This window comes from Dokdonia sp. Asnod3-C12, from assembly GCF_045063975.1.
GTDB lineage: Bacteria > Bacteroidota > Bacteroidia > Flavobacteriales > Flavobacteriaceae > Dokdonia.
On sequence record NZ_JBEFNY010000003.1, the window covers coordinates 346,030 to 403,700 of the forward strand.

56 protein-coding genes and 1 riboswitch (2 of these 57 only partly in view) are annotated in these 57,671 nt (G+C 37.3%); of the genes, 38 read left to right on the forward strand and 18 right to left on the reverse strand.

All coding sequences use genetic code 11. The features are described 5' to 3' along the window. The 5 genes from ACJJVW_RS01520 to ACJJVW_RS01540 form a co-directional block, all read left to right on the forward strand. Positions 1–760: the 3' portion of a hypothetical protein gene (locus tag ACJJVW_RS01520; RefSeq protein ID WP_405250519.1), read on the forward strand. It extends 317 nt beyond the left edge of the window; only the last 760 of its 1,077 coding nucleotides appear in the window; its start codon lies beyond the left edge, outside the window; the stop codon is at positions 758–760. A 520-nt stretch (positions 761–1,280) separates the two neighbouring features. Next, positions 1,281–1,673, forward strand: coding sequence for a hypothetical protein (locus ACJJVW_RS01525; protein WP_405250520.1), 393 nt, complete (start codon positions 1,281–1,283; stop codon positions 1,671–1,673). A gap of 522 nt (positions 1,674–2,195) precedes the next feature. Further along, entirely contained in the window at positions 2,196–2,639 is a 444-nt protein-coding gene (locus tag ACJJVW_RS01530) for a hypothetical protein (protein ID WP_405250521.1), read from the forward strand. 340 nt (positions 2,640–2,979) lie between these two features. Then, on the forward strand, positions 2,980–3,213 hold the full coding sequence (locus ACJJVW_RS01535) for a hypothetical protein (protein WP_298327223.1): 234 nt from the start codon (positions 2,980–2,982) through the stop codon (positions 3,211–3,213). 136 nt (positions 3,214–3,349) lie between these two features. After that, positions 3,350–3,751 carry an ACT domain-containing protein gene (locus ACJJVW_RS01540; protein ID WP_405250522.1) on the forward strand — a complete coding sequence of 134 codons (402 nt, stop codon included), beginning with the start codon at positions 3,350–3,352 and terminating at the stop codon, positions 3,749–3,751. A gap of 46 nt (positions 3,752–3,797) precedes the next feature. On the opposite strand, the gene ACJJVW_RS01545 is transcribed toward ACJJVW_RS01540, so the two are convergent. Next, complete coding sequence (locus ACJJVW_RS01545) at positions 3,798–5,048, reverse strand: cation:proton antiporter (RefSeq protein ID WP_405250523.1); 1,251 nt, start codon at positions 5,046–5,048, stop codon at positions 3,798–3,800. 257 nt (positions 5,049–5,305) lie between these two features. Between ACJJVW_RS01545 and ACJJVW_RS01550 the strand changes: the two genes are divergently transcribed. The 4 genes from ACJJVW_RS01550 (at position 5,306) to ACJJVW_RS01565 (ending at position 7,575) form a co-directional block, all read left to right on the forward strand. Further along, positions 5,306–5,920, forward strand: coding sequence for an SGNH/GDSL hydrolase family protein (locus ACJJVW_RS01550; RefSeq protein ID WP_405250524.1), 615 nt, complete (start codon positions 5,306–5,308; stop codon positions 5,918–5,920). A gap of 311 nt (positions 5,921–6,231) precedes the next feature. After that, on the forward strand, positions 6,232–6,534 hold the full coding sequence (locus tag ACJJVW_RS01555; protein WP_405250525.1) for a hypothetical protein: 303 nt from the start codon (positions 6,232–6,234) through the stop codon (positions 6,532–6,534). 104 nt (positions 6,535–6,638) lie between these two features. Then, entirely contained in the window at positions 6,639–7,127 is a 489-nt protein-coding gene (locus tag ACJJVW_RS01560; protein WP_405250526.1) for a hypothetical protein, read from the forward strand. A gap of 121 nt (positions 7,128–7,248) precedes the next feature. Then, on the forward strand, positions 7,249–7,575 hold the full coding sequence (locus ACJJVW_RS01565) for a DMT family transporter (protein ID WP_405250527.1): 327 nt from the start codon (positions 7,249–7,251) through the stop codon (positions 7,573–7,575). A gap of 137 nt (positions 7,576–7,712) precedes the next feature. On the opposite strand, the gene ACJJVW_RS01570 is transcribed toward ACJJVW_RS01565, so the two are convergent. After that, on the reverse strand, positions 7,713–8,882 hold the full coding sequence (locus tag ACJJVW_RS01570; protein WP_298327205.1) for a proline dehydrogenase family protein: 1,170 nt from the start codon (positions 8,880–8,882) through the stop codon (positions 7,713–7,715). A gap of 90 nt (positions 8,883–8,972) precedes the next feature. On the opposite strand from ACJJVW_RS01570, the gene aroB reads away from it, so the two are divergent. Then, positions 8,973–10,052, forward strand: coding sequence for a 3-dehydroquinate synthase (gene aroB / locus ACJJVW_RS01575; protein ID WP_405250529.1), 1,080 nt, complete (start codon positions 8,973–8,975; stop codon positions 10,050–10,052). Here aroB and ACJJVW_RS01580 read toward each other — a convergent pair. The 3 genes from ACJJVW_RS01580 to ACJJVW_RS01590 form a co-directional block, all read right to left on the reverse strand. Continuing rightward, the gene (locus tag ACJJVW_RS01580; RefSeq protein WP_339848685.1) at positions 10,049–10,573 is read right to left on the reverse strand and encodes a DinB family protein; all 525 of its coding nucleotides are present in this window, start codon (positions 10,571–10,573) and stop codon (positions 10,049–10,051) included. The two genes, aroB and ACJJVW_RS01580, sit on opposite strands and share 4 nt — an antisense overlap. 81 nt (positions 10,574–10,654) lie before the next feature. Further along, a complete protein-coding gene (locus ACJJVW_RS01585) occupies positions 10,655–11,137 on the reverse strand; it encodes an Lrp/AsnC family transcriptional regulator (RefSeq protein ID WP_013751723.1) in 483 nt (160 codons plus the stop codon). Between the two features lie 132 nt (positions 11,138–11,269). Then, complete coding sequence (locus ACJJVW_RS01590; protein WP_405250530.1) at positions 11,270–12,319, reverse strand: M14 family zinc carboxypeptidase; 1,050 nt, start codon at positions 12,317–12,319, stop codon at positions 11,270–11,272. 282 nt (positions 12,320–12,601) lie between these two features. On the opposite strand from ACJJVW_RS01590, the gene ACJJVW_RS01595 reads away from it, so the two are divergent. The 3 genes from ACJJVW_RS01595 (at position 12,602) to ACJJVW_RS01605 (ending at position 14,418) form a co-directional block, all read left to right on the forward strand. Beyond that, positions 12,602–13,051: a helix-turn-helix domain-containing protein gene (locus ACJJVW_RS01595; protein ID WP_405250531.1), complete on the forward strand. Its 450-nt coding sequence runs from the start codon at positions 12,602–12,604 to the stop codon at positions 13,049–13,051. Between the two features lie 138 nt (positions 13,052–13,189). Continuing rightward, complete coding sequence (locus tag ACJJVW_RS01600; protein WP_405250532.1) at positions 13,190–13,573, forward strand: DNA topoisomerase IV; 384 nt, start codon at positions 13,190–13,192, stop codon at positions 13,571–13,573. Then, the gene (locus ACJJVW_RS01605; RefSeq protein ID WP_298327182.1) at positions 13,573–14,418 is read left to right on the forward strand and encodes a TerC family protein; all 846 of its coding nucleotides are present in this window, start codon (positions 13,573–13,575) and stop codon (positions 14,416–14,418) included. Before ACJJVW_RS01600 ends, ACJJVW_RS01605 begins: the two co-directional genes overlap by 1 nt. Positions 14,419–14,512: 94 nt before the next feature. On the opposite strand, the gene ACJJVW_RS01610 is transcribed toward ACJJVW_RS01605, so the two are convergent. The 3 genes from ACJJVW_RS01610 to ACJJVW_RS01620 all read right to left on the reverse strand — a co-directional run bounded on the left by ACJJVW_RS01610 (position 14,513) and on the right by ACJJVW_RS01620 (position 17,234). Beyond that, the gene (locus ACJJVW_RS01610; protein ID WP_405250533.1) at positions 14,513–15,847 is read right to left on the reverse strand and encodes a histidine kinase; all 1,335 of its coding nucleotides are present in this window, start codon (positions 15,845–15,847) and stop codon (positions 14,513–14,515) included. A 6-nt stretch (positions 15,848–15,853) separates the two neighbouring features. Continuing rightward, entirely contained in the window at positions 15,854–16,483 is a 630-nt protein-coding gene (locus ACJJVW_RS01615; RefSeq protein ID WP_405250534.1) for a hypothetical protein, read from the reverse strand. A gap of 79 nt (positions 16,484–16,562) precedes the next feature. Further along, on the reverse strand, positions 16,563–17,234 hold the full coding sequence (locus ACJJVW_RS01620; RefSeq protein ID WP_405250535.1) for a DUF2306 domain-containing protein: 672 nt from the start codon (positions 17,232–17,234) through the stop codon (positions 16,563–16,565). 147 nt (positions 17,235–17,381) lie between these two features. Between ACJJVW_RS01620 and ACJJVW_RS01625 the strand changes: the two genes are divergently transcribed. From ACJJVW_RS01625 to ACJJVW_RS01635, 3 genes are all read left to right on the forward strand, one after another. Further along, positions 17,382–17,996 (forward strand): Crp/Fnr family transcriptional regulator, encoded by a 615-nt coding sequence (locus ACJJVW_RS01625; protein WP_405223732.1) that lies wholly within the window; start codon positions 17,382–17,384, stop codon positions 17,994–17,996. A gap of 77 nt (positions 17,997–18,073) precedes the next feature. Then, entirely contained in the window at positions 18,074–18,280 is a 207-nt protein-coding gene (locus ACJJVW_RS01630; protein WP_339848664.1) for a DUF2892 domain-containing protein, read from the forward strand. 148 nt (positions 18,281–18,428) lie between these two features. Next, positions 18,429–20,300 (forward strand): SulP family inorganic anion transporter, encoded by a 1,872-nt coding sequence (locus tag ACJJVW_RS01635; RefSeq protein ID WP_405250536.1) that lies wholly within the window; start codon positions 18,429–18,431, stop codon positions 20,298–20,300. Positions 20,301–20,933: 633 nt separating this feature from the next. Here ACJJVW_RS01635 and rho read toward each other — a convergent pair. Continuing rightward, positions 20,934–22,706, reverse strand: coding sequence for a transcription termination factor Rho (rho, locus tag ACJJVW_RS01640; RefSeq protein WP_298327163.1), 1,773 nt, complete (start codon positions 22,704–22,706; stop codon positions 20,934–20,936). 202 nt (positions 22,707–22,908) lie between these two features. Between rho and ACJJVW_RS01645 the strand changes: the two genes are divergently transcribed. The 3 genes from ACJJVW_RS01645 to ACJJVW_RS01655 all read left to right on the forward strand — a co-directional run bounded on the left by ACJJVW_RS01645 (position 22,909) and on the right by ACJJVW_RS01655 (position 25,619). Continuing rightward, a complete protein-coding gene (locus ACJJVW_RS01645) occupies positions 22,909–23,319 on the forward strand; it encodes a DUF4293 domain-containing protein (RefSeq protein ID WP_339848659.1) in 411 nt (136 codons plus the stop codon). Between the two features lie 252 nt (positions 23,320–23,571). After that, positions 23,572–25,146, forward strand: a complete 1,575-nt coding sequence (locus ACJJVW_RS01650; protein ID WP_405250537.1) for a GMC oxidoreductase — start codon at positions 23,572–23,574, stop codon at positions 25,144–25,146. 122 nt (positions 25,147–25,268) lie between these two features. Beyond that, positions 25,269–25,619, forward strand: a complete 351-nt coding sequence (locus tag ACJJVW_RS01655) for a hypothetical protein (RefSeq protein WP_298327157.1) — start codon at positions 25,269–25,271, stop codon at positions 25,617–25,619. 209 nt (positions 25,620–25,828) lie between these two features. On the opposite strand, the gene ACJJVW_RS01660 is transcribed toward ACJJVW_RS01655, so the two are convergent. Next, on the reverse strand, positions 25,829–26,563 hold the full coding sequence (locus ACJJVW_RS01660; RefSeq protein WP_298327154.1) for a bacteriorhodopsin-like: 735 nt from the start codon (positions 26,561–26,563) through the stop codon (positions 25,829–25,831). A 110-nt stretch (positions 26,564–26,673) separates the two neighbouring features. Between ACJJVW_RS01660 and ACJJVW_RS01665 the strand changes: the two genes are divergently transcribed. The 4 genes from ACJJVW_RS01665 to ACJJVW_RS01680 are packed head-to-tail and all read left to right on the forward strand — an operon-like array spanning position 26,674 to position 30,335. Then, the gene (locus ACJJVW_RS01665; protein WP_405250538.1) at positions 26,674–27,579 is read left to right on the forward strand and encodes a Brp/Blh family beta-carotene 15,15'-dioxygenase; all 906 of its coding nucleotides are present in this window, start codon (positions 26,674–26,676) and stop codon (positions 27,577–27,579) included. Position 27,580: 1 nt separating this feature from the next. Continuing rightward, positions 27,581–28,120, forward strand: coding sequence for a DsrE family protein (locus ACJJVW_RS01670; protein WP_405250540.1), 540 nt, complete (start codon positions 27,581–27,583; stop codon positions 28,118–28,120). A 48-nt stretch (positions 28,121–28,168) separates the two neighbouring features. Further along, on the forward strand, positions 28,169–29,788 hold the full coding sequence (locus tag ACJJVW_RS01675) for a M1 family metallopeptidase (protein ID WP_405250541.1): 1,620 nt from the start codon (positions 28,169–28,171) through the stop codon (positions 29,786–29,788). Between the two features lie 49 nt (positions 29,789–29,837). Continuing rightward, entirely contained in the window at positions 29,838–30,335 is a 498-nt protein-coding gene (locus tag ACJJVW_RS01680; protein WP_405250542.1) for a hypothetical protein, read from the forward strand. A 13-nt stretch (positions 30,336–30,348) separates the two neighbouring features. On the opposite strand, the gene ACJJVW_RS01685 is transcribed toward ACJJVW_RS01680, so the two are convergent. After that, positions 30,349–31,581, reverse strand: coding sequence for an ABC transporter permease (locus tag ACJJVW_RS01685; RefSeq protein WP_405250543.1), 1,233 nt, complete (start codon positions 31,579–31,581; stop codon positions 30,349–30,351). A 36-nt stretch (positions 31,582–31,617) separates the two neighbouring features. Between ACJJVW_RS01685 and ACJJVW_RS01690 the strand changes: the two genes are divergently transcribed. The 4 genes from ACJJVW_RS01690 (at position 31,618) to ACJJVW_RS01705 (ending at position 38,080) form a co-directional block, all read left to right on the forward strand. Further along, the gene (locus ACJJVW_RS01690; protein WP_405250544.1) at positions 31,618–32,844 is read left to right on the forward strand and encodes an exo-beta-N-acetylmuramidase NamZ domain-containing protein; all 1,227 of its coding nucleotides are present in this window, start codon (positions 31,618–31,620) and stop codon (positions 32,842–32,844) included. Further along, on the forward strand, positions 32,837–33,499 hold the full coding sequence (locus tag ACJJVW_RS01695; RefSeq protein ID WP_405250545.1) for a hypothetical protein: 663 nt from the start codon (positions 32,837–32,839) through the stop codon (positions 33,497–33,499). The genes ACJJVW_RS01690 and ACJJVW_RS01695 overlap by 8 nt, the downstream gene beginning before the upstream one ends. Positions 33,500–33,694: 195 nt before the next feature. Next, complete coding sequence (locus tag ACJJVW_RS01700) at positions 33,695–36,499, forward strand: TonB-dependent receptor (protein WP_298327134.1); 2,805 nt, start codon at positions 33,695–33,697, stop codon at positions 36,497–36,499. 141 nt (positions 36,500–36,640) lie between these two features. Beyond that, a complete protein-coding gene (locus ACJJVW_RS01705; protein WP_405250546.1) occupies positions 36,641–38,080 on the forward strand; it encodes a S41 family peptidase in 1,440 nt (479 codons plus the stop codon). Between the two features lie 77 nt (positions 38,081–38,157). Here the strand turns inward: ACJJVW_RS01705 and ACJJVW_RS01710 are convergent, their stop codons facing one another. Beyond that, positions 38,158–39,231, reverse strand: a complete 1,074-nt coding sequence (locus tag ACJJVW_RS01710; RefSeq protein WP_405250547.1) for a YncE family protein — start codon at positions 39,229–39,231, stop codon at positions 38,158–38,160. A gap of 8 nt (positions 39,232–39,239) precedes the next feature. Then, complete coding sequence (locus tag ACJJVW_RS01715) at positions 39,240–41,096, reverse strand: TonB-dependent receptor (protein ID WP_405250548.1); 1,857 nt, start codon at positions 41,094–41,096, stop codon at positions 39,240–39,242. Positions 41,097–41,128: 32 nt separating this feature from the next. Further along, a riboswitch (cobalamin riboswitch) is annotated at positions 41,129–41,335 on the reverse strand. 120 nt (positions 41,336–41,455) lie between these two features. On the opposite strand from ACJJVW_RS01715, the gene ACJJVW_RS01720 reads away from it, so the two are divergent. The 7 genes from ACJJVW_RS01720 to ACJJVW_RS01750 all read left to right on the forward strand — a co-directional run bounded on the left by ACJJVW_RS01720 (position 41,456) and on the right by ACJJVW_RS01750 (position 48,132). Then, positions 41,456–42,637, forward strand: coding sequence for an ABC transporter substrate-binding protein (locus ACJJVW_RS01720; RefSeq protein WP_405250549.1), 1,182 nt, complete (start codon positions 41,456–41,458; stop codon positions 42,635–42,637). Beyond that, positions 42,630–43,655, forward strand: coding sequence for an iron chelate uptake ABC transporter family permease subunit (locus ACJJVW_RS01725; protein WP_405250550.1), 1,026 nt, complete (start codon positions 42,630–42,632; stop codon positions 43,653–43,655). Before ACJJVW_RS01720 ends, ACJJVW_RS01725 begins: the two co-directional genes overlap by 8 nt. Next, positions 43,656–44,447 carry an ABC transporter ATP-binding protein gene (locus tag ACJJVW_RS01730; protein WP_405250551.1) on the forward strand — a complete coding sequence of 264 codons (792 nt, stop codon included), beginning with the start codon at positions 43,656–43,658 and terminating at the stop codon, positions 44,445–44,447. It begins immediately after the preceding gene. A gap of 5 nt (positions 44,448–44,452) precedes the next feature. After that, positions 44,453–44,980: a hypothetical protein gene (locus ACJJVW_RS01735; protein WP_405250552.1), complete on the forward strand. Its 528-nt coding sequence runs from the start codon at positions 44,453–44,455 to the stop codon at positions 44,978–44,980. An 82-nt stretch (positions 44,981–45,062) separates the two neighbouring features. Continuing rightward, positions 45,063–46,298, forward strand: coding sequence for a DUF2130 domain-containing protein (locus tag ACJJVW_RS01740; RefSeq protein ID WP_405250554.1), 1,236 nt, complete (start codon positions 45,063–45,065; stop codon positions 46,296–46,298). A 48-nt stretch (positions 46,299–46,346) separates the two neighbouring features. Then, positions 46,347–47,756 carry a DNA recombination protein RmuC gene (gene rmuC, locus ACJJVW_RS01745; RefSeq protein WP_405250555.1) on the forward strand — a complete coding sequence of 470 codons (1,410 nt, stop codon included), beginning with the start codon at positions 46,347–46,349 and terminating at the stop codon, positions 47,754–47,756. 7 nt (positions 47,757–47,763) lie between these two features. Continuing rightward, positions 47,764–48,132 (forward strand): hypothetical protein, encoded by a 369-nt coding sequence (locus ACJJVW_RS01750; protein WP_013751691.1) that lies wholly within the window; start codon positions 47,764–47,766, stop codon positions 48,130–48,132. A gap of 45 nt (positions 48,133–48,177) precedes the next feature. Here the strand turns inward: ACJJVW_RS01750 and ACJJVW_RS01755 are convergent, their stop codons facing one another. The 3 genes from ACJJVW_RS01755 to rpmH all read right to left on the reverse strand — a co-directional run bounded on the left by ACJJVW_RS01755 (position 48,178) and on the right by rpmH (position 51,890). Then, positions 48,178–48,516: a T9SS type A sorting domain-containing protein gene (locus ACJJVW_RS01755; RefSeq protein ID WP_405250556.1), complete on the reverse strand. Its 339-nt coding sequence runs from the start codon at positions 48,514–48,516 to the stop codon at positions 48,178–48,180. Between the two features lie 253 nt (positions 48,517–48,769). Then, positions 48,770–51,622 carry a carbamoyl-phosphate synthase large subunit gene (gene carB, locus ACJJVW_RS01760; protein WP_298327105.1) on the reverse strand — a complete coding sequence of 951 codons (2,853 nt, stop codon included), beginning with the start codon at positions 51,620–51,622 and terminating at the stop codon, positions 48,770–48,772. A gap of 106 nt (positions 51,623–51,728) precedes the next feature. Then, positions 51,729–51,890 (reverse strand): 50S ribosomal protein L34, encoded by a 162-nt coding sequence (gene rpmH, locus ACJJVW_RS01765; protein ID WP_013751688.1) that lies wholly within the window; start codon positions 51,888–51,890, stop codon positions 51,729–51,731. Positions 51,891–52,089: 199 nt separating this feature from the next. Here rpmH and ACJJVW_RS01770 point away from each other — a divergent pair, with 199 nt between their 5' ends. The 3 genes from ACJJVW_RS01770 (at position 52,090) to uvrB (ending at position 56,045) form a co-directional block, all read left to right on the forward strand. Continuing rightward, positions 52,090–52,671: a DUF2892 domain-containing protein gene (locus ACJJVW_RS01770; RefSeq protein WP_298327102.1), complete on the forward strand. Its 582-nt coding sequence runs from the start codon at positions 52,090–52,092 to the stop codon at positions 52,669–52,671. Between the two features lie 86 nt (positions 52,672–52,757). After that, positions 52,758–53,936, forward strand: a complete 1,179-nt coding sequence (locus tag ACJJVW_RS01775; RefSeq protein WP_405250557.1) for an aspartate aminotransferase family protein — start codon at positions 52,758–52,760, stop codon at positions 53,934–53,936. Positions 53,937–54,044: 108 nt separating this feature from the next. Continuing rightward, positions 54,045–56,045: an excinuclease ABC subunit UvrB gene (gene uvrB / locus ACJJVW_RS01780; RefSeq protein WP_405250558.1), complete on the forward strand. Its 2,001-nt coding sequence runs from the start codon at positions 54,045–54,047 to the stop codon at positions 56,043–56,045. A gap of 54 nt (positions 56,046–56,099) precedes the next feature. On the opposite strand, the gene ACJJVW_RS01785 is transcribed toward uvrB, so the two are convergent. Together ACJJVW_RS01785 and ACJJVW_RS01790 are read right to left on the reverse strand one after the other, a co-directional pair. Then, positions 56,100–56,534, reverse strand: a complete 435-nt coding sequence (locus tag ACJJVW_RS01785; protein ID WP_405250559.1) for an Hsp20/alpha crystallin family protein — start codon at positions 56,532–56,534, stop codon at positions 56,100–56,102. Between the two features lie 120 nt (positions 56,535–56,654). After that, positions 56,655–57,050, reverse strand: a complete 396-nt coding sequence (locus ACJJVW_RS01790; RefSeq protein WP_405250560.1) for a TerB family tellurite resistance protein — start codon at positions 57,048–57,050, stop codon at positions 56,655–56,657. A 159-nt stretch (positions 57,051–57,209) separates the two neighbouring features. Here ACJJVW_RS01790 and ACJJVW_RS01795 point away from each other — a divergent pair, with 159 nt between their 5' ends. Next, positions 57,210–57,671, forward strand: the beginning of a protein-coding gene (locus tag ACJJVW_RS01795) for an amidohydrolase family protein (protein ID WP_405250561.1). It continues 912 nt past the right edge of the window; 462 of the gene's 1,374 nt are visible here — the first part of the coding sequence; the start codon lies at positions 57,210–57,212; the stop codon falls past the right edge of the window.

Genomic DNA, 57,671 nt, shown 5'->3' on the forward strand with positions numbered 1-57,671 from the left:
TTTATTTTCTCAAACAACAGATGTGGTGACAGGATTATCTAACCCTGCTGGATTAGTATTTAATGGAAATGATTTATACGTTGCCGAAGTTGGTGCTAATAAAGTATCTCAAATAAATGTTGAAGCTTCTAATCCTAACGCAACAGACATTTTAACAGGATTGTTTACCTTCAGACTAGCTATCTCTGGTAACGACTTATATATCTCACAGCCTCAGGCTAACCTTATCTCTAAAACGGATATCACAGCAACTACACCTACTGTAACAACTGTAGTTTCAGGAACGAATGGAGCTTCGGGATTAGCATTTGATGTAAATGACTTATACGTTACTGCACCAGATGTTAATGAAATTAATAAACTCGACATTTCAATTGCAAATCCTACGCTTGAGAATGTAACGATACTCGATTGCTGCGTAAGACCTGATGAATTATTACTAAATGGCAATGATTTATATATAGCATTAAGAACTGCTAATAAAATTATTAAACTCGATATCTCAACCACGCCACCTACATCGATAGATGTGGCGACAGGATTATCTCACCCTTCAGGATTAGCACTTGATGGTAATACACTATACATTGCCGAATACAATGGCAATAAAATATCTAAAATTGATATTACATCAACTACGACTACTGTAACAGATGTAGTAACGGGATTATCTGGCCCAAGAGGATTAGCACTTAATGGAAACCAATTATATATTGCCGAATACAATGGCAATAAAATATCTAAAATCTATGTTCAATAAGAGAAATATCTCGAACAATAAGAAACTGATCTAAAGAAATGTTACTGGTTTATGTTATGCAATATTGGCTTCGATGTTATTCGAAGCTTTTGCATGTTTTCTGAAATCTACAAAACCGTAATTTTCACTTTTAACTAAGGAAAATGATAAGAGATTTTGCTGTATCGTCGGCGGAAAAAAATGCTCGCATACAAACCCGCAACTATTCTTATTTATAAACGCGACGAACGATTACCAAAAGACATGTTTTTCATCTCAAAATAAGCCACATTTGTGATGAGACTCAATTAGCCACACTTTGCGCCTTTTCAATGTTACGCTTTCGCGAAAGCGCAACACTCTAAGATAACTTTAAAACCGCTACGCGCGCCTCACACAACTCCAAAATTGATTGTATATTTAGATCAAACGAACAAGACAGTAATACAAATCAAACCAGCAATCCCAATAGCTATCGGGAGCCGCACTCACTTTATGCAGTGGCCTGTTGGCAACAATATACGAACGAAACGCAAAACAAATGAGAAATATAATACTTCTGACAATAATATTGACTTTTACATCTCAATTGAAGGCACAAAATTATGATTTGCCACCAAATCCGAAAGCTGGAAAATGCTACGAAAGATGCTTTGATTATGAAAAGAAATTTGAATGGAAAGAAGTTGATTGCGAAAAAACAAAAGTGGAAAGGAATAAAGAAAAAACTAAAGAGGAAGTTATAAAAATTGAGCAGAATAAACTCAAAATGAGAAAGTACCAAGAAAAATTAAGTAAACTTGGATATGAAGTTGATATAAATGGAATTCTTGACAATAAAACAATTATTGCTCATCACAAATATTTGAAAAAAAAGAAAAAAGAAGAAAAACGGAAACGGAAAGCTGAAAAGAGAAAAGCAAAATCAGAATAAAATACGTTGCCTAACAAAGAACTAAGTTAAAAACAAGGCTACTTCGCCTGCGATCACCACAAGCTTACAAGCAAGTTTTGATCATAGAATCTTTTTAATTTTATGATCGCAAAGACTTATTTACCAATTCTAACTCTCTTCTATTACTTGCATTACGCTTTCGCGAAAGCGTATTCATCACTTACAATCTTGAAAGCGCTACGCACAGCAAACAATTTCTAAATTCATTGTATATTTAGATCAAACAAACAAGACCATACGTTAAAGCAAACCAGCAATCCCGATAGCTATCGGGAGCCGCTCTCACTTTATACGGTGGACTAGTGACAATAATATGACAGAACAGCACGAAAAGACGAACAAATTGAATAAAACTGAAATTTTGACTAATCTATTGTGGACAGCATTCGGAATGATTGGCGGAATAAGTTATTATTCAAAATCGGAATATTTAATTTGCGGAATAATGTCATTAATCGCAATTTTATATGCTTATAAATTAATTAAAACATTAACAGGAAAATGAAGAAAATAAACTTTGAAAATTTATCTTGGAATTGGACTAGAATTACTCTTTTAATATTAGCCTCGTTATGTTTATTAGTAGGTTCCGGACTAATTTTAAACTATGAAAATGGACTGATTACAAGTTTAGGGTTTGTGATCTTGATTATTATGCTCAGCAAAAGATTTTGGTATAAAAATTATGTAGAGTATAATAGATTAGGAATTGTGATTAAGCTTAATTTGATAACTGATAGAACGATTAAATTTAATGAAATTGACAAGATAAATATCAATGATAATAAGTTAATAGTCAAAATAAACAGTGAACGAAAACTTGAATTTCAAATAACGGATATAGATAGTTCTGATATAAATAAGCTCCTTAGAATATTAGTTGAAAACTCGAAATCCATTTTTACTGATAACAGAACTGAAAAATTATTATTGCCAATCGATTAGACGGCTCTGCTAGCAACTAACAGAGTACGCCTATCACATCACCGTATCCATTAGGCAAGCTCAGGACAGGCTATACGGGTCTGTTGGCACTAATTGGGGGTAACACTCTCAAAACAATTATAATATGGAACAAAGAGCTCAAAAAAAGAAATGGATTTTTTTCGTAAGCATTGGAATTGGAATTTTTATGTTTTTAATGACAAAAGACTATGTATGGTCTATGATTTTTGAATAACAGTAAAAGGAGAAAAAGATAAGGCCAAAACCAAAGGACCGACTCTTCATCTTAAAACAAGACCACAAAGCACATTTCACTAACCTATTATAGGGCAATAACAACATGTTTATAGATCAGGAGGAAAAATTTAAAGAAGTACTATCTAAGGTAGAAGGGCGTGTTACTGAACAAAGTTTCTTTAATAAGTTCTTAGAGCTGTATCCAGAAGTTTGGAAAAAACATAAGATTACTTTCTCAAAATTCAATAAAAGCAAACAGGCTAGACAATCAATTCCGTTGCCTAAACCTGAAGTTTCTTTACGTAAGGAAATCAGGAAATGGTTGCAAAAACAATGATTTCCATTTCGCTATCTGGAAAAAACAGAAATAGCATCACCCATTCATATTTTCGCGAAAGCGTAAAAACTTCATCTGCTATTTTTACTAATATGCGTTCATTAGCCCAATTCTTTTAAAATTTAAATGACAATACATGTCTGGAAAAACTAATTTATCTGAGCTTATAAAAGGAATGACACCTCAACACATACCAGGAGCATACGTTTTTGCGACTGTAAAAGATATAAGTACCATAGACCGTGCAGATACCATTTGTGAGTTTAAAGAGAACGAAGGTACTACTGTGGTGATAGAAAAAGGTAAAGCAGATAAACTTCACTTGCAATATGATTATATCGCTGCGTGGATTACGCTTACGATTCACTCTTCACTTGACGCCGTAGGTTTAACAGCTGCTTTTGCAACCGCACTTGCAAAACATAACATAAGTTGTAATGTTATTGCTGGATATTATCACGATCATATTTTTGTAGATAGTAAAAACGTAGATAAGGCGCTTAGTGTTCTTAAAAAATTATCTCAAAGTCAAGCGTAACCCTATAATACGCTATTACTATCTAATATCTATGTGTCACAGTCCCTTACACTTTGTCAGACAGTGAGGTCCTTTTTACAAGTTTCTCTACCGTAAGTCCTTGTACTAAAATGGAAAATACCACGACAATATAAGTCATCACGAGAAACATATCTCTGTACATATCTTCAGAGAGACTGAGAGCTAGTGCTATAGAAATCCCGCCTCGTAGTCCGCCCCAGGTCATTATGAGGTTTGTTTTTGGCACAAAATCCAGCTTTTCTTTAAAGACTCTAATAGGTAACCACAATGATATATACCTGCTTATGAGTACGAGGGGTATGGCGATTACTCCGGCAAGTAAATAACTATTTTGATAGGTGAGAATGAGCATTTCCATCCCTATGAGTACAAATAAGATAGCGTTGAGCAAGATGTCTATGAGCTCCCAGAATTTATCTACATAATGCTCTGTTGTCTCAGACATTGCGGCTGTGCGCACTCTATCATTCCCTATTAATAATCCGGCAACTACCATCGCTAGTGGAGCAGAAAGGTGCAGCTGTGTTGCTAGCACTGTACCCACCATCACAGCAGCAAGTGTGATAATCACTTCTGTACTAAAATCATCAATAGATTTCATCATTTTATACGTGATCCACCCTATAATCATCCCTAGCAGTATTCCCCCTAGTACTTCTTGACCAAACAACGTCAAGATATCTACCGGTGTCACAGGGCTATCTTTTGCACTTGCAATCCCAAAGATGGTCAAAAACACCACGACTCCTACCCCATCGTTAAAGAGAGATTCTCCCACGATTTTGGTTGCTAGTTTTTTAGGCACTTTGGCTTTTTTAAGAATCCCAAGTACGGCAATAGGATCTGTAGGCGAGATAAGAGACCCAAAAAGTAGACAGTAAATAAAGTCTACCTGCATACCTAGTAGCTGTAGCACGTAGAACACAAGTGTCCCTACTAGAAATGTGGATACTAGAACACCTAAGGTTGCAAAGGCGAGTATAGGCCAGCGCTGCACTTTGAGTTGTTCAAAATTAGTGTGTAGCGCTCCTGCAAATAGCAGGAAACTAAGCATATAATCCATAAGGACTTTCTCAAAGTCTATCTCTTTAATGAGTTGTATTTCGGCTTTGAGTAAGGTATCATCAAAATAGCTTAAAGCGAAAACAGCTAAGGTGTACACAATGGTTATGAGCATAAGCCCTATGGTAGTAGGCAACTTAAGAAAACGCGCATTTATGAACCCAAATATGGCTGCAAGAAATATCAAAGCTGCTATAATAATGTAATAATCCATAGTATCTATTCTTAAATCGCAAGTCTTCTATCATATGGATAGTAGCACTGCTATGTTGTATTGAAATTATAGGTGTAGAGCCATCTGGCACGCTACAATGTTAAAAATAATAGCGCTACTAGTGCCATAAAAGCTTGTTAAGTTTTCTATACGTCTGTTTCATAACGGATGATACAAGTATAGGTCAGTGTCTAAAATCTTGATATCTTTAGAGTGTCACAGTATGATTTCTAATAATAGACTTTTATTGTACCTCTATGCGGCACCTCATCTTCATACTTTGTATATGCTTCAGTGCAACTACTAGCGCAAGTAATACACTGCCTGAAATTAAAGACCCCACAATAAACATCTTATTTATAGGCAATAGTCTGACCTACACTAATGATTTGCCAAAGCTTGTAAAATGGTATGCAAAAACCAAGGGGATAAAAATTAAGACACGCATGGTTGCATTACCTAATTATGCACTTGAAGATCACTGGAATGATGGCAACATACAGCAGCTCATCGCCACTGGCAAGTATGACTATGTCATCATTCAGCAAGGACCGTCTTCACAACAAGAAGGTCGCGACATGCTTATTACTTATGGTGAAAAATTTGCCACTCTCTGCAGTAAGTACGATGCCAAACTTGCTTACTTTATGGTATGGCCCTCATTACAGTATCACCACACCCAAGACGCTGTCATACAGAATTATCATCATGCCGCAACTATCAACAACGCCATCATACTTCCCGTAGGTATGACTTGGAAAGAGTATCACAACTCCAACAATAGTAATGATTACTATGGTCCTGATGGTTTTCATCCCTCGCTTAAAGGGAGTAAAGCCGCTGCGGCTACTATTGTCTCTCATTTATTTTAGTCTTAAAACACAACATTGCTGTTTTAAATTTATGCCAACTCTTGTTAGTTATGATTGATTTTAAATACGCTTTCGCGAAAGCGTAACAACATCACCCATAGTGCTTCTCTAATCACATACTGTTCTTTCAAAAGCGCTACTTTCTCCTAAACGCCCATTTATATTGAATGGCAACTCTTAAAATCACTCACAAAGTTTTATTAATTGAACTTCCGTATAAAAAACTAAATTACATTTGCGGCGTGAACACAACTCTTAGACATATAAGTGTATTTATTCTAGTAGCCCTTTGCAGTATTGCAATGAGTGCTATGGATACATCATTTGTTAATTTAAATGAGAATATCACTACTTCTTCCTCAACAGAAAAGGTAACTGCTGCTGTTTCGGCAATTATTGTTGGAGAGTTACCGCAGTCTGAAGTTGTGATAGAGGCGCCGAGTAATATTAGTGTTCCTAGTCTCAAGAATTTTGTTTCTAGCTGTGGAACTTTATTACGTACTACAGATGTACTCGCTAGTAGTACGTATACTCAGTACATAAAGACCTCGATCAATGTTTTAATACATCATCGTAAGGCAGATCACATCTTTCCTTTTCATTATTTCTGGTAATTTTTTTTGTATTGCTTCCAGGCGCTAGTAATTGCTTCTGGAAAACATTTAAGGCATTGCAATAATTGCAATGTCCAGTATATCAATATCAAAAAAATAATATCATGGATTTAGGAAGTATTACCGTAGGAACAATCATTGTAGCAATTTGCATCGTGCCATTTGTTATCATGGCGATTAATAAAAAGAAGAAAGAAAATAAAATGCTACAAGCACTTAATCATATCGCAACTGCTCAAAATCACACTATAAGTGATTACGAGTTTTGTGGAGATTTTGTGATAGGAAGAGATAAAGAATTAAATGCCATTTTCTTTTACAAGGAGAGTAATGGACAAGCACAATCATCCTCTGTAGATTTATCCACTATTAAGAACTGCCAGACAGTAAAAGCGCATAGAAATGTAAAAAGCGGTGGTGAGCAACTTACCATCACTGAACGCGTAGCACTAGCTTTTACCCCATCTAATGCCACCGAACGAGAAGTAAGCTTCACATTATATGACGTAGATAATATGCAGCTTAACGGCGAGCTACAACTTGCAGATAGTTGGAGTACACTCATTAATAAAAAGCTACAAATAGCTAGCTAACATATGAGGCCCTATAAAATCTATAGGGCTTTTTTTATATTTACTTAAAGCTTGATACGTAGATTACTTCTCTACACAATGAAGCAAACACCGTTATTTAAATTCACTTTACACCAATCATATGAACTGGATACTATTAATAATTGCTGGGCTTTTTGAAGTTGCATTTGCTGCTTGTTTAGGGAAAGCAAAACAAGCGGAGGGAGCTGAGAGTACCTACTGGTACATTGGTTTTTTACTCTGCTTGACGGTGAGTATGCTCTTGCTAGTAAAAGTGACTCGTGTATTACCTATAGGCACTGCATATGCTGTGTGGACGGGTATAGGAGCTGTAGGAACAGTATTGCTAGGTATTTTTGTATTTAAAGAACCGGCTACCTTCTGGAGATTGTTCTTTATCGCAACACTTATTGCCTCTATAGTAGGTTTGAAATTTGTATCGAATTAATAAAGTGGCTTAGAATATATAATTCTCATGTAATAATTCACAGCCAGCAATTTTTAAAAAGCAAAAGGTCTAGCATATGCTAGACCTTTATGTTTGTATGTATGCATCTATGTATGACACTTAGATACTATTTGTAATTATAATCTTCGTCTTTTCTTCTCTGCTTTAAGTAATTCAAGTTCGCGGTTAGTTTGTCCTGCTACAGAGGTATTCTCCTCTGCTCTTCTCATTAAGTAGGGCATCACGTCTTTCACGGGGCCAAATGGAAGGTACTTTGCTACATTATAGCCTTCCTTAGCGAGGTTAAAACTTATGTGGTCACTCATTCCATAAAGCTGTCCAAACCATACTCTATTGTCCTCTTTTGCTATTCCCATTTCTCCCATCAGTTTTACAGCAAGTAAAGAGCTATCTTCATTATGAGTTCCTAGAAACAGTGAGATGTCATTTAGGTTTTCAATAATGTAACGCATGGTTGCATTAAAGTTTTCATCTGTTGCTTGTTTAGTAGCGCATATAGGAGTTGGGTATCCTTTTTCCTTTGCTCGTTTGTGCTCTTTCTCCATGTATGCCCCACGTACGACTTTTATACCTATTGTAAATCCGCGAGCTCGGGCTTCTAGGTGTAATTTCTTTAAGTAATCTAAGCGATCATGACGGTAGCATTGTAATGTGTTATACACAATAGGCTTTTCCTTATTGTATAGTGCCATCATTTCTGCCACAAGATCATCTGCAGCGCCTTGCATCCATGATTCTTCTCCATCTATCAATACTTCTACATCACGCTCATAAGCAATCTTGCATATTGCGTTTACACGCTCTTTGATACGCTCCCACTCTACTTGCTCTTTGGCATCTAGTTCTTCTCCTTCGGTAAGCTTTTGCCAGATAGCAAAACGACCAACACCCGTTGGTTTAAAAACAACAATAGGCATCGCTTCTTTCTCATCTGCAAACTTCACTAGACCTATCACCTTATTCATGCACTCATCAAAAGATGCTGCTTCTTCTTTTCCTTCGACAGAGTAGTCTAGTACAGAGCATACATTTGCACTATACAGTTTATCTACAGAGGTCATACAGTCTTGTTCATTTACACCACCACAAAAGTGATCAAACACTGTTGAGCGAATAAGACCTTCTACAGGTAAGTTTGCACCAAGTGCAAAACGGGCAGCCGCTGTACCTATGCGCACAAGTGGTTCTTTAGAAATCATTTTAAATAAAAAGTAAGCGCGTTCTAGTTCGCTATCTGATTTAAGAGCAAATGCAGTTTCAGTATTTTCAAAAAGAGAGGTTTGCATATCAATATATTTGTTACACAAATATACACCCACTTTAAACTTTTTTTACTCAAAAGTGAGTAATTTGCAACCGTTAAAATTTCAAAAATAATGACTGCCATACAAGCCGCTTCTTACGACATCGTTTTTAATGAATCTGGATATGATGCCCTTAATGTATTACTACTACAGAGCAACTACAGCAAGATCTTCGTTATCGTAGATGAGCACACACACGAGCACTGCCTTGCACCTTTCTTAGGCAATCTTGCGACAGAGATTCCTATTGAGATAATTGAGATTCCTCATGGGGAAATCAACAAGACTATAGAAACGTGTACTGGAGTATGGGATGCACTGGCAAATCTAGATGCAGACAGAAAAGGGCTTATTATCAATGTAGGTGGTGGGGTTGTAACAGACCTTGGTGGTTTTGTAGCAAGCACTTTTAAGCGTGGTATGGATTTTATAAACGTTCCTACCTCTTTACTCTCAATGGTAGATGCTAGTGTAGGTGGTAAAACTGGTGTGGATCTAGGTACATTGAAGAACTTAATCGGGGTAATTAACAATCCGCAGATGGTATTGATAGATGGTGGCTTTCTTGCAACCTTACCTCCAGAAGAGTTACGTTCTGGACTTGCAGAGATGTATAAACACGGTCTCGTGGCAGATAGAACGTATTGGGATAAGCTCAAAGATCTGAGTGCCATGACAACAGATGACTTGAGCCAACTCATCTACGAGAGCATCATCATTAAAAATGATATTGTAATAGAAGACCCACGCGAGCAAAATGTGCGTAAAGCGCTTAACTATGGGCACACGCTAGGTCACGCCATTGAGTCGTACTGTCTAGCATCTGAGGATAGAACAACCTTGCTACATGGAGAAGCCATTGCAATTGGGATGATTTTGGAAAGCTTCATTTCGGTGGCGCTTTCTGGTTTATCACAAGACGAACTAGATGAGATTACTGCAACCTTTAATGATATGTATGATGCGGTAGCTTTCGCGAAAGCGGACATAACCTCCATCATCGAGTACTTAAAGTATGACAAGAAAAATGCCAATGGGCAAATAAACTTCGTACTTCTAGAAAGTATAGGAAAGCCAGTAATAGACAAGCAAGTCTCAAATGACCTTATCCACGCAGCATTTGATTATTACCAGGCTAGCACTATAAATTAAAGATAGCGCTCCTTAATAATTCTAATGTGGTGACGCTCGTGACCAGCTGTGATAAATGCAGCTGCGCGAGGACTCATCGGGCTTCCGCTTGCGGTACCTATGTTTGCAATAGTCTGCGCTGTCATAGACGCATATAATAATAAACTACACTGTCTTACAGAGATATACTCGGCAATAAGAGAATCTACAGTACGACTGTTTGCATCACTAGATAGTACAAAATCATCTTGCTCAAAACCTTGTAAAGGCGTGCTATCCATTCTCGAGAAACGTAATGCGCGATAGCTAAAGATGCGCTCTGTGTCTATAAGATGCAGTAATACCTCCTTAGGGGTCCACTTCCCTTCTTCATAACGCAATAACAACTCACTTTCAGAAAGAGATGTAAAGAAGTTCTTAGTATCTTCCATGCCTTTCTCGAGCGCTTGAGCAATACCTAGCGAGCCAGGTACTTGATCTATATACTGTTTGTAATACTCATTATATTCTCCCTCTTTAACTGCGCTAGTGGTTATCATCATGTTTGTTTTTAAAATCTAAAAGTAACAAAAAACCCTTTCTCAACAGAGAAAGGGTTTTAGTAAAATAAAGTCTTATTGTAATTACACTAGATCTTGAAAGATAGAGTGCATTAATCGTTTTTTATCATTGATGCTCTCTTCTAGAGAGATCATCGTTTCTGTACGGTACACTCCGTCAATATCATCTAGCAAGAAAATTACGTTCTTTGCATGATTCGTATCTCTTGCACGTATCTTACAGAAGATATTAAACTTTCCTGTAGTTACGTGAGCCACAGTTACAAATGGAATTTGGGCGATACGCTCAAGTACAAATGTAGTTTGTGATGTCTTATTAATATACACTCCTACGTAAGCGATAAAAGAATAACCTAACTTTCCGTAATCAAGTGTTAATGAAGAACCTGTGATGATTCCCGCCTCTTCCATTTTCTTAACACGTACGTGAACTGTACCTGCCGAAATAAGAAGTTTTTTTGCTATATCTGTAAAAGGAGTTCTCGTATTTTCGATAAGCATATCGAGAATTTGGTGATCTACCTCGTCTAATTTAAATTTTGCCATTCAACTGTGTCTTTTGAGTATAATGCAAAAATAATAGAATAATACTGATTATTCTGTAATATTTTAATCTATTTAACGATAACGTTGTCGCAGCCATTTTACCCATAAAAACGGGCACTAAATCGATAATTATTAAGGAAGTTTAAACGCAGATGCATTATCCAGTAAAGCATGAGCAAACTTACCGCTACTCAACGCTGGCTCAAGGGCTGTTGGTTCAAAAACGATCTCCCCATCCTCTACTCGCTCTACATAATATATCCCACGCTTGCGGTCCTCATCCTTTACATGCACGTCACAATAACATGCACTATGCTCAGGAATATCTTTATAAGCACTTATATCATACTCTAGTGTCTCACTACAAGCTTCAATCGCATATAACATTGCAGCAAATACGTAAGCTCGAGTTTTCTCTCTAGCATAATCATCTGGATAGTGACCAGCTTCAAATAACACAGTGGGCACTCCAGCTTCTTGAAAAGCATCACCCACACAATTATTATTAAACGCATCATTATACAACCCTATATTTCCATCAAGATCTTCTTTGAGATTTTTAAAAATATGAGCAATGATACTTGCAGATCGCTTTCGCGAAAATGTGAAACTCCTCTCCACATCTGCCGAAGGTGCAAGGAAGGAAAGTATAGATGGTTTACCTGTTTCTTCAAAACCATAGATGGTTCTTTGCCCATGTAGATTGAAACAATAATCAGGTTTAAAAGCATCAAAAACACCACGCAAAATTTTTGATTCTGGCTGACTCAAATCTTGTGCATCGCGATTGAGATCTACCTCATTTGCATTTACTCTTGTCCAGTTTTTTGAGCCATCTGGATTGAGCATTGGGATCATAAAAAAGGTGCAATTTTTAATCACTTTTTTATAAAAATCTGAATCTTTTTTTTGCTTTAAAAAATGGAAAAAATCAAGCATAGATTTTGTGGTTGTAGATTCATTTCCGTGCATCTGTGACCATATAAAAATCTTCACTTTTCCTGCACCAAAAACCACCGAATGAATAGGTCTATTTTCTACCGAATGACCCAGTGTATCAATCGTAAAATCTGACGATAATTGAGAGACAAAATCGGTGATAAAATCTGGTGATATATATCTGCCAGAAATAGATTCTTCACGGCATTGGGAAAACAGTTGTAATAACTCAGGTAACTCCATATGTATTCTTTGGACTACAAAGATACTTTTTTTACAACTCTTCACTAAAACGCACTGTTTACATTTGTAAACAGTGCGTTTTATATACAGAAGTAACGTTTTACTGAAAGATTACTCCCAATTAAACAAAATGTACTTTATAAAAACTTTAATTATTTTAAATCAGTATTTTAATAACCCACAACTAAAGTATTAATTTAATATAATTACACACCTACACTAACTATTTACACATAAGAACATCCATAGTTTACATTTGTAACGTATCTTTGCTGTATACAAATGGAAACACTCATAAACAACACAAAATTTGCGCAACGCCTCCAAGAAATCATGGATGCAAACGAATTGAGCGCAACTGCTTTTTCAGAAAAACTACACGTAGGAAGAGCTACCATATCTCATCTTATGGCTGGAAGAAATAAGCCCAGTTTAGACTTTGTAATGACCGTAGTTGCTACCTTCCCAGAAGTGGAATTACAATGGCTTCTTTATGGAACAAAATCAAGTCCAAAAACCACCACTCCTACTCCATCAAACCACACTACTTTTTCGGCTGATGTGCCTTCAAAAAATACTCAAGAATCTGCATCAAAAACAAGCGCTACTCCACCATCAAATACGGAGCAAAAAACGCTCAAAAACATCACTGCTTTTTCCTCTTCAAAATCACCCATTAAGAGAGTGATTATTTTCTTAGAAGATGGAACTTTTGAGAGTTATGAGATGTAAAATTCACCTACTCTTCTTCTTCAAAAATCACCTTACATCGCGTACACTTTTGATAAGAAATTTTTAGTCATTTTACTTCTTTAAAATATCTAAGACTTACTCTCAATTACTCACGTTCCTGTGGTATTTTTGTAACCTATGAAGAATAAATGGAAAGCTTTTTTTGTGATAATTAGTGTTTTCGCTTTAAGCTGTGAAAGCCCTGAACGTAACTGTACAGATTTTAAAACTGGGACATTTACGTTTGAAACATTACTAGATGGAGAACTCGTAGCAACAACTTTTAAACGTAACGACACACTAGAGATCGATTACTTTAAAGGCAAAGCAGACTCCTCTTCTGTGCGATGGATTAATGACTGTGAGTACATCGTTAAGAAGCTCCACCCACGTAGCATGAGCGAAGAAAAAGCGCTACACATGAAAATCATAGCTACTGACGGAGATTTTTATACCTTTGAATACTCCCTTGTAGGAGAAACCAACAAACAACGTGGCATCGCCAAAAAAACAACTGACTAATGTTTGACATTCTTACCACTGCAGATGCTTGGGTAGCACTGCTTACACTTACCTTTCTTGAAATCATATTAGGTATTGACAACATCATTTTTATCTCCATAGCCGCCGAAAAGCTCCCACAAAAAGATCGTAAGAAAGCGACTAATATAGGTCTAGCCCTTGCAATGGGTATGCGTATTGCACTACTCTTTGGTATCTCATGGTTAGTTGCACTTAGCGCACCATTCTGGCACATTAATCAAAGCTGGATTAGTGGAGGTATAAGTTGGCAAGCTGTCATATTACTAGCGGGAGGATGTTTCTTGATATGGAAGTCTGTGCATGAAATTCATGAAAAAGTAGACGAGACAGGTCTTGAAGAGGAAGAAATCTCAAAGAAGAGCTCTACCACACTAGGTAATGCTATTGTACAAATCGCAGTAATCAACCTTGTATTCTCTTTTGACTCTATACTTACTGCCGTAGGAATGACTAATGGACTTTCTGACAACCCAACAGATGCGCTAATCATTATGGTGATTGCTGTAGTCATTTCTGTAGGAATCATGATGCTTTTTGCAAACCCTGTAGGAAACTTTATCGCAAAGCATCCTTCATTACAGATATTAGGCCTCTCATTCTTAATTTTAATAGGTTTTATGCTTATTGCAGAAGGCGCACACCTATCACACCTAGAAATTTTTGGATCAAGCGTAGGAGCTATCCCTAAGGGTTATTTATACTTTACGATTGCATTCTCGCTTCTAGTAGAGTTTATAAACTTTAAATACCGCGCTATGAAGACTAAAGACTCTGGTGCTCAAATCCAAATGAAGAAAAACGTAGAGCATCTTACTAAAAAGTAATACACTACACGTTCACATAAAAAATCCCCTTGAAACTACGTTTCAAGGGGATTTTTCTTTTCGTTCTGACTATGACAAGCAGTAAGTCGTTAGATTAAAAGTTCTCGTCTTCCATAAGCTTTTCTACCTTTTTACGCTCCCACGCCTTGTTAAACAAAGGACTCCACCCAAATACTTCTGATGCATGACCAGCTACTCCCCAGCCCCATCCTAGTATAGGAAACAAAGCCCAAGGAAAGCTTGTAGACTGCACATTAAAGTATATAAACACAGGTACCATAACCGCATAAATTGTGAAGTGAATGTAAAAACCTTTAAGGTCTTCTACCTTCTTCTTTGCACGCTGGTAACGTTTATCTGCAAGGAGTTCGCTCTGCCTAGGCTCAAATGTCACTTGCTCTGCTTGTGTTAATAGCGGTATCCCAACTTGAAAAGTCTCACTATCATCTAGTATATGCACTTCACTATTGGATAGTAAACTATAACGTTGCTTGATGTTTTGCAAGCCTACACCACTACTCTTCTTAATAACCTGTTTGGCCTGGATGTTATTTTCAATAAAGAGCCTATTACCATCTTCGTAAATCTTAATATATAGTTTCTTGTTAGGCGTTACCTGGTTGTGTTTTACAGCGTTTTCAAGTAATAACTGCAAGGATAGCGGCACTACTTTATATTCTTGATGTGAGGCACTTTCTGGGATTTCCACCACGATACTATCTTCAAAACGCATCTTGATTAGATTCATATACGTACGGGCAAAAGTGAGTTCCTCTTCCAGCGGCACTAGCTCTTTATTCTTTTGCTCTAGCACATACCTATAGACCTTAGAAAGCGAAGTGGTAAACTTGGTTGCCTGCTTTGGGTTTTCCTCAATAAGACTTGCCAGCACATTTAAACTGTTGAATAAAAAATGTGGATCCAGCTGATTTTTAAGCGCATCAAATTTTGCCGAAGCGGCTCCAGCAATAATTTTAGACTGCTTTACCTTACTCTCCTGCTTATTCTTCCATCGACTCACCGCATAAAATGAAGAAGTTGCTACGGCTGTTATTAGAAAAGGAAAAATATAATCTTCAAGGCCTTCACTAGCCATATACTCATCAAATGATATTTTATAATATCCTGTAATAAGTATTAATCGAAGCAAAAAAACAGTAATTAAAGTCACAACAATATGCGCAATTAGCGCATAAGTAAGCACCTTTAAATTCAACAGACTGCCTGTAAAACGTTTTCTAAAGTTCACTATAACCATAGTGTTCACTGCATACAGCGCTACAGAGAAGATTTGGTTTTGTATGAAAAAGGTTATCACACCATCTCCATACCAAGGATTACCCAGCACATACAATATAATACTGTGAACGATAAATATTGTTAAGCCTACAATATTTGCCTTTGCAAACTCTTTTAGATAATATTTCATTTCTTATTAATTACAAGCCTCGGCACTTTCTAAAGCTCTTTTTACATTTCCTTGAGGATGGAATTTAGTCTCAGGTTTAAAGGTAGCAAAAAGCGTGATGGCACGCTGCAACTCTGCGCAATATGGCGCTATTGAGCTCCCAAAATATCTTGCGCTTCCCATATCCCACTGTGCCTTTTCTGCTATAAAAATAGGGTTATCTGGCTCCTTATTTACTATTTTTTGATTGAGCTCTCCTATAGTACCTGCATATTTCATCCCGTATTTCATACCATCGTGAGCGACCCAAACTGTATAAAGCTGCGCTTGCAAGTGGTCTGCATATGGATTATCTGGAGCTATCGTACGCATCGTATTTATAAACTCTTGCGCCTTATCTAGCGTCGCCTTCATAGTGGCTTCCTCTCTGTTTTCAAAGTCTCTCCAGTTACGTATTATAGCAATTTGAGCAACATAATACGTAGGGAGCCAGTTGTCTTTTTCGACAGTAGCAATGCGCTCAAAGAGGTTTGAAGCCTCATCAAGCTTGCTTTCTTCCCAAAGCTCCATCGCTTTTGTCATTCCTTGCTCGTACTTAGTTTGAGCCATAAGAAATGTACTGCTGCATAATGCGATAATAAGAAGTAAATGTTTCATAATATATTGGTTTGTGATTGATGATGTAAAGATGGTTTTAAGTACGCTTTCGCGAAAGCGTAACCTACCCAACCGTCGTTTATAAAGTCTCAGTTGTAGTTTTCTTGCGAGGTTTTGTTTTACGCAACCAATAACCAATGAATAAAACACCAAATATGGTAGGCAATAACCAGCTTAATAGCGCCGGAAGTACTTGATTTGTGACAAAGAAAGCGGTAAAAGCTGCGATATATCCACCTGTTATTTTACCTATATGAAGTCTAAGATATTTTTTACGCAATGATGCTATATTTCGCATTGCACGTATATCTCCTACAGCATTAAGAACACCAATTCCTCCAAAGATTATAAGAATCCACCCCATAGAAGAACCCGAAAGCAATGATAACGCACCATAAACTATCATTGCCAGACCTATGATGAGCATAGAATAAGAAATGATTTTATCATAGCGTAATTCTCTCGCTTCCATTATCTTTTTAAAACGGAGTGCTCTATACCCAGAAAGAACCAGATACACACTAAAAAGTCCTACAACAAATAAAAATGGGTTGTTATGATCTGGAAGTAACGATGCCACAATACCTGAAATACCAGCTGTAAGCATCCCGTAATAAAAAACCATTCCTGACTTTTTATGCCAAGCATTTCCTTTACGAGCAATTACAGAGATAGTTCCCGCTATGAGGGAGATAAAACCACCTATGGCGTGTAGTGTTATAAATATCTCGAAGAAAGTATCGTAGTTCATAGGTTAGATTTTTAAATATTGAGACAGTATTGCTCATGATTGACAATACAAATATGAGCCAGAATTCAGTAATCGTAAAAAGGTTGCTACTCAATTGCTATAACAGCCTACCGAATTGTAGTTTTACAGCACCTAGTATAGATACCTATGATAATTAAAGAGCTTTTTCCAAGATTTCATCCAGACCTCATTAAGGAAATAACCACACACGGCATCATAAAGGAACTCCCTGCGCAAACAGAATTACTGCGAGAAGGACAGTATGCAAAGGTTATTCCCATCGTAATACACGGACTCGTAAAGGTATATTCTCGCTATGAAGATAGAGAACTTCTGCTTTATTACATAGAACCGGCAGAGAGTTGCATCATCTCTTTTTCTTCTGGAATCTCACAATTACCTAGTCGCGGATATGCAATTACAGAAACAGATGCAAAACTTCTTCTTTTACCTGTAGACAAAGTACAGCAATGGCTTAAGACCTACCCTGCGCTCAATACCTTATTCTTTAAAAACTATGATGCGCGTTATCTTGACATGATGAACGCTGTAAATCATCTCCTCTTTGATAAAATGGATGCACGCATACTCGATTATTTAAAAGAAAAATCGCGTGTTACAGCAACTCAAACACTTCATATCACTCATAAGGAAATAGCAACAGATCTAGGCACCGCAAGAGAAGTCGTAAGCAGGATCTTAAAAAAACTGGAGATTGAAAATCACATAACCCAAGAAGGACGCACCATAAAAATCATGTAAGTGTGACTACAGTCACCGTTTACAAGAAATCCTCCCATTACATTTGTATAGTATTACTTCTAAAAAAAAAACACACTATGAAAAAGAATATGGGAAATTTAGATCGCGGTATACGCATAGCGGCTGCAGTGATTATTGGTATATTATATGCAGCTAACGTTATAAACGGCACGGTGGCAATTATACTGGGCGTCGTAGCACTTATTTTTATCGCAACAAGCTTTGTTTCATTTTGCCCGCTTTATGCTCCCTTTAGACTAAGCACATACAAAGTAAAAAAATAACATACCCTTACATCTTTAGCCCTTACAAGTTATCTTGTGAGGGTTTCTTTTTTTACGCTTGCGCGAAAACGTTACCGTAACTCCTATAAATGCGCTATAGCTATCCCTTAAGAATACACTATCTTTGCGGCTTCTTAAAAACAGCCTTATGAAGCGTCTTTTCAACAATTTCACCTCTAATCCTAAGAATGATATCGTTTCTGGTATTACGGTTTCTTTAGCAATGATACCTGAAGTAGTTGCATTTGCATTTGTGGCTCAAATAAGTCCAATTGTGGCGTTATTTGGAGCATTTGTTATTGGGATTATCTCAGCACTTTTTGGCGGTAGACCAGGATTAATCTCGGGAGCAGCAGGAGCAGTTGCCGTGATTTTTGTACAGATGATTCAAGAAGGTCATGCAAAGGGATTACTCTTTGACCAGCCAGTTGAAAATATGGGATACTTCTATTTACTCGCCGCGGTGGTGTTAATGGGAGTTATTCAGGTTTTTGCTGGTTTGTTTAGGTTGGGGAAATTCGTGCGCTTGATTCCGCATCCTGTGATGATGGGGTTTGTAAACGGACTCGCTATCGTGATATTCCTTGCACAACTAGGAATGTTTAAAGAAAACAAAAAAGACTACGCTGGAGATAATATGCGTAAAACAGCTTCAAAGGAGCTCGTTTACACCGTATCTGACAATGAAGTAAAGGATAAGGTTTCTAATACCGTACTATTTACAATAGAAGGAAACTCTGTAATAAACAAGGCAACGAACAAGGAGGTGTTTGTACTATCTGACGGACAAGTATATGATACAAATACACAAAAGGTTGTTTTTAATGCTTCTCAAGATGGATTTTACTCTGTAAAAGACAAAGGAGTCGTTAAGACCTGGATGCAAGGAAAGTCATTATATACAATGATAGGGCTTGTGTTACTCACCATGCTCATCGTATGGGGACTACCTAAAATCACCCCAAAGATTCCAGCTGCATTAACGGCTATCCTTATTGTATCGCTCATATCAATTTTTGGCGGATTAGACTCTGTAAACGTTGGCGAATTCATTAGAGATGGTGGTGGTGCAGGTCTCAATGGTATGGCAGAAATCTCAAGTAAGCTCAATGTATTTGAATTATGGAGTAGCCTGCCATTTAACCTAGACACTCTTAAGTTTATAGCGCCTTATGCATTTCTTGCAGCCTCAGTAGGTTTAATTGAAACGCTTATGACTATGAACCTAGTAGATGAGATGACAGACTCTAGGGGTGATGGAAACAGAGAATGTGTAGCACAAGGAGCTGGAAATATCGTGAGTGGTGTTTTTGGAGGAACCGGTGGTTGTGGTATGATAGGGCAAACAGTAATAAATATTAACGCTGGAGGACGAGGACGACTATCTGGAGTGATGATGGCAATTACACTATTGACCTTTATATTATTTGCAGATAAGTTTATTGAGCAAGTTCCTATCGCTGCATTAGTAGGTGTAATGTTTATGATGGTTATTGAGACATTTGCTTGGTCTAGTTTTAGAATTTTAAAGAAAATACCAGTTTCAGATGCTTTTGTTCTTATTATAGTATCTGCTGTAACTGTATTCTTTGATCTTGCCATTGCAGTATTTGTAGGTGTTATTATTGCTGCCTTATCATTTGCTTGGAGCAGCGCTAAGAAAATTAGAGCTAGAAAGAGATTTAAGGCAGACGGTACAAAGGTGTACGAAATCTGGGGCCCATTATTCTTTGGGAGTATCCAGAGTTTTAATTCTAAGTTTGATATCAATGGTGATCCAGAGCATATCGAAATTGACTTTATAGAAGCAAAAGTAGCAGACCACTCTGCGCTAGAGGCGATTTATATTTTACTAGAGAAGTATGAGGCCGCAGGAAAAACAATTACGTTAAAGCACCTAAGTACTGAGTGTAAAGATCTAATGCGCAAAGCATCACCTAAGTTTGATAAAGTGATTGAAGAAAGCGTAGACGATCCTCGATATCATGTGCTTTCTGGTATTTTAGATACAGAAGCTTAGATAGATTAGTTTGAGGAAGGCTTTTGCTGAAAAAAGCTTTTTGCCGGCCCTAGAGGGTGAGATTAGTTTGAAAAACTTTTCCCGAGCCCTGAAGGGTGAGCTTGATTTTAAAAAGCTTTTCCCCGTCCCTAAAGGGTGAGCTTTTTTTATACGTAAAGATTTTTCTTGGGTTTGAAGGTGAGCTTCGTTTGAATGTTTTTCTAGGGTTTGAAGGGTGAGATTAGTTTGAAAAACTTTTCCCCGCCCCTAAAGGGTGAGCTTTTCTATACGTAAAGATTTTTACGCACGCAGAAAATTCAGCTTTTGCAGATTGACACTTACATTAGCTGCTAGCCCCGATTGTAATGAAAATCCCGCAGTGCAGCGATAGTGAAGCGATAGCGAAGCGAGGAATTGTAATGAAAGCGGGAAACTGCTCTTGTAAGAAAACAAAACGTGAGCGCTCCTACTACACTCAAAAAACTCAAATTAAAATCCCGCAGTGCAGCGATAGCGAAACAAGGAATTGTAATGAAAGCGGGAAACTACGCTCGCAAAGTAGCGCTACTTATGCGCTCCAAAACCTTACTAAAAATCATAAAAAAACCTCTCAATGCTATTGAGAGGTTTTTTTTTATACTAAAAAGAGGATGCTTATTGATTCATTGAGATCAAGAATTCCTCATTGTTTTTTGTGCTCTTAATACGGTCACTCATGAACTCCATTGCCTCTACTGGGTTCATATCTGCAAGGTATTTACGTAATACCCATAAACGTTGCGTGGTGTCTTTACTGTGTAGTAAGTCATCACGACGTGTAGATGACGAGGTAAGATCGATAGCTGGGAAAATACGGCGGTTTGCAATATTACGATCCAGTTGTAGCTCCATGTTACCAGTACCTTTAAATTCTTCAAAGATAACTTCGTCCATTTTTGAACCTGTGTCTGTAAGTGCAGTAGCAAGAATGGTAAGTGATCCACCTCCTTCTATGTTACGTGCTGCTCCAAAGAAACGCTTAGGCTTGTGTAATGCATTTGCATCTACACCTCCAGAAAGAATCTTTCCAGATGCCGGCTGTACGGTGTTATAAGCACGTGCAAGACGAGTGATTGAGTCAAGAAGTATTACGACATCGTGACCACACTCTACAAGACGCTTTGCTTTCTCAAGTACAATATTTGCCACTTTTACGTGCTCATGTGCTTCTTTATCAAATGTAGAGGCTACTACCTCTCCATTTACGTTACGTTGCATATCTGTAACTTCCTCTGGACGTTCATCTATAAGAAGTACAATTTGATATACTTCTGGGTGGTTTGCTGCAATAGCATTTGCCACATCCTTAAGTAGCATTGTTTTACCCGTTTTAGGCTGTGATACAATCATACCACGCTGTCCTTTACCTATAGGAGCAAACATATCCATCACACGAGTAGATATACTCGCTTGACGATCTGCTAGGTTAAATTTTTCTGTAGGAAATAATGGTGTTAAGTGCTCAAAAGAAACACGATCTCTAACTATGTTAGGGTTCAAACCATTAATCTTACTTACTTTAATAAGTGGGAAATACTTCTCCCCTTCTTTTGGAGGGCGTATTACCCCTAATACAGTATCACCAGTTTTGAGACCAAAAAGTCTTATCTGTGATTGTGATACATAAATATCATCTGGAGATGCGAGGTAATTGTAGTCAGAGCTACGTAAGAAGCCATAGCCATCTTGCATAATATCCAACACTCCTTCACTCTCTATAATTCCTTCAAATTCAAAATCTGGTTCGCGGTAACGGTTACGGCTATCCTTGTTACCATTGTTACCATGCGTATTACCGTCTTTTTGATTACGGTTATTACGTGGCGTATTAGTACGCGTATTTGTGTTGCGATTATTATCGCGAGGTGCACGCTTATCATTGCTTTGACGGTTGTCATTGCTGTTGCGCTTATCGTTATTACGAGTATCTTTTTGATTATCTCGTTTTTGTGGTGTCTTTGTATCGTCTCCACCTTTTCCTTTAGCAGGTTCACGTTTTACCGCTTCTCTCTTTGCCTGCGGTTCTCTTTTTGCAGGAGCTTCTTTTTTTACAGGAGGCTTTCCTTTTGCCGGAGCATCTTTAGCTTCCTCAGTGTTTGCTGCGGGAGCATCCTTAGTATCTTTTGCAGTTTTTGCTGGACGTGGAGCACGAGGTTTACGCTCTTCTCTAGGCTTACGTTCTGTCTTAGGAGCAGGAGCTTGTGCAGCTGCTTCTTTTACTTTAGGCACTACTGCCTCTATTTTTTTTGGGTCTGCTGCTTGTAAATCAAGTATTCTATAAACAAGGTCTAGCTTTTTTAATGTTCTGTATTTAGGAACATTAATCCCTTTTGCAATCTCTTGAAGCTCGGGAAGCTTCTTTGCTTTTAATTCTGAAATATCAAACATCTAGTAATGTGGGTAAATTATTAATCGGGTGATTAGAGCGTACCAAAAGAAGAATTTGATACTAAAAATATTAAGCAATTAAGTAACAAGCGGAGAGCCTTTTACATAATTACAAGACAATGATACAATTTTATTTTCAAAGTTTTCTTAGCAATATCACAAAATGAGACTTATTTTTACCACAGTTTAAAATGAGAATCACGTGATACAACGTATACAAACTATATATCTTTTACTAGCAGCCTTAGTTTCACTAGGATTGCCTTATGCCTTTAGCCTTTATTCAGATATGAATGGTGAGGCCGTGTGGGCAGTAGATGATATTTCTTACATAACACTTTTTAGTCTTAGTGCTGTATTCTCATTTATTTCCATATTTTTATGGAATAATAGAAAGAACCAATTCGTCTTAGGACGTCTCAATATCTTATTAAACTTTGCATTATTAGGTATTTTGGTATATCGATCACAAATGTTATCTGGAGGAACGGCGGTTCTTGAGAAGGGTATTGGGATGATCATTCCGCTTGTTTCTATCGTTTTACTAGTCTTGGCAAACAAGGCAATCAAGCGCGATGAAGATCTTGTAAAATCTGTAGATAGATTACGATAAGCCTATAATCTTAGTTTTATTAGTGCGTAAAGCCTCTCATTTATTTGTGAGGCTTTTTTTTTATGCTTACGCGAAAATGTGATATCAAAACCACTCATTATCAAACAACACCACTACCCTCTTATATACTCCTCGTTTATGAACAGTAAAATTTAAGATTCACTTTTATGCTATTTAAACCAGTGATAAACGAGCAGAAGAAAGAAGTTTAGTAAATTACGAGCTCAATAACCTCACACGCACAAAATCAATATGAACCAAAAAGACTTAGCATACGACTATATTATTGTAGGAAGTGGTTTTGGAGGTTCTGTGAGCGCTCTTCGCCTTTCTCAAAAGGGATATAAAGTACTCGTTGTTGAAAAAGGAAAATGGTACAAAGAAACCGACTTCCCTAAAACCAACTGGAATCTCAGGAAATGGCTCTGGATGCCGTACCTGCGCTTTTTTGGGATTATGAAACTATCGATATTTAAACACATTGCCATTATTTCTGGAACTGGTGTAGGTGGCGGCTCGCTTGTATATGCAAATACATTACCCACACCTAAAAGTGCTTTCTTTAACTCTGGGAGCTGGAAGTTGCTCAATGATTGGGAAAACGACTTAAAACCTTACTATAAGGAAGCACTAAGAATGCTAGGCGCAGCGCAAAATCCGTCCTTATATGATGGAGATAAAGCTCTCAAAGTCGTAGCAGACGATTTAAATATCGCACAAAGGTTTAATCCTACGCGGGTTGCAGTTTTCTTTGGAACTCCTAATAAAACAGTAAAAGACCCTTATTTTAATGGAGAAGGGCCAGATCGCGCTGGATGTAATTTTTGTGGTGCGTGTATGACTGGCTGTCGCCACAATGCAAAAAACACGCTTGACAAGAACTACCTATACCTCGCTCAAAAACAAGGAGCCACCATACTTGCCGAAAATGAAGTATATGATGTACAGCCATTAGATAAAAATGACAGCGCTCTAGGATATGAAGTCTCAATGAAGAGAAGCACGCGCATCTTTGGTAAACATCAAAAAATCACTACCAAAGGCGTTATCTTTTCTGGCGGTGTACTAGGTACAATAAAGCTTTTGCTAGCTCTGAAAACTAAATCGTTACCACTTCTATCAGACCATCTAGGTGAAGATATACGAAGTAATAATGAAACGCTTATAAGTGTCTCCACACTAGAAAAAGATAAAAACCTCTCAAAGGGTATCGCTATAGGAAGCATACTTGATACAGATGAAAATAGTCATCTAGAAATATGTAGATATGGAGAAGGCTCTAATGCATGGAAACTTGCACACTTACCTTATGTAACGGGATCAAACGTGTTCTCACGACTTTTTAAGACGGCAATCAAGCTTATCAAAAATCCTGTAGATTATTTTAAAATCTACATTAGTAATGGCTGGGCAAAGAATACCGTTGTCTTATTATTTATGCAAACGCTAGATAGCACATTACGTTTTAAAAGAAATGCTTTTGGGAAGATGACATCCACAGTAAGCTCTGGAAAGGCTCCTACCCCATTTATTCCAGAATCTATAGCGCTTGTAAAGTCTTATAGTAAGGCTATAAAGGGTGTGAGCACCTCCTTTGCTTTAGAAACGCTAGCAGGAATACCATCTACAGCACACATACTAGGCGGTGCAGTTATGGGAGAAAACACAGAAAGTGGAGTTATAGATAAGGACAACAATGTCTTTGGTTATAAAAATATGCTCGTTATTGATGGAGCTATGATTTCGGCAAATCCTGGTGTGAATCCTTCACTTACCATTACTGCCATTGCAGAAAGAGCGATGGATCAAATACCAAACAAGCAATAAAACAAAGCCTAAGATACATCTACGTTTGCCCACCAGGAAAACGTTGCAAGGATTAAAAAAATAAGTTCGCACTTACAAAATAGTTATACTTTTCCCTTTTAAACACTACCTTCACCGCCACTATGGAAAAAACAGAATTTTTAGAACAGCACTTATTTAATGATTTGACTAATCTTAATAAAGAGTCGGAGGCAGATGACTCGTATCAGTTCTCTGAGGCAGATTTTGAGATTGTACTTCAGCGTGCAGAGCATTTTGGCTTAGGTGTCTTTACCATCGAATCATGGCACAACGGTGTATCTACTGGTGTATCAAAGCATGAAGATTTCAGAAAAAAGGCAACAGATGCCAAGTGGTATAAAAAAGCTTTTTTGACTTCTAGAAAAGGTCAAGCAGGACTTACCTATGCTGGAACTTATAAGATTTCTAGTAAATTATTATCAAGAGAGACTTTTCAAGAAGAGGAAGAGTAAGATTTACTTGTAATCATTTCAACGTTTGGAGGCTCGTAAAAGTAACGACTCACAAAGGTTGGCAATTATTAAATGACTTAGAAATTTTTCGCGAAAGCGTAATACATCTATTTTACAGCATAATAATTACTAAAACCGACACATAAAAAAACGCAACCATTTCTGGTTGCGTTTTTCAATTGAGTGTTCTCACCTTTTACTAATCAAACTTAAACAACCTCAACTTCATTCTTCTTTACAGCTAGTGCATAAATCACTAGTCCAAATCCTATTTTATTAATAGCATCTGCAATGTTGTAAGCGATATCTACGCTTCCTTTTCCTAGGATGCTTGTGTACCATCCATCTGTACCTAGCATGTATCCTAATGGATAAATAGCCCAACCTACGAGTACAAACCAGCATAGTATTTTATGTGCTTTGAGGATATCTCCACCTGCGGCTACAGCTATTTTCTTTGCGCTTCCTAACCAGATTTCATACACGATATAGAAGTATGCTGCTCCAGATATAGCACCCCACAAGGCTGCCTGATCTTGGAATACCGCTTCTCCAAAGTATCCTGTTACTAACATGATTACAGAAAATGCAATAAGCTTCCACATAAGTGCAGGTTTTGCGCCAGCTACTTTTAATATTAAGTAGAATTCAACACACATTAATGGAACTGTAAGTACCCAATCTACATATCTGAAGAATGTAGGAGACTCTTGAATAGCAAACCAGTAATCTCTCATGTACCAGTAGTGTACTGCGGCAATAAACGTAATTAACCCCGATACAAGGACTGAGGTTCGCCACTTCTTGTTAAATTGGTTAAGCGATAGAAAAAAGAAAGCAGAAGCTGCCATCATCGCCATCGCACCTACAAAGAATGTAAATCCTACATAATCACTTGGATCTAATCTTGTAGGGTCGGCCAGTAATAGTAATAAAAATTTCATAGCATTGATATTTTTAATTAAACATTTGTTTAAGTAAATTTAGATAATGTTAAATAAATAATTATTTTCTCATAATTTTTTCATTAAAATTATCAATACATAAATTATTCATGACAAAAATTCTCAATATCACAATCATAGGTAGTTTTGCAGGCTTATGGGTCGCCACATTATTTTCTAGTAAGGCTGAGCTGATTTTGGGTTTTTTACTTATTCTCACCTTTGGTATCATACACGGATCAAATGATTTATTATTAATAGTGAAGTTATTTACTAAGGAGAAAAAAAGGAGCTTCCTTAAATCGCTCTTCTTTTATGTGCTTACAGTGTTGCTTACTTTTCTAGCATTTTACACCATCCCTTCTATCACAGTAATTCTATTTATCATTTTTAGCGCATATCATTTTGGTGAACAGCACTGGGAGTCAAAGGTGGACACCAAGTACAAGTGGTTATCACTTATATTACAAGGGAGTTATGGGGCGCTTATTCTAGTAATACTATTCCTTTTTAATGCAGACCAAGTAGATGAGATTGTAATGGCAATCACAGGAGCACCTTTTCCACCCGCTTTTCTATTGTACTCTTTATACAGTATTCTTACTTTATTAGTAGTTACAGTAGCCATTTTAGCTTTTAACAGTGATAGTTTTAGAAAGGTATTATTAAAAGAGCTCTTCTTTCTAGGCTTACTGGTGGTCATATTTAAAATGTCATCCCTCATCTGGGGATTCACTATATACTTTGTGCTATGGCATAGTCTTCCATCACTTTTTGAACAAATACACTTTATATATGGTAGATTTACTAATCAAACTATCTGGCTCTATATAAAAAATGCGTTGCCTTATTGGATTATTTCAATCATCGGGATTGGTTTAAGCTACTTTTGGCTTAAGGAAAGTGTGCTTTTCTTTGCAATTTTCTTTTCCTTTATCGCCGCAGTGACATTTCCACACTCGCTGATTATATCGTTGATGTTTAAAAAGAAAAATAATAACACAAAAACTCACTAACATGAAATATACTTTTTTACTTTTTTTAAGTCTCGCTTTCGCGAAAGCGTATGCACAACAACCCGTATCTACTCCTGGGAATGTCATAAGTGATTTTGGAAAAACTTATGAGGTTGACAATCCTGATTTCAAAACAGATACGACAGCAGTATTTAAAGTGATTTTTGATGTGGCAAAAGCACCTGAAAATCCAAGTCAGCGCAATCCATACATCGAGACGATGGCGCGATTTCTTAATATGCAGGAAAAAGCGGGAGTTCCTGTTACAAATATGAATATACGCGCTGCTATACATGGACAAGCAGCCTATGGAATGCTTACCAATGAATTATATAAAGAAAAATTTGGCGTAGATAATCCGAACATTGAATTACTAGAAGCATTAAAAGAAGCAAACGTGTCGCTCATACTTTGTGGTCAAACTGCCGGAGCGCGTAATATTACAAAAGAACGAAGACTAAAAATGATTGACGTAGGACTTTCGGCAATGACGGTATTAAGTCAATCACAAATGGAGGGTTATACGCTCATCGCTTTTTAAAGATTGCCCTACCTTCATAAATCTGCACCATTAGATAATTACACCCACATGCGCTTACTATTTACCCTAGTTTTCTCTTTTATCACACTATCTGTATTTTCCCAAGAAGTTACCCGTCAAGACAGCCTTAGAGGATCAATCACTCCACAAAGAGCCTGGTGGGACCTCGTTCATTATGACCTATCGGTTACGGTGATGCCAGAATCAAAATCTTTAATAGGTACTAATATAATGACCTATCGAGTGCTAGAAGAAGGCGTAACCGAGTTACAAATAGATCTTCAAGCCCCTATGGAACTCACTGCAGTAATGCAAGATGGACACTCTCTTGACGTACGTTCTGAAGGTGCTGCTCATTTTATACAACTAGAAGACCCTCAACCAGAAGGAACTATAAAAAGTATAAGTTTAAGTTTTGAAGGAAAGCCGCAAATAGCCGTAAACCCACCATGGGATGGCGGAATCACTTGGCAACAAGATAGCAATGGTAAACACTTTATCGCTTCTTCAAATCAAAGCATAGGTTCCAGCGTGTGGTGGCCTAATCGTGATCACCCAGCTGATGAAGTAGACAGCCTGGACATGCATGTTACCGTTCCCAAAGATCTAGTAGATGTATCTAATGGAAGACTAGTGGGCATAGATAGTACAGCATCTTCAAAAACATATCACTGGGCAGTTAGAAATCCTATAAATAATTACGGAGTTAACCTTAATATAGGAGATTATGTAAACTTCTCAGAAGTATATAAAGGAGAGAAAGGACCACTGGATATGAGCTACTGGGTACTTCGTGAAGATGAGAAAAAAGCGAGAGCTCAGTTTACACAAGCACCTATGATGATGGAGGCTTTTGAACATTGGTTTGGTCCTTATCCATTTTATGAGGATAGTTTTAAACTCGTACAAGCTCCATACTTAGGCATGGAACATCAAAGCTCTGTAACTTATGGAAACAAGTTTAAAAATGGCTACCTAGGAAGCGATCTATCTGGCACAGGACAAGGACTTAAATTTGACTTTATAATCATACATGAATCTGGTCATGAATGGTTTGCAAATAACATTACAAACAAGGATGTTGCAGATATGTGGATTCATGAGAGCTTTACTAACTACTCAGAAAATCTTTATCTAGATTATCATTTTGGCAAAGACGCTGCTAGTGAATATGTAATTGGACTGCGTAAAAACATTAGAAATGATAGACCTATCATAGGTACTTACGATGTAAATCGTTCTGGAAGTGGCGATATGTACTATAAAGGTGCAAATATGCTACACACCATACGCACCATTGTAGATAATGATGAGCTGTGGCGAGAGACTTTACGTGGACTTAACAAGGAGTTTTACCATAAAACCACTACAAGTGCCATGGTAGAAGATTTTATGTCTAAAAGATTAAACCAGAACCTCGCTCCTATATTTGACCAATATTTAAGAACGGTAAAAATCCCAACCTTTGAATATAAAGTGAGTAAAAAGAAACTGAATTATCGCTACACAAATGTGATAAGTGATTTCTCTATGCCACTTTCTATAATGATAAATGGTAAATTACAATGGCTCAAGCCTACAGATCAGTGGCAAGAGCTTAAAATGTCTAAGAAAATAATTGATATGAGTATACCTGAGGATTTCTATATACAAAAAAGGAAACTGTAGTTAATCAAACCAATACACTGTTGCTTTATAATGAGCAACCATCTATCATATGCTATTAAAATGGAATTTACTCTTCTTATGTTTGTTTATTACTGCTCCTTCAGTGACATTAGATGAATTTTCAAAAGGAAAACAGCAACAGCACTTCCCAAAAGAACTTGAAAAGAAGCAGTTATATCTAGGTATGACTTTAAAAAAGTTTAAAAAAAAGGCTCCAAAAGCGACACGCTTAGATAAAGAGTCGGAGTTTAAAATAGAATATATGGAAGCTGTAAGTGATAGCTCTATTACATCGTATAGCTATTTATTTACAAAAGATCAAGAGCCGTTATTATATGCTATCACCATTGCATATAAAGATATGAGCACCGTACGATCCCTTGCCGAATCGCTAATGGGTAAACCTAATAACAACGAGGAATGGCGTATGGAACCTTCCATCATTAAAGAAGACTTTACAATGGGTGCTTGGACCTTTGGCCACAAACTCGTTTATGGAGCAACTATAATTAATAGCGAATGGGAAAAAGGATTTCAATCTAACTAATCGCTATTATTCTTTACTCAAAACGTATTGCCTTTACTGGACTTATTTTTGTTATGATGTAAGATGGTATAAGGAGTATAAGTACACACACCACAAACACGCCTACATTAAGAGAGAGAATATGCCAGAAGTCTATGAGCACAGGCGCCTCACTTACATAATAGGTAGATGGGTCTAACTTCACAAAACCAAATATTTTCTGAGCATATAATATCCCTAGACCTATAAGATTACCCCAGAAGAGCCCAAGGCCTATTAGGTACATGGCATTATAGATAAAAATCTTACGCACACTCCAGTCTGACGCTCCAAGTGCCTTGAGTACGCCTATCATTTTTGTACGTTCTAGTACTAGTACAAGCAAAGCCACAATCATATTAATACCTGCAATCAATATCATAATAACAATTATTAAAATGATATTGAAATCAAATAGTTTAATCCACTCAAAAATATTGTAATTACTCTGTATTACAGAGATAGACCTTAAAGTAGAACCAGAGTTTTCATACACCTTATTATTCAGTGCCTCAAGATTATCAAAATCATCTACAAAAACTTCAAAAGCTCCTACCTCGTCTTTTTCCCAGTTATTTATACGAGTAAGATGACGGCGATCACCCATGATATACACTTTATCAAATTCTTGATAGGCACTTTCATAAAGCCCTACAATCTCTAGTGCCCTCGGTCTAAAGCGCGTGTTATCTTTATTTACAAATTGTATGATTGCCTTATCGCCTACTTTAAAGCCTAAACGGTTAGCTAGATAGGTACTAAAGATAGTCTCATTATTAAGCGCTCCCGTAAGTGCTGGCTTTCTTCCCTCTACTATATATTCCTCGATACGATTCCAGTCATAATCATCACCTAGGCCTTTGTAAATTACTCCTTCAAAGGTTTCTGCAGTCCTTATAACGCCAGCTTTTACAGTAATTGCTTGTACATGCGCTACCTCTGGTACTGCATTAAAATCTGGATAAAAATCTTGATCTATAGAAATTGGATTTGTCGTCTCTTCACTGTTATTTCCGTCAAAATTTGACACCACAATATCTCCAGAAAAAGCAGACACTTTTTGTCTAATTTCTCTCTGGAGTCCTAGTCCTGTAGCAATAGATATAAGCATCATCACCATACCAATCGCAATTGCTACGATAGCAATTTTAATTATCGTACTGGAAGCACTACTTTTATACGATGTCGCGCTACTTAGGCGTTTGGCTATAAAATACTCTAAATTCAAATGCGTCTCATTTTCTTCAAAAATACCCTTTTTTTAATGCTCACACTGCTTATTTCTTGTGCAAATAGCGGTGGAGATAGTAACGCTTTCGCGAAAGCGGAATTTAAAAAAGAAACTGTACTACAAGAATCTCCTTCTCAAGAACCAATCGTTACCGCTGCCAATAGAACAGCGCACTACTTACCATTACTTAAAGATAAAAAAGTAGGTGTGGTTACTAACAAGAGCGGACTCATATTCAAAAGTACTCCCCACACTGAAAGGGAAAGTACGCACCTAGTTGATTCACTTATCTCTAGCGGAATTAATGTTACGCGTGTTTTCTCACCAGAACATGGGTTTCGCGGTGATGTAGACGCTGGAGAGCAAGTAAAAGATGGAAAAGATCCAAAAACTGGTCTCAATATTATCTCTCTTTACGGTAAAAACAAGAAACCTAGCCAGGAGCAACTGGAAGGGCTCGATGTAATCCTCTTTGACATACAAGATGTAGGTGTTCGATTTTACACCTATATATCTACACTCACCTATGTGATGGAAGCCGCTGCCGAAAAAGGTATACCGGTGATTGTACTAGACAGACCAAATCCTAATGCTCATTATATAGACGGTCCTACACTGGAAAAGGACCATTCGAGCTTTTTAGGGATGCATGAAGTGCCCTTGGTGTATGGTATGACTATAGGAGAATATGCGATGATGGTGAATGGTGAGGGCTGGCTTAAAGATAAAATGCAATGTAATCTTACGGTGATTCCATTAGAAAATTGGGATTACACGACTCCATATTCCTTACCAACGCGTCCTTCTCCTAATTTGCCTAATGATAAAAGTATTAACCTATACCCTAGCCTAGGATTTTTTGAAGGAACTACTATTAATGCGGGAAGAGGAACAGAAATGCAATTTCAAATCTTTGGAGCTCCAGATTTTTCACCTAGCAACTTTACATATTCTTACACTCCTGAGCCTAACTTTGGCTCAAAAGATCCTAAACATAATGGGCAGCTGTGCTATGGTGTAGACTTGCGCGCTCAAGAGTACATGAGCCGTGTAAATCTTGAGTGGCTCATAGAAGCTTATACCGCAAGTTCTGACAAAAATAAATTCTTTAAAACGGCTAGTTTTACACTTCATGCAGGTAATAAAAAATTACAGCAGCAAATTCAAGATGGATATACCTTTAAAGAGATTAAACGTGACTGGATAAAGGATATAGACAACTTTAAAAACATACGTAAGCAGTACCTTATGTATGAATAACGATTCTTTTAATAGTGCGCTTAAAGCGAAAATTGGACAGGTTTTCACTCAATTTAAAAGTCAGTCTATAACGGCAGAGCAACTAGCTATAGCTGAAGAAGGATTTGTATTCTCTGAAGTAAATCCTCAAGCCAACATACTAGTAATGGGGATTAATCCCTCTCTCAGAAATGACTTTGTAAGCAGTAATGGATATAGCTACAACTATGACAACTTAAATTCTGATCGCTACTTCAAAAAATTCTCCACGCTACTTAAAGATTTTGAACAGTTTGGAATTACCTATTGTGATTTGTTTTATCAACGTCATACAGAGCAAAAACAAATAGAGTATTTCCTTAAAGATGAGAAAGGCCGCGATTTCTTAAAAAGCCAATTAGCCATCACAAAAGAGGTTATTGAGCATATTTCACCAGAGCTCATCTTACTATTTAATAGAAAAGGAGCGACATTTTTTTCTAAGGAGTGGATTGGTTACACATTAGAACAACGAGTGCCAAACTCATCTCATTTTGAGAAGATTGATGACTTATATAATATAACTGAGCTAGAAACCTCAATATATTGTTCCTCTTTCCTAGGTTACAGAACCCGCAAAGAGACTTACACTCGCATCTACAACGATATCGAACTGCTAATCAAATCAATAGCATAATTTTTTAAGAATAAGGGTTAAAGCCAGTGATAATGGGTGCTCCCATCCTCTTAGCTGACAAAAAACACCGGATATCTAATATTTATTGAAAAATAGATAGTAAATATCTGTTTTCGTTATATTTTTATCTTAGTTTTAACACAAATTAACAGGTATTCAATACCTATTAAAATTTCATTAACTAACAAATCAACTATGCACAAACTCACGTTAACTATTTTAGGTCTATTAATTGGTGTGACCTCATTTGCTCAAGTTACTGTAACAGGTACGGTGACAGATAAAAACAATGTTCCCATCTCTGGCGCAAATGTCATTGAAAAAGGAACTACCAATGGCGCTATCACCGATTTTGATGGTAATTATAATATCACGGTACAAAGCGACGGTACTTTAGAGATAAGCTACTTAGGTTTTGACACGAAGCGTATAGCAGTAAATGGAAAATCATCTATAAATGTAACTCTTGAAGAAGGTGTAGGCCTTGGTGAGGTGGTACTTGTAGGATCAAGAACTGCTCCAAGAAGTCAGGTAGATACCGCTGTACCAGTAGATGTCGTATCTGCAAAAGAATTACAAACTACAGGACAAGTAACATTTGACAAAGCCTTACAGTACAAGATACCATCATTTAATACAGTACAAACCCCTGTAAATGATGCAACTTCTCTTCTAGATCCTTATGAAATAAGAAACATGGGGCCTTCTAGAACCTTAATCTTAATTAATGGTAAAAGAAAGAATTTAAGTGCACTTCTTTATACTCAAACTTCTCCAGGACGTGGAGAAACGGGTGCAGATATCTCTGCAATCCCTACAGATGCAATAAAGCGTGTAGAAATTTTACGTGATGGTGCATCTGCACAATACGGATCTGACGCAATTGCGGGTGTAATGAACGTTATCTTAAAAGATAATGATAATGAAGGCTCGGCGACGCTAAGAACAGGAATCACTTCTGAAGGTGATGGTGAGATGGTAGGAATCAGTGTAAATAATGGTTCTACTATAGGAGATGATAAAGGTTTTATAAACTATACAGTAGACTTTTCTAAAGTAAATCTTGCAAATAGACCTGGTACTGTTGATGCTGCTGGAGAAGCTGGTGATTTTGGAGCAGACCTTGCAGATGTTCAAGAATTTTTATCTCGTAACCCAGATGCAAATAACATTAACGGATCACCAGAAACTGCATCTTCTAAATTTCTAGTAAATGGAGGTTTTGACTTAAGTGATAATACTGAGTTGTATTTTAATACCGCTTATGTTTATAAGAAGGTAAATAGTTTTGCAAACTACAGAACTCCATATTGGAGAACTATAGAAGATTTTCCTTATTTAGCAGACTTTTTTCCTGGTGACAACCCGAATAATGCGGGTGGATATGATGGTTATGTGCCTACTTTTGAAGGGCTTCTTAATGATTATAATGGTACTATTGGTATCAGAACTTCAATAAATGATTGGAATGTTGATGCTAGTTATACGACTGGCGGAAACACACAAACCTACCGTGTAAGTGATTCTCATAACAGAAATGTAGTGTTTTCTCCATCTGTTTTTGTTGATGCAAATGGAAACGGTACTGTAGATGATGGTGAGATTACAGAAGGATCGCAATTATACAGAGAAAACAGCGCACGTCAGTTTGATCCAGGTGGAACAAAATTCACTCATAATGTAGGTAACATTGACATCTCTAGAATACTTTCAGACAAAGTAAGTATTGGTTTTGGTGCTGAGTTTAGAAACGAAGTATTTGAGGTAATTGAAGGAAAACTTGATTCTTATGATGGTGGTGGAGCAGATTCATTTGCAGGTAACAGCCCTGAAAACTCTGGAAAGTTTAACCGTTACAACATTGGAGGATATTTCTCTTTAGATTATGATGTATCTGACGCTTTCTTATTGAGTGGTACAGTTAGAACAGAAAATTACTCTGATTTTGGAAATACGTTTGTTTATAAATTTAGTTCTCGCTATAAGCTTACAGACAATCTTACAGTAAGAGGTTCACTATCTACTGGATTTAGAGCTCCAACATTACACCAGATTTATACACAAAAAGCACAATATAGCTTTATTCCAGGACAGGGAATACAAGTAGGAGGTTTAGTAAATAACGTTTCTACACAAGCACAATTATTAGGAATTGATGAACTAGATGCAGAAACATCAAATAACTTCACTATCGGTTTTGGTGGTAAACTAGCAAACAATCTTACATTTACAGTAGATTACTACAACATTGCTGTAAAAGATCGTATCGTGTTAGGATCTGAAATTACTGGAACTGCTTTTGATGATGATGGTAATAATATAGGTACTACTCCACTAGATGATATTTTAAGAGACAATAACTTGAGCGATGTAAGTTTCTTTTCTAACGCTATTGATACAAGAACCTCTGGACTTGACGTAGTGATTAGCAAAAGAAATATTGAGTTAGGTAACGGTAAGCTTGGACTTAATCTATCTGGTAATTATACAATTACAAACGAACGTGATGGTGCTGTAAAAAACCCGCAACTTGTTGAGGATTCTGGACAGTCTGTAGTAAATGCTACACAAGAAGCTTTATTCTTTACCTCTAGACCTAGAACTAAGTGGATTTTAGGTGGTAATTATGATATCGGGAAGTTTGCTTTCTCTTTAAACAACACATATTTTGGTAAAACTACATTTAAGCAACAAGGACTTGATGACAACCTACGCACAGAGTTTATCCCTAAGATTGTTACAGATCTTGGTATCAACTATAACGTAACTGAAAAAATCACACTTGCGCTTAATGTAAATAACTTACTTAACGTATTACCAGAATGGGAATTTAAAGCAGAAAATGCAGCAGGGTCAGCTATACTAGCAGATGCAGCAGCAACGCAAAACCAATCTAATTTAATAACTTTCAATCAGCGTTATTCTCAGATGACGTATGATGGTTATCACTTTAGCCAGTTAGGTACGATGTTTAACTTATCTCTTAACTACCAGTTCTAAAGATCTGATTTATAACAAAAGCCTCTCTATATTCATTTATAGAGAGGCTTTTTTATGAAATAACGAGAAACTATGTAATCTTTGCGTTGGTATTTCGTTTAACTATATTTACAGTATATCACCATTAAACCCTCATTATTGATGAAAAACATAACGCTCCTATCACTCGCACTTCTTGTATTTTTAAGTTCTTGTGATGATGACCTTGATGACAATCTAATACCAGCAGAGAATATTGAAATATCTGACTTTGTATATCGAGGTTTAAATTATTGGTCACTATACAAAGAAGATGTACCAGAACTAGCAAATGACTTTTTTGAAAATGACGCCGCTAGATTTGATTATTTAAGTCAGTTCTCTTCTCCGGAAGCGACTTTTGACGCGCTTACATCTACACGAGATCGCTTTAGCATATTAAGAGATGATTATGTTGCTCTAGAAAACTCTCTTGCAGGTATACGTACTTCTTCTGGATTAAACCTGTCTTTGTTAATTATGCCTAACGATCCTACTACTGCTTTTGGAGTTGTACGTTATGTAGTAAATGACAGCCCAGCAGATCTTGCTGGAGCAGAGCGAGGAATGATATTTACACTTGTAGATGGACAACCACTCACAAGTGGTGATGGACAAGCGATAGATGGAAGTACAAATTTTAATAGCTTTTTTGCTCCAGATAGTTACACCATAGGATTAGCAACCTATGATGGAACAGACTTTACCACGACAGGAGAAGAAATTGTAATTACAAAAACTGAACTCACCATAAACCCTGTACATACGGTAAACGTACTGAGCGTGGGAGGTAATGAAATAGGATATTTACATTACACAGGATTTACTAATGAGTTTGATAGCGAACTCAACGCTGCTTTTGCGCAATTTCGTAGTGCTGGAGTTACAGATCTTGTTCTTGATTTAAGATATAATGGAGGTGGATCTATAGAAACCGCAAATGATCTTTCTACAATGATTACTGGACAGTTTAACGGTGAAGAATTCATAACGCAAGAGTATAATGCGGATAGAAATCAAGCAAATGAATTCGTAAGAAGATTTAATAACAATCTTGGCTCTGGTGATGATGGACCAGCTATAAACAGCTTAGGCCTGACGAGAGTTTTTGTATTAACAACAGGGAGATCTGCAAGTGCGAGCGAACTTATACTAAGCGGTCTTGATCCTTACATTGAGGTAATTCAAATAGGAACTAACACTGTAGGTAAATTTGAAGGTTCATTTTTATTATATGATGCTCCTGCACCTAACTTCCGTCGTTCGGAGGCAAACCCTAATCACCGTTATGTAATGCTTCCATTAGTATTGAAATCTGTGAATGCTGATGGGCTAACAGACTACTTTGATGGTTTCACACCAGACTTACTAATTGCCGAAGATTTTGAAAACTTTGGACAACTAGGAGAACAAGGGGAGCCACTATTGGATGCAGCTATAGACATTATATTAAATGGTAGAAGTAGCACAAACTACAATACCCGCATACAACGATCTATTTACGATTCAGAACAAGAAGATCCATTATACCAGCGTATGATGGTAGATCACATCGATTTATAAACAGCAATTTAAGAGTAATAAAAAAGGGGTAACATATAATTACCCCTTTTTATTGTAGTCTATTCTAGGAATAAATACTATTCATTAAAATATATCTGATCTGTTCCTAAGCTGGCACTAAGTGAAGTGATAATAGTCCCAGATGTAAGATCATAAACCTCTATAGTTCCATTGCTAGAGAAATCCCCTGGATTTGCGCCTATTAAGATATCATCTCTTACAACTATATTAAATAAGGATAATCCAGTTAGTTCTGGAGTAGTAGGTATTGCGAAGTTTGTCGTAGAAGAAACAAAAACCTCCCCATTTAAATAGTAATAAAGATTTTGGCCTTCTATATTAATAGAGTTAGGATGATCTGTAACTCCAAAATCAAATGAAGCAGATACTGTATTTGTAGTTGTATTGATTGCAGATAAACTTCCAGCAGTCTCTGTACCTGTAAATGCAGGAGAACCTCCAGCAAGCACCCATAAATTACCTGAGCTATCTAACTCTAATCCATTAGGCGCATCACCTACTGGTATTGTTGTTATAACAGTATCAGTAGCAGGATCAATTACCGTAACAATGTCATTTACGCCAAAACCACCTTGGTTTGTTACATAAAGATAAGTCCCGTTGTAAAGTATTTCTTCAGGTCCTTCTTCTACTGCGATAGTATTTGTGATTGTATTAGTGGCTAGATCTATAACTGCAATATAATCATCTGTTGCATCTGCTCCGTCTCCCCAGTTAGTCAAATATCCCTTACCGTCTACACTTGCAAAAAATCTTGGATTAGATAAACCAGTCTCTATACGAGCTATTTCTTCAAAGGTAAATCTGTCTACTATCGTAAGTCTATTCCCAATATTTGCAACCACATAGGCATTATCCTCTGTAAACCCTATAGATTGCACAATGTTACCTAGGTTGTCATTGTTTACCGTCTGATAAATATCATTTTCGATAGCACTAAATCCTTCATCGATAAACGAGACTGTTCCAAAACCATTATTAAAAGGTCCCTGATTAGTCACTAAAAATCCATTCTCATAGGCCTCATCTTCTACTTCTACTTCTATAATCGGCTCTGTGAAGTCATCATCACTTTCACAAGAGAAAGCAAATAGCGATAGTACGGATAATAAATAAATTGTTTTTTTCATAATTGTGTTTAAAAAGTATACGTTGTTTGTATTAAAAAGTTGCGGCCAGGATTAGGTCTAAAAGCGACCGTCTGGTAATTTGTATTCAAGACATTATTTAATTTGGTGGACAAGGTCATCTTACGATTTCCATTTTTAAAAAGCTCTGCAGTTATGCCTGCATTTGCAACAAAAGAATCTTCTACTGTTGATGTATTATCCGTTGTCGTAAATACGCTTCCATTATAAGTACCTTGAATGTATGAGCTAAGCCAACTATAATTATGACTCAAACCTATAGTTCCTTTGTTTTTAGGCACATAAATAAGTTGCTTATTAGTTTCTGCATTCTCTGCAATTGTATGGGCATATGCTGCGCTTGCTGCAAGACGATGCTGTCCTATTTTCTTATCTAATTTAAAAGAAAACTCGGCTCCATAATGCTCCGTATCTTCAATGTTTACAGGACTCCATATTCCTGCACTGTTAGGTTGCCATTTAATAAGATCGTCTGTATCTATATAAAAACCTCTTAAACCTAAAGTGACGTTGTTCTGACTTCTAGAAATCCCTAGCTCGGCTTGCTTACTGGTTTCTGGACGGATATCAGGATTACCCATAGCTCCTGGACCGGCCCAGTAGGTATCATTAAATGTAGGTATACGGTAATTGCGGGAAGCGTTGAATGAAAGCATGTACTCTTTCGCGAAAGCGTAATCCAAACCAACCCCTAGCAAGAATGGACTACGATAATCTTCAACAACTTCCTGCCTTACCTGTATTTCATAACTCAATGTCGATAGCACTTGATGTTTCCATAATGCTACGGCAGAGGCACTCCTTCTTGAGGCATTCTCGATGGAGGCCCCCGCTGCCGATATCGTGTTTATTTCTCCCAAAAACGTAAGTCTCTTGGATGAATCTATTTTTAAAGTCCCCTCATAGTTTGCTAGGTAACGAGCGGCTTTGCCTAAATCATTAAGGTCTGACTCATTGTTTGCAAAATATCTGAATTGCTCGTAAATATGAGCTAGTCTCAAGGTTCCATCATATCGCTTGCTTAGATTTTCCCAAGCTACTAAGGTTCTCGTGTTGCGATCCTCATAAGCATCATTAGATGGTGCGGTAAGCGTACCAGAAAAATTACGATCGCCTACATATGTGTTATGGTGTAATTTTAAAATTTGAGTATTATCTCCATCACTTGATAATAGGTAGCCAGCATTGAGATTGAGATCTAGATTCTCATATTGACCGTTAGCATTGAACAAATTATCTGTATCCAGATAGTCAAAATCATTTTCAGACTGCTGGAAATCGGCTCCTACGTCCACATAAAATTTGTCTGTAGAAAATCTTGTTTTTGCATGTGCTACCTGTGTATCAAAACTTCCATAACCCGCAGAAATAATAGTCTCAGCACGTTTGTAGAACTGGATTTCATTATTAAGGTGGACGCTCCCTCCTATTGCTCCTGAGCCATAAATGATGCTACCACCGCCTGCACGCACATCAAGATTATCATAATTATTAGTGGAAATGGTATTAAAATCAGTTTGACCTGTGAGCTGACTGTTTATGTTGATACCATTCCACACCACGGCTGTTTGAGAAGCATTTGTCCCTCTAAAAGACGCCGAAGAAACTCCTCCAGGACCATTTTCCCTAAAATATATGCTTGTATTATTCTTCAAAACATCTGTAAGAGATATTCTAGACTGCTGTAATATACTATCAGATACTTTTTGAATTGCAATCCCCACGCTGTGCTCTCGTAACTTTACGTCACTCAATATCACCTCAGGTAAAACTTGAAGTGTATCTATCTGTCCAACAGACGCGTGTGCATAAAGCATCGCTGCAATAAAAAGGAAAATATGTCTCATTATCTACCGCCTCTTTACCCGAGAGTCGCTTGATTTTAATTAAGAATTGTGGCAGGTCTCCTGGCTTGCTTTTGTTACACCTTCCCATCACAACACCTTGTGACAGTGGCTTTGTAGTAGTAACAAACCCATAAAGGGCTTAGCTTACAGTTGCGGGAACAGCTTCCGTTTTTAACGGAATTCCCTATTAATCCTCCGTGCTCGTGTGGCACATTAGAACCAAAATTCGGCACAAATATACATAACTAAGTTTCAGTCTATCTATAAATATTTAAAAACTAATCATAAGCTCAAGTCGGTTATTTGTAATCTTAAATGAGGGCTTGTCGCATTGATTATTTTAATGCTACTTTTGACAGATGAAGAACACTACCCTATTTCTAGTTGCTTTATTATCACTTTTCATTTCATGTAAAGAGAAGTCAAAAGAGGTTAAAAACAACGATAGCCAAGGCACTTCATTATCTATAGATTATGCAAACGGATTCTCTATAAAACAATACTCAAATCATACAATTATAACAGTTACAGAAGCATTTCCTGGAGCGCAAAATGAGTTCAAATATGCGCTAATACCAAGAGATTCATCTGGAAATAATACAGATATAGAGCAGTCTAACAAACTAGAAGAAAAGCTTAAATCACAAGGCGTAGATGCCATTCTCAAAACACCGTTAAACACTGTTGTCGTTACTTCAACCACACATATTCCGTCATTAGAAATGCTGGAGGTAGCAGAGACTTTAAAAGGTTTTCCTAATCTTAATTATATTTCTAGTCCGCTTTCGCGAAAGCGTATTGCAAACAAAGAAATTATTGACCTTGGTCAAAACGAATCACTCAATACAGAACTCACTATCGAGCTACGCCCCGAGGCAATTATAAGCTTTGGTGTAGAGGGAGAAAACAAGTCGCTCAACAGTGTAGAACGAGCTGGAATTCCTGTACTATATAATGGAGATTGGGTGGAAAAAGACCCGCTAGGAAAAGCAGAATGGATTAAGTTTTTTGGCGCACTATATGGCAAAGAGCGCGAGGCAGATAGCATTTTTAATCACATAAAAACGAACTACAACCTACTAAAAGAGCAAATAGCCACTATAGAAAATAAGCCAACAGTTTTAAGTGGCGGCATGTTTAAAGATATCTGGTATCTGCCTAAAGGTGACAGCTGGCAAGCAAAAGTACTTGAGGATGCTGGCGGTAATTACTTGTGGTCTGAGACCGAAGGAGCTGGAAGTATCGCACTAAGTATAGAATCTGTACTAGAGAAAGGACAGCAAGCCGACTTCTGGATAGCACCAGGACAGTACACGAGTTACACTAAGCTTGCGAGTGATAACCCTGCTTATGCTCAGTTTGACGCATTTAAAAACAAGAAAGTTTACACATTTGCAAAATACAAAGGTGAAACTGGCGGATTGTTATATTATGAGCTAGCACCTAACAGGCCTGACTTAGTATTGCGAGATCTTGCAAAAATCTTACATCCAGAAATGATTACAGAGGCATTTACCTTTTTTGATACACTAGATGAATAACAATAGCTACATCCCTACGTTTCTCATTCTTACGCTGGTGCTGTTAGTATGTGTACTAGCAAATCTAAGTCTAGGATCTGTTGCTATACCTATAAAGGATGTTATTGCGAGTCTTACAGGCACTGAGGTTTCAAAATCTTCTTGGGAATATATTATTGTAGATTATAGGTTGCCCAAGGCCATCACCGCGATTATTGCCGGATCTGGACTTGCGGTATCTGGATTGCTCATGCAAACACTTTTCCGTAATCCGCTGGCAGGTCCTTTTGTATTAGGTATTAGTAGTGGAGCAAGTTTAGGGGTTGCATTATACATTCTGGGAGGAACCGCTCTCGGACTTTCTACAGCACTTCTTTCTGGCAAATGGGGTCTTATTATCGCCGCAAGCGCAGGTAGTTTTCTAGTATTACTCATGGTTATAGGAGTCGCTACACGTGTAAAAGACACCATGGCATTGCTCATTATAGGTCTTATGGTAGGCAGCCTTACTAGCGCCGTAGTGAGCGTTCTAGCATACTTCAGTAAAGCCGAGGAGTTACAGCGTTTTGTTTTTTGGTCATTTGGAAGTCTTGGTGATTTATCATGGAATGGCGTTGGGATTTTGGCACTTTGTTTTGCCGCAGGATTAGTTTTATCCATCGCAAGTCTAAAATCACTCGATAGCTTTTTACTTGGCGATGCTTATGCAAAAACCTTAGGCACTAGATTCTCACGTTCAAGATTAGTTATTATCATCGCAACTAGCCTGCTAGCAGGGAGTATTACTGCCTTTGCTGGTCCTATTGCTTTTATAGGGCTTGCAGTTCCGCATCTTATTCGTCAGGTGATAAAAACCACAAGACACATTATATTATTACCAGCGGTAATTATGGGAGGTGCCATTTTAATGCTTATTTGTGACACGATTGCGCAAGTACCTTTTAGCGAATTCACGCTTCCCATCAACGCAATTTCTGCGATGGTAGGAGCTCCTGTTGTAATTTGGTTATTAGTGCGTAAAAAGAAATTACTTTTCTAGATGAATAATCCGAGTTCACATAGCATTTTACAAACTACAGATCTTTCTATAGGCTATCTGGCATCGCCAGTAAATACTGTCATTGCTAGCGACATAAACCTAAATATAAACAAAGGAGAACTCGTAGGTATTGTGGGAATTAATGGCGCTGGAAAGTCCACATTGCTCCGCACATTATCTGGATTACAACTTACTGTAAGTGGTGAGGTTACTCTTTCGCGAAAGCAAATAAAAAACATTACTCCTTCCCTACTCGCACAACAACTAAGTGTTGTACTTACTAACCAACCTATCTCAAAAAATCTATCTGTTGTCGAACTTGTAGCCTTAGGAAGACAACCCTACACAAACTGGCTGGGAACCATTTCTGATACCGATAGAGAAGTAATTATCGAGGCTCTTAAAAATACGGAGACCTTCACACTCAAAGATAAAAAATGCTACGAGCTTAGTGATGGGCAGCTGCAGCGAGTTTTAATAGCACGTGCGCTCGCTCAGAACACAGACGTAATTTTGCTTGATGAGCCTATGACACATTTAGACCTACATCACAAGGCTTCTTTGTTAAAACTACTTACGTCTATTGCCCATACGCATGGTAAAACAATATTATTCTCCACACATGATATCCCTTATGCGCTAAACGCCTGTGACAAGATGATAGTCATGAAAAGTGGTACAGCGCACTTTGACACACCATCTAGCTTGATAAGCAATGGAGTTTTTGACACATTGTTTCCTGCTGATAATGTGGGGTTTGACAGAGAAAAGCGTATCTTTTTTCTCAAATAATCTCAATGAAAAATTTTTATACAAGTATAATCCTCTTAATAATCATTACGAGCTGCTCTGGATATAGAGCAACCACAAAGCACACTACTAAGATTAATGATATACTTGTCGCGCAAGAAATAACATCAAATGAAGTCTATAAGATTATAGACACTACAAAACTCTACAAACTTGTCGCTCATTATTATAAGTATGATGAAGATAAGGTAAACGCAGTGACTACTTATAATTATAAAAAATACTTGAAGTTTTATAAAGACGGCAGGCTAGCGGTTTTTGATGAATTTGACTTGAATAATCTAGATACGCTACGAGCTAAAAAAACAGACCAAGGCTACTACGACTATAATTACAACACCCTATCTACTAGAAACTATATTACAAATAAAAATGGCAAACAGCTCTATAATCCGCAATATCAAGAGCTTGAGGGAGATACTTTATCTCTTTATTCTCAAAGTACAAAGAACGTGAGCCACTATCTTTCTGTCGATATCCCATCACATGTTTTTGTTGAAAAAGCAAACTGGTAAATCGAGTGTATGTTTACCACTTCTCCTATCTTTATAGCATATTTCCAAATATTAGGAATTACTATCAAAAATAAAGAGATCGATGACTGATAAAATCCAATGCCCTAATTGTGCTCACAACTTTGACGTAGAAGAGGCGTTATCAGGAAAACTACAGGCGCAGTTTAAAGCGCAATACGAACGTAAAGTAGCAGAACAAGCCGAAAAATTTAATGCAGAACGTGCAAAGCTTGAAAAGGAAGTAGCACTCTTTGAAGAAAAAAAAGAGCGTGAGAATGAGCTTTTTAAGGCAAAACTAGAGCAGCGCTTAGTTAAAGAGCAGGAGAAAATCGAAAAGTCAACTCAAGAGGCTTATGAGCAACAATTGAAATCTCTACAGTCTGAAAATGATAAACGCAAAGAAGAAAACCGCACATTAAAATCGGCTGAAATAGATTTACTCAAGCGTGAAAATCATCTAAAAGAACAAGCAGAAGAGTTGCAACTCACCATGCAAAAACAGCTGCTTGAAAGTCAAAAAGATATAGAGGATAAAGCCCGAGCAAAAGAGCGTGAAGCTATGTTCCTTAAAGAAAAGGAATTTGAAAAGAAGTTAAACGATCAAAAGAAGCTGATAGACGAGATGAAGCGCAAGGCAGAGCAAGGAAGCATGCAAATGCAAGGAGAAGTGCAGGAACTTGCGCTAGAAGAACTACTTGCTCACTCCTACCCTTTTGACAATATTACGGAAGTAGGTAAGGGAATACGTGGTGCAGATTGTATTCAAAATGTTGTTAATAGACTCCAGCAACAATGTGGTTCTATCGTTTATGAAAGTAAGCGCACTAAGAATTTCTCAAACGACTGGATAGAAAAACTCAAGCAAGATCAAATACAATGTAAGGCAGACATTGCCGTGATTGTGACAGAAACGTTCCCTAGCGATATGGATCGTTTTGGAGAGAAAGATGGTGTCTGGATTTGTGGTTTTCATGAGGTGAAAAGTGTCTCATTTGTACTGAGAGAGATGCTCATTAAAACACAGTCAGTAAAATCATCTGACGAGAATAAAGGAGATAAAATGGAGCTTCTTTATGGATACCTTACTAGTAATGAGTTTGTGCAAAACATAAAACGCATAGTAGAGAACTACGATGGCATGATCAATCAGCTCAACTCAGAGAAAAAAGCGATGCACAGAATATGGGCATCACGTGAGAAGCAAATCTGGGTGGTACAAGAAAATATTTCGGCCTTATTTGGTTCTATAAAAGGGATTGCTGGTAACGCGCTAGAGACATCTTCCGTACTAGATTTACCAGACACTCAGATAGATTAACCCTAGTAAATAGACATTCTCAATATATCTTATCACCTCTATTATTATATGGATAACACACTTCTTTTTATTATCATTGGTTGCCTGGGCATTCTCGTAGGAGGACTATTAGGATTTTACATTGCAAATCTTAAGAAGAAAGGACAGTTTATAAGTTTACAAGAACGACTTCACAATGAGCAAGAGAAGGTAGTTGAGGGTAAGACCGCTTTCGCGAAAGCGCAACAAGAAACCACATCGCTTAGACAAGAAAGCAGCAATCAGCTTCAAGCATTACGCGCTGAAAGTGAGAAGCAAATAGCTTACATAAGAGAGGAAAAAGATCAATTTCAAAATGAGCTTACTGCGCGTGATGTTGCCTATGAGAATCTCAAACTCCGCATGGATGAGAAGACCAACGAGCTAGAGCAATTACAAGAAAAATTTACCAAGGATTTTGAAATTATAGCTAGTAAAATACTCGATGAAAAGTCGAATAAATTCACGCTACAGAATCAAAAAAATATTGACAGTATACTAAAACCTCTTCAGGAAAAAATTGAAAAATTTGAACTCAAAGTAGAGTCTACTAACAAGGAAGCAATACACAGAAGTTCTGCCTTACATGAGCAAATTAAAGGCCTCACGGCTCTTAATGAACAAATGACTAAGGAGGCAAATAACCTTACCAAAGCACTCAAAGGAGATAGTAAGATGCAAGGTAACTGGGGAGAACTTGTACTAGAAAGAGTACTAGAAAAATCTGGTCTTGAAAAAGATAGAGAATATTTTATACAGCAGAGCTTTACTACAGAAGAAGGTAACAGAGTATTACCAGATGTGGTGATTCACCTTCCAGATAACAAAAAAATGATTGTAGATAGTAAAGTCTCGCTTCGCGCTTATGAGCGATTTGTAAATGAAGAAGAATTACATCTACGTGACACTCATTTAAAAGATCATGTAGCTGCTCTAAAACGTCACATACAACAGCTAAGTGATAAAAATTACCACGATCTTTACCAGATTGAAAGTCCAGATTTTGTATTACTTTTCATCCCTATTGAACCAGCATTTGCGGTGGCGATAAACTATGACAATCAATTATATAATCAGGCTTTTGAAAAGAACATTGTGATTGTTACTCCATCTACGCTGCTAGCAACATTGCGCACCATCGATTCTATGTGGAATAATGAGAAGCAACAACAGAATGCGTTAGAGATTGCAAAGCAAGCCGGAGGGTTATATGATAAATTTCATGGGCTAGTGACCGATTTAACTGCTGTAGGCAAAAAAATGGACGATGCTAAGACAGGATATTCGGCAGCAATGAATAAACTTGTAGAAGGAAACGGAAACCTAATTACACGCGTTGAAAAATTGAAAAAAATGGGAGCAAAAGCAAAGAAACAACTTCCAGAAAACATCGTTAATCGTGCTATTGCAAGTGACGACGATATAACTTTAATAGAATAAATCAATTATGAAAAAAATATTATTTGTAGTGTTAACCACCATATTTCTTATGGCTGCGGGATGGTTTGCATTTATATACTACGTGCCCTATAGTAAAGGAACTCGCGCTGGAGAACTTATAAAATTCTCAAATAAAGGAGTAGTTTTTAAAACTTGGGAAGGCGAGATAAGTCAAGGTATAAGTGGCGCACAGATATTTAGTTTCTCGGTATTAGATCAAGAGAAAGAAGCTATTGAAGCGCTTAATGAATATCAAGGGCAATATGTGAAGCTAGAATATATAGAACGATTTGGGACATTTTCTTTTTGGGGAGATTCAAAGTACTTTGTCACAAAAGTAATTCCAGAACAATCACCACATTTTAATAGACAATAAAAAAAGCCGCAAATTGCGGCTTTTTTTATGAGTATGATTTTAGTGCTAGTTTTTAACTAGTCTCTTGGTAGTCGTACGCTTACCATCTGTAAAAGAAACTATATAAATACCCGCTTGTAATCTCGTTATATCAATGTAATCATCATTTCCAGTGATGCTTTTACTCAGCATGGAATCTCCTAAGATATTATAGATTTCGACCTTAAGTTTGCTATCAGAATCATTAGAAATTTGAACTTTATCAATCGCAGGATTAGGATATATTGACACCACTTCTGCTAGAGAAGTTTGGCTTACATTATCAACCTTTTTATAGTTATTTTGAGCAACAACCGTACTTACCGATAGGAAAAAGAAGCTCAATAAAAGTAATTTTTTAATCATCAATGGGGGAAAATTAATTGTCTGTGCTTACAATATAAGATTGATTTTTTTAAAATCTTGTCATTGAAAGAATAAACCTACAATTATATTACAATAGCACGTCAAAATGCAAAATTTTTAACAATATTAAGCAAAGAAAGTAAACATTATACTCTCATGTACAGCCTGTTAGTTTTAGTTCTTACCAACAGTTTAGCACAAAAAAAGCCTACTTAATCAAGTAGGCTTTTTCAAAATTATTATGAGATAATATTTAATTACTCAAGTACATTTTTCTACGAGCATATAGGTCATAAAATGCATCATCTCTTAAGTTGTCAATAAAGAGTATACTTTCTCCAGTACTCTTCATTTCTGGCCCTAAATTTTTATTCACATTAGGAAATTTATTGAAAGAGAATACTGGTTGCTTGATCGCATATCCTTCTAGTTGCGGGTTAAAAGTAAAGTCCTTTACTTTTTTAGCTCCTAGCATCACTTTAGTTGCATAATTTACATAAGGCTCTTTGTAAGCCTTAGCAATAAATGGAACCGTACGAGATGCACGAGGATTTGCCTCTATAATAAACACCTTATCATCTTTAACAGCAAACTGGATGTTTATAAGACCTACCGTATCAAGAGCTAGTGCAATTTTTCTAGTGTGATCTTTTATTTGCTCCATTACAAGATCTCCCAGATTAAAAGGAGGTAAGGTAGCGTTAGAGTCACCAGAGTGAATACCACAAGGTTCTATGTGCTCCATAATACCGATGATGTAAACATCTTCGCCATCACAAATAGCATCTGCCTCTGCCTCTATAGCTCCATCTAAGTAGTGATCTAATAGTAATTTATTATTAGGGATTTTACGAAGTAAATCTACTACGTGCTCCTCAAGTTCATTGTCATTTATTACAATCTTCATTCCTTGCCCTCCTAAAACGTATGAAGGTCTTACAAGAATTGGGTAATCAAGTTTTGCAGCTACAGCTAGAGCCTCATCTGCTGTTTCGGCAACGTCAAATTCTGGGTAAGGTATATTAAGATCTTTTAAAAGTGTAGAAAAACTTCCACGGTCTTCAGCAAGATCAAGTGCTTTATAGCTTGTTCCTAAAATTTTGATACCATAACGATCTAATTTTTCAGCTAACTTAAGCGCTGTTTGCCCTCCTAGTTGAACAATTACCCCTTCTGGTTTTTCATGACGAATAATGTCATAAATATGCTCCCAGAATACTGGCTCAAAGTAAAGTTTATCTGCAGTATCAAAATCTGTAGACACCGTTTCTGGATTACAGTTAATCATGATTGTTTCATAACCACACTCTGCAGCTGCCATCACACCGTGTACACAGCAGTAGTCAAATTCTATTCCTTGACCTATACGGTTAGGACCAGAACCTAATACGATAACCTTTTTCTTATCTGAAACAATACTCTCATTGTGAGTTGTTAATGTTCCATCTGCTAGCTCTACATCATTTTCAAAAGTAGAATAAAAATAAGGAGTTTTTGCAACAAACTCTGCTGCACACGTATCCACGAGCTTAAATGTTCGGTTTACACGTAGTTCATCACGTTTAAATGTTACTTCGCTTTCTAAGCATCCTAACATGTGTGCAATCTGACGATCTGCAAACCCTTGTTGCTTAGCTTCCATAAGTAAATTTCGCGGAAGCGTATCTAATTTATATGTAGAAATTTCTTTCTCCATTGCATACATTTCCTCGTATTGCTTAAGGAACCACATGTCAATTTTAGTAATCTCATGAATACGGTTTAATGGAATACCCATCTGGATTGCATCATAGATTACAAATACACGATCCCAACTCGCATATGTAAGCTTCTCTATAATCTGGTCATAGCTTTTATAGCCTTTACCATCTGCTCCTAACCCATTACGCTTAATCTCAAGTGATTGTGTCGCTTTGTGTAATGCTTCTTGAAAAGAACGACCTATACCCATCACTTCTCCTACAGATTTCATCTGTAAGCCAAGTGTGCGATCACTTCCTTCAAACTTATCAAAATTCCAACGTGGTATTTTTACAATAACATAATCTAAGGTAGGCTCAAAAAGCGCTGATGTAGACTTTGTAATTTGATTATCCAGCTCATCAAGGTGGTAACCTATTGCTAGCTTAGTTGCAATTTTTGCAATAGGATATCCAGTTGCTTTAGATGCTAGTGCAGATGATCTTGATACACGTGGGTTAATTTCAATCGCAATAATCTCCTCTTCATTATCCGGATTTATTGCAAATTGTACATTACATCCTCCTGCAAAATCACCTATACTACGCATCATATGGATAGCCATATCACGCATTTTTTGATAAGTCACGTCAGAAAGTGTCATTGCTGGAGCTACTGTTATAGAATCTCCAGTGTGGATTCCCATAGGATCCATATTCTCTATCGCACAGATGATTACTACGTTATCATTTGCATCACGTAATAATTCTAGCTCATATTCCTTCCAGCCTAAAAGAGCCTTATCTATCATCACCTCATGTACTGGCGATGCTTCTAGACCATGTGAAAGTAATTTATCAAAATCTTTTTCTTCAAATACAAATGAAGCTCCTGCTCCACCTAGTGTAAATGAAGAACGTATCACTAATGGAAAACCAAACTCTTGCGCAATCTCTTTTCCTTTTAAGAACGAGTTTGCACTTGCTTGTGGTGCCATCGGTATACCTATGTCGCGCATTAAGTTTTTAAACTGATCGCGATCTTCTGTAATATTAATCGCAGCAATATCAACACCTATAAGTTCTACACCAAAGTCTTTCCAAATCCCTTTTTCGTCTGCTTCAATACAAAGGTTAAGCGCAGTCTGTCCACCCATTGTAGGAAGTACAGCATCTATCTGGGGATGTTCCTTTAAGATTTGAATAATTGACTTCGTATTTAATGGTAATAAATACACATGATCCGCCATTGTCGGATCAGTCATAATAGTCGCCGGGTTAGAATTGATAAGAATAGTCTCAATACCATCTTCTCGTAAAGAACGTAAAGATTGGGATCCAGCATAATCAAATTCACACGCTTGACCAATGACTATAGGCCCTGAGCCTATAAGTAGAATCGATTTTAAGTTTTGATTTTTAGGCATTTACTTAATTTTTTTCTAATGTTTTCTAAAATTAGGAACTTACAGGGTATAAAAAAAGGTGTTGCTTAAAAAAAGCAACACCTTATATATACATCTTAAAGATGCATTATTTTTTGTGACGAGTTTCAGAAGATACACTGATTTTCTTTCTTCCTTTAGCACGACGACGTGCTAAAACTTTACGACCGTTTACTGAAGCCATACGCTCTCTAAAACCGTGTTTGTTTCTTCTTTTTCTTTTTGATGGCTGAAACGTTCTCTTGCTCATTTTGTATCTTCTTTAAGGTCTTTATAAGACCGCCTTTAATTTCTTTTTATTACAGCTCTCTAAGCTGGGCGCAAATATACGAGAAGTTTTTACTTCTGCAAATGGAAAAATGAAAATATTTTATCTCCTTTTGTATACCTTTGCAATCGCCTCACAGAGTCAGGCAAAAATAACAAATCATTCGACCTAAATACAATATATGTTCAATAAAAATATCAAACTTGTTCTTGCCCTAGCCACACTGGCCGCTGCTGTATGGCAGTTTATTGAAAATGAAATAGGAAACGGCATCATGCTCTTACTATTAATGGGAATATTTATATTCTTATACTTTAAGAACGAAATTATACTCCTAGCCTTCTTACGCCTACGTAAACAAGACTTCCCTGGAGCACAAAAATGGCTCGAAAAGATTAAAAACCCAACCACTGCACTCGTAAAAAAGCAAGAAGGATATTACAATTACCTACAAGGATTAATGGTATCACAAACTAATATGAGCCTTGCCGAAAAATATTTTAGAAAAGCTATAGAGCTAGGTTTATCTATGGACGCAGATCTTGCAATGGCAAAACTGAGCCTTGCAGGTATAGCAATGAGCAAAAATCGCAAGCGAGAAGCACAAGTTCTTATGAAGGAAGCAGAGTCTCACGATAAGCACAACATGCTAGGTGAACAACTCAAAATGATGAAAGAAAATATGAAACGTGCGGGTAACCAACCTAAACAACAGTATGGACAGCGCACATCTGCCCGTGCTGGAAGAAGACAAGGGAGATAACATCCTCCTTATTATTATTTAGAAAAACGTGTATTTGATTTCGCTTTCGCGAAAATTTGAGATTTCCCAGTGTCATCTACTATTATATGAAATCAGATTTCCTCACCTACCAAGCGCAAACCACTCCGCATCCACTAGCGATGGAAGTAGCACGTGCAGAAGGAAGTTATATATATGACACTGCAAACAAAAAATATCTAGATTTTGTCGCTGGAGTTTCTGCTTGCAGCTTAGGACATCAACATCCTAGAGTAAAAAAAGCAATTACAGATCAGCTCGATAAATACCTGCACGTAATGGTTTATGGAGAATACGCACAATCTCCAGCCGTACAACTCACAAAACTTCTCGCACAACATCTTCCTGAGCCACTAGAGAGCACGTATCTCGTAAATAGCGGCACAGAAGCGATAGATGGAGCTATAAAACTCGCAAGACGAGCAACAGGAAGAACAGAAATAATTGCTGCCGTAGATGCATATCACGGTAATAGCTATGGAGCGTTAAGCTTGATGAGTAATGAAGAGCGCACTGCGCCCTTCCGCCCTATGATAGGTGATGTCGCTTTTATTAAGTTTAATTGTGAGCGTTATCTTGAACGTATAACAGAAAAAACAGCAGGTGTTGTCCTCGAGACAATCCAAGGTGGAGCTGGTTTTATAGAACCTACTCATCATTTTCTAGCAAAAGTAAAAGCACGATGTCAGGAAGTTGGCGCCCTACTGATTTTGGACGAAATTCAGCCAGGAATGGGTCGCACTGGCAAACTCTTCGGTTTTGAGCATTATAATGCAGTTCCAGACATTCTTGTTACTGGAAAAGGATTAGGTGGCGGTATGCCTATAGGCGCATTCACTGCTTCACGAGAGATCATGTCTTTGCTTTCAGATAATCCAAAACTTGGTCATATCACCACTTTTGGCGGTCACCCAGTGATTGCAGCTGCTGCACTTGCCACACTGCAAGAAATTACAGAGAGCAACCTAATGCAAGAAGCATTAGAAAAAGAACAATTAATTAGATCACTACTAGTTCACCCGCTTATCACAGAAATACGTGGCCGCGGACTCATGCTTGCTGCCATGACACCTTCGGCAGAAATTGCTTCTGAAGTTATCCTCAAATGCCAAGATCGCGGATTGATTTTATTCTGGCTACTTTTTGAAAGTACTGCCATAAGAATCACACCTCCACTTACCATTTCTATGGATGAGATCAAGGAAGGTTGTGAGATACTTTTAGGTGCTTTAAACGAGGTTCACTAAGCACTTTCCCTGTAAATAGCATAAGTTTCATTTTTTCTAACATTTCATTGGGAGTGTCACGCTTTCGCGAAAGCGTAAAAACTCGTAATTTTATAAAAAATTCTGCTCTTGAAATTTAAACTTGAATCACCCTTTAAACCTACTGGCGATCAGCCCACTGCTATTAAATCACTAGTAGACGGCGTTAATGCAAAAGAAGCTTACCAAACGCTGCTAGGTGTGACCGGAAGTGGAAAGACATTTACCGTGGCAAATGTGATTCAAGAAACGCAAAAACCCACACTGGTTCTTGCGCATAATAAAACACTTGCTGCCCAATTATACAGCGAGTTTAAAGCATTTTTTCCAAATAATGCCGTAGAGTATTTTGTTTCCTACTATGATTACTACCAGCCAGAAGCATTTATTCCTTCCTCTGGAGTTTATATTGAAAAAGATCTTTCTATAAATGAGGAGATAGAAAAAATGCGATTGAGCACCACTACTTCCCTACTCTCTGGGAGGCGTGATGTGATTGTGATAGCTTCTGTTTCTTGTTTATACGGTATAGGAAACCCTGCCGAGTTTCAAAAAAACATTATTGAGATTAAGCAAGATCAAGTAATCGCCCGCACCATGTTTCTTAAGAAACTAGTGCAAAGTTTATATTCTAGAACGGAAAGTGAGTTTAACCACGGAAATTTTAGAATTAAAGGAGATACCGTAGAGGTTTTTCCTGGGTATGCAGATATGGCGTTTAGAATTCACTTTTTTGGTGATGAGATTGAGGAGATTGAAGCCTTTGATCCAGCATCTGCAGAGGTGATTGAGAAGTACTCGCAATTGCGCATCTACCCTGCAAATATGTTTGTGACCTCGCAAGATGTACTCCAAGGAGCTATAAATCAAATAGGCGAGGATCTTACAAAGCAAGTTGGCTTTTTTGAAGGCGTAGGTAAACACCTAGAAGCAAAACGCCTTGATGAGCGAACTAATTTTGACCTTGAGATGATACGCGAGCTAGGCTATTGTTCAGGAATAGAGAATTACTCAAGATATCTTGATGGACGTGAGCCAGGTACTAGACCGTTCTGTTTATTAGACTTTTTTCCAGACGACTATTTAATGGTGGTAGATGAAAGTCACGTAACTGTCTCTCAAGTAAGTGCTATGTATGGAGGTGATAGAAGTAGGAAAGAAAACCTAGTAGAATACGGTTTTAGACTTCCTGCAGCAATGGATAACAGACCTCTTAAATTTGAGGAATGGGAAGCTATGCAGAACCAGGTCATCTACGTATCTGCAACTCCAGCAGATTATGAATTACAAAAAACCGAAGGAGCTTATGTTGAGCAAATCATTAGACCGACAGGCTTACTAGACCCTATTGTAGAAGTACGTCCTTCCCTTAATCAAATAGATGATCTTATAGAAGAAATCACAAAAGTCACGGCCCGTGATGAACGTATCCTTGTCACTACCCTTACCAAGCGTATGGCAGAGGAACTTACAAAATATCTAACGCGAATCGACATAAGAACCCGCTATATACACTCTGATGTAGACACGCTAGAACGTGTAGAAATCATGCAAGATTTGCGTAAAGGATTATACGATGTTCTTGTGGGTGTAAACTTATTAAGAGAAGGACTGGATCTTCCTGAAGTCTCTCTAGTAGCGATACTAGATGCAGACAAGGAAGGTTTTTTACGTAGTAATAGGTCACTCACACAAACGATAGGTCGTGCTGCCCGTAACATAAACGGTAAGGCGATTATGTATGCAGATAAAATTACTCGCTCTATGCAAGAAACCATAGACGACAGTAATTACCGTAGGCAAAAACAAATAGACTACAATACCAAGCACGGATTGAGCCCGATGGCAATTAAAAAATCGCTGGATAATGCGATGACTCAAAAAGAAGCTTATAAAATAGAAGCCGAAGAACTTGTAAACCTAGCTGCCGAAGATGCTCAAGAGTATCAAACAAGGCCGCAGATTGAAAAGAAAATAAGAAGCACTCGTAAAGCTATGGAAGCTGCTGCAAAGGAGCTTGACTTTATGCAGGCTGCAAAGCTCAGAGATCAAATTAAGGTCTACCAAGATAAACTTAAGGAACTCGCATAAATAAGAAAGGGTCTCCTTACGGAAACCCAATCTCAAACTAACCAACTTAAATTGTTATGCTATCTCGATTAATCGAGATGGCTGCACACGTGCTTCCTCACGCTTAGGCAATCCTATTGCAAGAATACCATCTACATATTCGGCTGTTATTTTTGCTGTATTTACAGACTCAGGTAAGTTGAACGAGCGCTTAAACGAAGTGTAATTAAATTCTCTTCTCGTAAATTTCTGAGTTTCTGCAGTCTCTTCATCTTTTTTAATTTCAGAAGAGATTGTGAGCAAATCATTATCTAACTGAATATTAAAGTCCTCTTTCTTGAGACCCGGAGCAGCTACCTGCACCGTAAAGGAATCATCCTTCTCTATAATATTTACAGAAGGTGTTGCAGTTGCAAATGTGTTTGTTCTTCCACCTAGCCAGTCAGTATTCAATAATTCTTCAAAAACTGATGGTAAATATGGAGCTGTATTTTTTCTAACTAAAGTCATAATTATAAATTTAAAGTTTAACTGATTCTGCTATGGGTTAGGCAAATTCAGTTCCAATGTAAATTTTATGACGTTTTGACCGATTTACAGTATTTAATACTGCCTTTTTGTCAATTATCGTTAGTTGTAGAATCTTTTAAAAATCTCAACAAGACGATGAGAAGGAATTATTTTATGCTCATAATCTCCCATTTCACTTAGGATTTGCAGCACTGCTTCTGCCCTGATACCTAGCTTTAGCCCGTAATTGCGTAGCGTATCAATTTCTACAAATTGAGTTTCCTCATCTACATTCATCACCAATAGAAGCCTATGAAACTGCGTGAGGCGTTGCATTTCTGTCTTATACACCATCTTATCTTGAGGACTTTTTACAAGCGCATCAACCTCATCTTTTGATATTCCCATGCGTCTTGCAACCATAAGTATAAAATCATACTCGCGTTCATGTAAGTGATTATCTGCTTTTGCCATGAGCAACATATCAGATATAATTTGGAGATTTTCGGAGTTCATAGTATTTCTTTAAAGCGCAATGTAATTGATAATTTAGAGCGAGCGACATCCCTCCTATTAATAGTTGGCTATTTTGTAATTTTAAGACTTAGCTTTGAGGAACTATGCTTTCGCGAAAGCGTAACAATAAAACCACCTAAAACAGACACCATCAATCACATGAAGTATATATACTCAACCATAGCGATACTTTTACTACTAGTAAGTTGCAAGCCTAAGGATACAAAACCAGCGTATGACCTCAAGATAAGCAATGTCTCCATTATAGACGAAAATGGAGCGCTAAGTAGTAATAAAAATGTGTATCTCAGTAATGATTCGATTTATAAAATTGAAGAGATAAGCACTCTTTCTGATGATAAAGATGGTAATGTAATAGACGGTAGTGGTAAGTTTTTACTTCTTGGGTTTTGGGATAATCATACTCATTTTCGCGGAGGCGAAGCTCTTATTCCGCAGAATGAAAAATTTCTTGAACAATTTATAAAATATGGAATTACAACGGTGCGAGATGCTGGAGGCGATCTCACTACCCAAGTACAGCAATGGAATGAAGAAATAAAAAACAAAAAGCGCATGGGTCCTACTATTTATACATCTGGACCTAAACTAGATGGAAAA

Coding starts and splice junctions, on each gene's coding strand:
- ACJJVW_RS01525 (WP_405250520.1), top strand. CDS start 1,281: ATGAGAAATATAATACTTCTGACAATAATATTGACTTTTACATCTCAA.
- ACJJVW_RS01530 (WP_405250521.1), top strand. CDS start 2,196: ATGAAGAAAATAAACTTTGAAAATTTATCTTGGAATTGGACTAGAATT.
- ACJJVW_RS01535 (WP_298327223.1), top strand. CDS start 2,980: ATGTTTATAGATCAGGAGGAAAAATTTAAAGAAGTACTATCTAAGGTA.
- ACJJVW_RS01540 (WP_405250522.1), top strand. CDS start 3,350: ATGTCTGGAAAAACTAATTTATCTGAGCTTATAAAAGGAATGACACCT.
- ACJJVW_RS01545 (WP_405250523.1), bottom strand. CDS start 5,048: ATGGATTATTACATTATTATAGCAGCTTTGATATTTCTTGCAGCCATA.
- ACJJVW_RS01550 (WP_405250524.1), top strand. CDS start 5,306: ATGCGGCACCTCATCTTCATACTTTGTATATGCTTCAGTGCAACTACT.
- ACJJVW_RS01555 (WP_405250525.1), top strand. CDS start 6,232: ATGGATACATCATTTGTTAATTTAAATGAGAATATCACTACTTCTTCC.
- ACJJVW_RS01560 (WP_405250526.1), top strand. CDS start 6,639: ATGGATTTAGGAAGTATTACCGTAGGAACAATCATTGTAGCAATTTGC.
- ACJJVW_RS01565 (WP_405250527.1), top strand. CDS start 7,249: ATGAACTGGATACTATTAATAATTGCTGGGCTTTTTGAAGTTGCATTT.
- ACJJVW_RS01570 (WP_298327205.1), bottom strand. CDS start 8,882: ATGCAAACCTCTCTTTTTGAAAATACTGAAACTGCATTTGCTCTTAAA.
- aroB (WP_405250529.1), top strand. CDS start 8,973: ATGACTGCCATACAAGCCGCTTCTTACGACATCGTTTTTAATGAATCT.
- ACJJVW_RS01580 (WP_339848685.1), bottom strand. CDS start 10,573: ATGATGATAACCACTAGCGCAGTTAAAGAGGGAGAATATAATGAGTAT.
- ACJJVW_RS01585 (WP_013751723.1), bottom strand. CDS start 11,137: ATGGCAAAATTTAAATTAGACGAGGTAGATCACCAAATTCTCGATATG.
- ACJJVW_RS01590 (WP_405250530.1), bottom strand. CDS start 12,319: ATGGAGTTACCTGAGTTATTACAACTGTTTTCCCAATGCCGTGAAGAA.
- ACJJVW_RS01595 (WP_405250531.1), top strand. CDS start 12,602: ATGGAAACACTCATAAACAACACAAAATTTGCGCAACGCCTCCAAGAA.
- ACJJVW_RS01600 (WP_405250532.1), top strand. CDS start 13,190: ATGAAGAATAAATGGAAAGCTTTTTTTGTGATAATTAGTGTTTTCGCT.
- ACJJVW_RS01605 (WP_298327182.1), top strand. CDS start 13,573: ATGTTTGACATTCTTACCACTGCAGATGCTTGGGTAGCACTGCTTACA.
- ACJJVW_RS01610 (WP_405250533.1), bottom strand. CDS start 15,847: ATGAAATATTATCTAAAAGAGTTTGCAAAGGCAAATATTGTAGGCTTA.
- ACJJVW_RS01615 (WP_405250534.1), bottom strand. CDS start 16,483: ATGAAACATTTACTTCTTATTATCGCATTATGCAGCAGTACATTTCTT.
- ACJJVW_RS01620 (WP_405250535.1), bottom strand. CDS start 17,234: ATGAACTACGATACTTTCTTCGAGATATTTATAACACTACACGCCATA.
- ACJJVW_RS01625 (WP_405223732.1), top strand. CDS start 17,382: ATGATAATTAAAGAGCTTTTTCCAAGATTTCATCCAGACCTCATTAAG.
- ACJJVW_RS01630 (WP_339848664.1), top strand. CDS start 18,074: ATGAAAAAGAATATGGGAAATTTAGATCGCGGTATACGCATAGCGGCT.
- ACJJVW_RS01635 (WP_405250536.1), top strand. CDS start 18,429: ATGAAGCGTCTTTTCAACAATTTCACCTCTAATCCTAAGAATGATATC.
- rho (WP_298327163.1), bottom strand. CDS start 22,706: ATGTTTGATATTTCAGAATTAAAAGCAAAGAAGCTTCCCGAGCTTCAA.
- ACJJVW_RS01650 (WP_405250537.1), top strand. CDS start 23,572: ATGAACCAAAAAGACTTAGCATACGACTATATTATTGTAGGAAGTGGT.
- ACJJVW_RS01655 (WP_298327157.1), top strand. CDS start 25,269: ATGGAAAAAACAGAATTTTTAGAACAGCACTTATTTAATGATTTGACT.
- ACJJVW_RS01660 (WP_298327154.1), bottom strand. CDS start 26,563: ATGAAATTTTTATTACTATTACTGGCCGACCCTACAAGATTAGATCCA.
- ACJJVW_RS01665 (WP_405250538.1), top strand. CDS start 26,674: ATGACAAAAATTCTCAATATCACAATCATAGGTAGTTTTGCAGGCTTA.
- ACJJVW_RS01670 (WP_405250540.1), top strand. CDS start 27,581: ATGAAATATACTTTTTTACTTTTTTTAAGTCTCGCTTTCGCGAAAGCG.
- ACJJVW_RS01675 (WP_405250541.1), top strand. CDS start 28,169: ATGCGCTTACTATTTACCCTAGTTTTCTCTTTTATCACACTATCTGTA.
- ACJJVW_RS01680 (WP_405250542.1), top strand. CDS start 29,838: ATGCTATTAAAATGGAATTTACTCTTCTTATGTTTGTTTATTACTGCT.
- ACJJVW_RS01690 (WP_405250544.1), top strand. CDS start 31,618: ATGCTCACACTGCTTATTTCTTGTGCAAATAGCGGTGGAGATAGTAAC.
- ACJJVW_RS01695 (WP_405250545.1), top strand. CDS start 32,837: ATGAATAACGATTCTTTTAATAGTGCGCTTAAAGCGAAAATTGGACAG.
- ACJJVW_RS01700 (WP_298327134.1), top strand. CDS start 33,695: ATGCACAAACTCACGTTAACTATTTTAGGTCTATTAATTGGTGTGACC.
- ACJJVW_RS01705 (WP_405250546.1), top strand. CDS start 36,641: ATGAAAAACATAACGCTCCTATCACTCGCACTTCTTGTATTTTTAAGT.
- ACJJVW_RS01710 (WP_405250547.1), bottom strand. CDS start 39,231: ATGAAAAAAACAATTTATTTATTATCCGTACTATCGCTATTTGCTTTC.
- ACJJVW_RS01715 (WP_405250548.1), bottom strand. CDS start 41,096: ATGAGACATATTTTCCTTTTTATTGCAGCGATGCTTTATGCACACGCG.
- ACJJVW_RS01720 (WP_405250549.1), top strand. CDS start 41,456: ATGAAGAACACTACCCTATTTCTAGTTGCTTTATTATCACTTTTCATT.
- ACJJVW_RS01725 (WP_405250550.1), top strand. CDS start 42,630: ATGAATAACAATAGCTACATCCCTACGTTTCTCATTCTTACGCTGGTG.
- ACJJVW_RS01730 (WP_405250551.1), top strand. CDS start 43,656: ATGAATAATCCGAGTTCACATAGCATTTTACAAACTACAGATCTTTCT.
- ACJJVW_RS01735 (WP_405250552.1), top strand. CDS start 44,453: ATGAAAAATTTTTATACAAGTATAATCCTCTTAATAATCATTACGAGC.
- ACJJVW_RS01740 (WP_405250554.1), top strand. CDS start 45,063: ATGACTGATAAAATCCAATGCCCTAATTGTGCTCACAACTTTGACGTA.
- rmuC (WP_405250555.1), top strand. CDS start 46,347: ATGGATAACACACTTCTTTTTATTATCATTGGTTGCCTGGGCATTCTC.
- ACJJVW_RS01750 (WP_013751691.1), top strand. CDS start 47,764: ATGAAAAAAATATTATTTGTAGTGTTAACCACCATATTTCTTATGGCT.
- ACJJVW_RS01755 (WP_405250556.1), bottom strand. CDS start 48,516: ATGATTAAAAAATTACTTTTATTGAGCTTCTTTTTCCTATCGGTAAGT.
- carB (WP_298327105.1), bottom strand. CDS start 51,622: ATGCCTAAAAATCAAAACTTAAAATCGATTCTACTTATAGGCTCAGGG.
- rpmH (WP_013751688.1), bottom strand. CDS start 51,890: ATGAGCAAGAGAACGTTTCAGCCATCAAAAAGAAAAAGAAGAAACAAA.
- ACJJVW_RS01770 (WP_298327102.1), top strand. CDS start 52,090: ATGTTCAATAAAAATATCAAACTTGTTCTTGCCCTAGCCACACTGGCC.
- ACJJVW_RS01775 (WP_405250557.1), top strand. CDS start 52,758: ATGAAATCAGATTTCCTCACCTACCAAGCGCAAACCACTCCGCATCCA.
- ACJJVW_RS01785 (WP_405250559.1), bottom strand. CDS start 56,534: ATGACTTTAGTTAGAAAAAATACAGCTCCATATTTACCATCAGTTTTT.
- ACJJVW_RS01790 (WP_405250560.1), bottom strand. CDS start 57,050: ATGAACTCCGAAAATCTCCAAATTATATCTGATATGTTGCTCATGGCA.